We start from the raw sequence: 57,671 nt of genomic DNA, 5'->3' as shown, positions 1-57,671 counted from the left end.
TTGTTACCATCAGCATTTGATGATAATAGAATTGAAGAATAAGCTTAATTACTACCCACATTACTTATATAATTGAGCACCGCAGTTTTTGTAGTTACCCAATTCCTTCCTTCCTTGTGTGCATCAATTTTTCCTTGTCGCGCAAGCAAACTGATATATTCTTGACTATAAGGTATATCAGGCTCATTGGCAACATCAGAAATACTTTGATAATTATGATGCGTATCTGGAAAAGCACTTAAATAAATATTTAAACTACGCTCAAGAGTTTGGCAAACTAATAACATAAGTTTATCAAATTGACCCTTATTTGCCATATTTAAAGCTGAATAATATTTTTTACGATCGTTAGCCAAAATTATAGCTGGCGGAAAACCTTCTTTCATAAGAAGTAAATTCATTACCAAACGCACTGTACGACCATTACCATCAAAAAAAGGATGGATATAAACAAACTCATGGTGAAATACCGTAGCTAACTCTATTGCATTTAAATGCTGAGGGTTGTTATTTACAAATAAAATTAACTCCTCGAGTAAATCATAAACTTTGGTTGCGTTTGGCGGAATAAAATTAGCACCCGCAATACGAACTGCTGCATTGCGCAACCTGCCAGCAAAATCTTGTTCAATAGCTCTAAGTACCAAACTGTGTAAATCTAGAACATCTTTTGAGTTTAAAACATAATTAGGACGTACAAGCTTAAACAACTTGTTTATGGCATCTTCATGATTTTTAGCTTCAAAATGCTCTTTAAGTGATTTGCCTTTTATGGTGACGCCGTGTTGAAGCACCATTTGAGTTTCTCTCAAATTTAAAGTGTTGCCTTCAATACTGTTTGAATTGTACGTCCATTCAATAAGTAAAGACTCTTGAATACTTTTTAAGGCAGCCTGCGAAAACGGTCTAAGCGAAACCAAAGCGTCTCTTTTCTCGAACAAACGTTGAAAAGTGGATGCTAATTCTTGACGGTATGTAACATTAATTGTTTTCACACCACAAATATACAAAATTATCGGATGGTTACATAATTTACATTATCCGATACTATTCTAGCCAGTCTTTGAAATCTTTGACACGCTCTCTAGCAACTATTATATCTTCAAAGTTGTAAGATGTTAATTTTACCTGAATGCGCGAATTAGTATAGCTAACCATATCTTTAATAGCATTGACATTCACAAAAAACTTACGGTTTGTTCTAAAAAAAATACTTGGTGATAATTCAGTCTCTAATTCTTCTAAGGTACAGTCTAATAAATGACTCCTACCGTCGTTGGTAAAGGCGTAAGTCCCTTTGTTCTCGCTATAGAAACATTCAATTTCTTCAATATTTATCAACTTAATATGTTGACCAACTTTAACAGCAAATCGTTTCTTGTAAGGACGTTCTACAGGATTGATGAGTAAATTTTTGATATCGTTAAAATCTACTGCCATTAACTGATTTTGACTAGAATTTCGTGAATTAAATTTATCGACGGCTTTTTTTAAATCAATGTCATCGATAGGTTTTAAAAGATAATCAATGCTATTAAGTTTAAAAGCTTGCAGGGCATATTCATCATAAGCAGTGGTAAAAATTATGGCAGATTTTACATCGATAACCTCAAATATTTCAAACGACAAGCCGTCACTAAGCTGAATATCTAAGAAAATTAAATCTGGATGTTTGTTTTTTTGGAACCAATTAAGCGATTCTTCAACAGAATGCAACATTGTACTTACTTCAATGTCAATTTTATTGAGCATTCTTTCCAATCTTCTTGCTGCAGGTTTTTCGTCTTCTATTATAATTACCGTCATTTTTTCTTTAAAATGTGTTATTCCCAACCTTGTTTTTCTTTATCCATATATTCTTTCACTTTTTTCTGTTCCCAATTTTTTCCGAAGAAAAAGTCTGGACCAAAAACACCCAAAAAGTGAAAAATCAAACCAATAGCCCAAAACATTGGTGTAGCAAAAGTTCCAAAACTCCAAAATCCTTCGTTATTGTTGGATCCTACTAATATGATTAAAAATACATTTACCACTACGTATACTGCTAAATGCCAGTAAAAACCAATCATATTATCTACTTTTTTCTTGGCTCTTAAATACGCTTCTTCCTTTCTAAAATCGGAATTAAAATTGTCATCAATTGTTTTCATTTGATTATTGTTGATTAAGTTAGTTTACATCGTTTTGTAATTCATCATTCATCAAAGCTTCAATTTTATTGATCTCCCAGTTTTTACCTAAAAGAAAAGGTAAAACAAAGACATAAAATATATGCATAAGTACAAAAATTCCCCAGATCATAGCAACCATAAAGGTGCTTAAGTCATAAAAAGCCTGCTCAAAGGTCTCACCATTACTTAGGTTGTTGAGAATTTTGGCCGTAATTATAAATAAATTGACGACCGCATACACTAAAATATGAGTGTAAAAACTTTTAATTTGTTCTACTCTATGCTTGGCTTTTAAATACGTAATTCTATCAATTACTTCCATGATTTTTTGATTTAGTTGTATTTATTTCTTTGCTCTTGTTTCATAAATTCTTCAATCTTTCTTTGTTCCCAATTGGCTCCAAAAGCGCCTTTATCAACAAAAACGGTATATGCTTGGAACACTACACTAATTCCCCAACCTATCATTGGAAACCAAAACCATTGTATCACATGTGGTGTAAATTTATACCATATTAAAAATAAAATTGGTATTACAATAACATACGAAATAAGGTTGTAATAAAACTCCTTTAAAGCCTCAACGCGTTTGCGTGCCCTAACATAGCGATCATCTATGCTTCCTGAATTGATGGTGCTTGTATTCATAACACTAATTTGTTTTGTGAGCATTGGTAAACTCACAGTAAATTTGCCTGATTGCTCACTGATTAATACTTGTTTTGTTGATAAAATTTGATAGCGCTGTTTTATGTTACTTAAACCAACACCACTACCCTTTTTTAAAATTTGTTTTGGTTGTAAATTATTTTCTATTATTAAATTATTGCCAATTTCGTATATTCTTATCTTAAGAGGTTTTTGAGTAGTAACTATATTGTGTTTTACGGCATTTTCTAACAACAACTGCAATGATAACGGTACTACTTTACTTTCTGGATTGGAAGATTTCTCTGGTATTTCAAATACGACACTATCTTCAAACCTCATTTTTAGCAATAACATATATGTTCTCGCAAAATCTAGTTCTTCATCAACGGTTACGAGATCTTTATTTTTTTGCTCCAAAACATATCGATAAACCTTAGATAATGCTGTGGTAAATTTCATTGCATTATTAGGATTTTCCTCAATTAAACTCGTAAGTACGTTCAAACTATTAAACAAGAAATGAGGGTCTAATTGATTTTTTAAAGCATCAAACTTAGCACTTGCTGTTCCAGCAATAACCTGTTGCTCCTTGACTTTATTTTTTTGTAACTCTTTGTAAAAATAAATAGCGTGAAAAAATAAAGATATGATTAATGTGATAAACAGAGAAACTAGATAATACTCAATTTGTTCACCAGCAATGAATGTTTGAAAATTTTCACCTTCAAGAATGACTTTAATGAACATTCTAACTAAAAATATAGTAACTAAAGTGATAAATACAGAACCAAAAAAACCAATTGAAAGTCTGTAAGATTTATATTTCTCCCAATTTACCTTTGTATTTAAATGTTCAAAATAATAGGTGTTTACTAAGGTTAATGGAATTGAATATAACATATAATACATCACATAAATCCAAAATTTACCATTCCATTCTAAGCTTCCAGTATTGAAATATCTTATACTTTGGTCTAGAACCAAAATGATAAAACCTATAAATATTCCAGTTACTATGGCTTTCAAAAATTTTTTCATGGAACTAAAATTTTATTTTCACAGTGAAATTGTCCTTGACCTCAAATTTGGCATCTTCCCATTTTGGCGGTCCCATAAATCCTTTGGCGTTATTTGAAGATGCAAAACTTTCTTTTGGAATACCCATAAAATTAGTATCTAATTTTTCATTGCTATTCTCATCATGAAATAAGGAAACAGCATAAGTTCCCGAAGTCACATTTTTGAAAACAACAGTCGCGCTACTGCCTTTTATTTTTACAATTTCTCCTTTTGAAGGTGTTTTTAAAAAGCTTTCTGGATTACTATAAAGACCTACTACTAATTGACCTTTGGTGTTTTTTATGTTGTCTATTTGCACCGTCACGGTTTTGGAGTCACTATTTTGAGAAAAGGCAACTGAAGTGACAAAAAGCAATGCAATTATGAATTTTAAATTGTTCATGAAAATTGAATTTTTAATTATGGTTCAAATATCTATTTCTTTCTAAAAATACGAAAAGTCAAATTACTGAATTGTAGAAATCCACTTCCCAACCGTAAAAATTTTAATTTTTGTTAAGATTCAACCAAATTTTCAATTAGCGATTTCTCAAAATCGGCCAATTTTTATATGAATAGGAAAATATAAAGCATAAAAAAAAGCATCAAATTTTGATGCTTTCGTTATAATTCTGAAATGAAGTTTTAACCAACTTTCACCAATTCAACGTCAAAAACTAAAACCGCGTCAGGCGGAATAACACCACCAGCACCGCGACTTCCGTAGCCTAAATCACTTGGGATTACTAATCTGGCTTTGTCGCCTTCATTCAATAACAAGATACCTTCATCCCAACCAGCTATTACCTGACCAACTCCCACTTGAAACTGCAATGGTTCGTTGCGTTTGTAAGAAGAGTCAAATACAGTTCCATCGGCTAATTGCCCTTTATAATGAACTGAAACTTTTTGACCTTTTGATGCCATTTTTCCACTTCCTTTTTGAATAATTTGATATCGCAATCCGCTTTCGGTAGATTTAAAACCTGCTGATAACTTGTCTAATTCGCCTGCCTTGGCAGCGTGTTCTGCCTCAATTCTTTTGGCTCTTGAACCTTCAAAAGTTCTAAAAGCTTCTATGGCATTAAATTTTTCTGCCTCTTCACCAACGCGTACAATTTCAAGAGTTTCAATTAAATCACCTTGTGCAATAGCATCTACCACATCTTGTCCTTCTAAAACTTTTCCAAAAACGGTGTGGTTATTATCTAGCCAAGGTGTTGCGATATGAGTAATAAAAAACTGACTGCCGTTAGTTCCTGGACCAGCATTTGCCATGGATAAAACACCTGGACTATCATGCTTTAGCTCTGGATGAAATTCGTCATCAAATTTGTAACCCGGATTGCCTGTTCCAGTGCCCGATGGACAGCCACCTTGAATCATAAAATCCGGAATTACACGATGAAACTTTAATCCATCATAATAAGGTTTACCCTGTGGTTTGACTGAGTTTTCTAAATTTCCTTCAGCCAAAGCTACAAAGTTACCTACGGTTCCTGGTGTTTTTTTGAAGGTTAAATTCACTAAAATTGTGCCTTTATTTGTATTGAATTTGGCGTATAATCCGTCTTGCATGGTATTATTTTAAATTTTGAGTTGTAAAGATAAGTATCTTAATTGAAAAGAAAGTGACGGTCAATTATTTAATCAGAAATTAAGGAATTATTGACCGCGGTAATACAAAATAGTACTAACAGTTTTTACAATAATATTAATGTCCAGAAACAAACTTCGGTGTTTAATGTAAAATAAATCATATTGAAGTTTTATTAAACTGTCCTCAATAGATGCGCCATATCTCGTTTGAATTTGAGCCCAACCAGTTAAGCCAGGTTTTATAATATGACGTGTTTCATAAAAAGGAATTATTTTCGATAATTCATTCACAAAATAGGGTCGTTCTGGCCTCGGTCCTATAATGCTCATCTCTCCTTTTAAAACATTCAATACTTGCGGAATTTCGTCAATTCTCGATCGTCGCAAAAGATTTCCAAAAACCGTAATTCTAACATCGTTTTTTTGTGCCCATTGAACGCCATTTTTTTCAGCATCAATAATCATCGTACGCAACTTTATTATTTTGAATGGATGTCCGTTTTTCCCAATACGCTCTTGGATATAAAATAGTGGTCCTCGATTGGCTATAATATTTCCAATGAGAATAAAAGGAAGTAACAAAATTCCAATTACTAAACCAATGAGAGCAAACAAAATATCAAAAACCCGTCTAAAAAATTGATATAACTTATTTTGATTACTTCTACTAAAAGGAAAATATTTATAAAAGTCTTTGCCCACAAACTGAATAGGTACACGATAGGTCATCTCTTCGTATACCTGGGTAAATTCACGAATAGTAAAACCACGCTCTAGTAAATTTATTAAACCGTGGTATAATTCTGTTGAAATATGATCGTCATTAAAACTCGCTACCAATATTTCGGAAACCTTATGTTCGTTGATGATTTGATCTAAATCACTTAAATGAAACTCTTTTAGTCCTTTAAATTTAACTGTATCTTTTCTTACTGATTCAGAATTAATAAATCCAATAATTTTATAATTTGGATCAACATCGTGCAATGCTTTAAGTATACTAGAAAGGTTTGAAATTTCGCCAACAAGCAGAACTTTCTTATAGAATCTAGGAGATTGAACAAATGTTATGTAGGCCAATCTCCATAAAAAAATCGCTAAAATTATCCCTAAATAAAAGTAAATAATTTGAAGTCGTTTTTCTGGTAAAAATGGCGTAACAACGGGCGTTAGCAAATAAAACAAAACTGTTACCGAAGATGCTAATACAATATTTTTAAAACTAATATCGAGTTTGCTGGCCTTTTGTAAATCATACAATTCAAAAACAGTTCCGAAAACTGTAAAGTACAATAGCAATACAATAATTGAAATGGTGTTTTCGGCTGAAATCGTGAGATAATTAAAAGGCAGAAATGATTCAAGTAAATACAGTGTTAGTAGTATAAGTACAACATCAAATAACCTTAACAACACTTTGCGCTCTGAAATTTCAAAATGTATGCCCTTTTTTTTATGCATAAATATCCCTATTGACTCGTAATAAATTCAAAAACATTCAAATTTACAATAAGTTAGGAAATATCCTAAAGTGAAATACCATTCTGTAAGAATCTTAGTTAAATGGTAACTTTAAACTTAATATTGTTCATAATTTAACTCGGTTTTTCCTAAATATAGCTATTAGAAATACTAAAATCGCCACAAACATGGCGATCCGCGCTATATAATCGCCTGCTATCGCATAAAAAGTTAACTTGGTATTCGTCACAACATCGCTTTTTAAAGCACCTTGGGAATTATACGGAAGCGAGGCTACAATATCTCCTTTAGCATTAATTATTGCAGAAATTCCAGTATTAGCACTTCTAGCAATATAACGCCGATTTTCAATTGCCCGTAACCGAGCGTAACTTAAATGCTGGCGATGGCCTTCTGTTTCGCCCCACCAGGCATCGTTTGTGATGATGGTAAATAAATTGGCGCCATTTCTGGAATATTCTGTAACAAATTCACCATAAACGGATTCGTAGCAAATAATGGGCGCTAATTTTAAATCATTCGTATTTGTAGAAAATACGCTTCGGTAATTTTGAGTGGTTTTCATGGCAACCGTACCACCCAAATCAATCATAACATCACCCAGTAAAGGTTTTAAAACAAACTGGTACGGTAAATCTTCAACACCAACAACCAGTTTCGACTTGTGATACAATTGCGGTTCGGCACTACTTTTAATTAAAACGGCCGAATTATAATCATCATACCACACTTGTTCTCGAAGCTGATTTGACTTTGGTTTCACCTTATTTTTATCATAAATGAACTGAATAAATGAAACACCTGTAAGCCAGTTGACATTAGGATTTGATGAAACAAAATCATCTAATTTATATTTGAAACCAGAATCATTAAATTGATTGAGCCGCACATTATCGGCAAAAACAGTTTCGGGCGCCAAAATAACGGATGTATTGCTAGAGATTTCTTTATTAGAAAGTTTGATTAATAAGTCAGCGATCGCATCGTTTGTTAAGCTATACTTTTCATTGTATGGGTCTATATTTGGTTGTAAGGCTATCACTTCAAATGTTTCTCCTTCATCTTTGTATGAATTTCCAATTAAAACTGAAATAACTATAGGCACTAAAAACAACATAACAATACTTATTGCGTATTTTATCTTGGTCTTTTGAGTAAAAAGTTTGAAGTCTCTAACCAACAAAAACACAACAATATTTACAATCCATACCCATAAGCTACCACCAAAGGTTCCTGTGTATTCATACCACTGAATCCATGAAATTTGTTCAGAAAAAGCATTGCCCAAATTAAGCCATGGCCAAGAAAATTCCCAACCCAAGTGCAACTTTTCAAAACACAACCAACATGCGACTAAAAAAGTTAAAGATCGTGCGACGGTTGTGCGCTTTGCCACTTTGAAATAAATTAAAATAACCAAACTCATTAATAAAGAGTTTACCAAAATCGCAAAGCTTGCACCGAATACGTCAGCAAAACGCAACCAATTGGTGGTGAAATAATTCCAAATTATAAATCCACTATATGAAAACAACAATAATCGCCAACCATTGTGTTTTCTTGGATGGTTTAAATAATGTGATACGATTAGTAATAGTGGTACAAAACCAACAAAAATAAATAAAGGAAAACCATAAGTGGGCCAACCGATAGCTAGTAATATCCCTGTTAATAAGGCAAGTAATGATTGCTTCATAAGTGCATATAAAGATTGCTTAAAAATAGCAATTATACATAGATTCCCACTTAATTATCTAAAAATACTAAAATCTAATTTTAACGAAAAAACATTAGAATATAAGGCTGCACTTTGGTCACCAATATCTGTAAAGGCATAATCTATTGAAATCCCCTTGTATTTAAATCCAACACCAAAATTAGGCTGAAAGGTCAAATCGGTTGAATTATCTATTTGTAATTCATTTTGGAAATTCCCTAAACCAGCGCGTAAAAACACCAAATCAGTATAACCAAATTGAAATCCGATGGCTGGGTTAACGCTGGCAACTTCGGTTGAAATAATATCGTTGGTTTGCGCAAACCGAACATTCAAATCAAATGCCGCTAATAAGGAATAATCATAATTAAAAATGAATTGTTTAGACATCCCTATTTGCAATTTAGGAATGGTAATTTCGGTGGTTTCTGGTAATTCTTGATTTTGTCCTTCAATAGCACCACTAATAGTTTCGAATTTTTCTTCATCAAAGGTCCAGGTGTTATAGGTTGTAGTGATGTCTCTTGCCATGATACCAAATTTCCAATTGTTTTTGGATTCAAATTGAATTCCTGCATCAAGACCAAATCCCCAAGAAGATGCAAAATCGCCAATTATTCTGCGTATGACCTTTGCATTAATTCCATAATTTAAACCATCTAAAGGTAATTTTCTAGCGTATGAAAATGTAATTCCATAGTCGGCGGTGGAGAAGGTACTTATTCTATCGTAATTAATATTTCCTTGGTCATCTATTAGTTGTGTTGTATCTAAAATATCATCAACACCAAACCTAATTAATGAAACACCTACAGCGCTGCGGTCGTCTAAAGGCATGCCGTAAGCAATGTAGTTGAAATTGGCAATGTTAGCAAAATAGCTGGAGTGCATTAATGCTAGCTGGTTGTCTTCTAAATGAACCAAGCCAGCCGGATTCCAGTAACCAGAAGTAACATCGTTGGTTTGCGAAACAACAGCATTGCTCATACCTAAAGCCGCTGCATCTACGCCAATATTCATAAACTCATTTGAATACTTTCTAGTGGATTGCGAAAAAGCAAAAGTTGATAGCAGGGATAAAACAACTATGGCGTAATTTTTCAACAGCAATTTTTTTACAAAGATGCACATATTTTTCATTTTTATAAACTTCAAATAGCCTTAGTTATTGTCTAAATCGATTGAAAGATTGAAATACTTTTATATTTTTACGTTACCAATAAATTTTGACGTGAAAAAGCACATTCCTAACATTATTACTTTATTAAATCTGTTTTGTGGCTGTATCGCTATTGTTTTTGCCGTCAATAGTAATTTCACAATGGCTGCTATTTTTGTGGGTCTTGGTATATTTTTCGATTTTTTTGACGGGCTAGTCGCACGATGGTTAAAAGTTCAAAGCGATTTGGGAATTCAGTTAGATTCGCTTGCCGATATGGTTACCAGCGGTATCGTGCCTGGAATTGTTATGTTTAAATTACTTGAGATTGCTGTTGGCGCCCCAGATATGAACGACACTTCCGATGCTTGGAATACAGCTTTAAATTTTCAGGGATTTACATCGTCATTATTGCCAATTCTTGGATTTGCCATAACCTTGGCTTCTGGTTATAGATTGGCAAAATTTAATATTGACGAAGACCAACAAACCTATTTTAAAGGTTTACCGACGCCTGCAAATACCATTCTAATTTTATCCTTACCGTTAATTCTTGAATTTCAGAATAGCGATTTAATGAATACCACAATATTAAATCCGTTGGTCTTAGTCGCTATAACCTTACTTAGTTGTTTTCTTCTAAATGCACCTGTGAAGTTGTTCGCTTTAAAATTTAAGCCAGGTGGATTTAAAAATAATGCCAGTCGTTATATTTTTATCATCCTTTGTTTGGTGCTTTTAATTGTATTTCACTTTGCGGCCATACCATTAATCATTGCGATTTATATTGCAATGTCGGTGATTGAACAGTTGGTTGTTAAATCAACACCATAAGAAAAAGCAAGTAATCCTACTATTCAAACAAAAGCTTCTTTTTGCGAAGCTCGAAGTTCTGTCCAAGATATACTTTTCTAACCATTTCATCCGAAGCTAAATCTTCTGGAATACCGGCTTTTAAAATACTGCCTTCAAACATTAAATAAGTTCTGTCCGTAATGGCTAAGGTTTCCTGAACGTTGTGGTCGGTGATTAAAATTCCAATATTTTTCTTGGTTAATTTGGCAACAATGCGCTGAATATCTTCAACCGCAACTGGATCAACGCCAGCAAAAGGTTCATCTAATAAAATAAAATTCGGACTCGTGGCGAGGGCGCGCGCTATTTCTGTTCTTCGGCGTTCGCCACCAGATAGTAAATCACCACGGTTTTTGCGGATGTGACCCAAACCAAATTCTTCGATAAGAGATTCCATTTTATCAAGTTGATCTTTTTTTGAAAGCTTTGTTAGTTGTAAAACACTTAAAATATTGTCTTCAACGCTTAACTTTCTAAAAACAGAGGCTTCTTGAGCCAAATAACCAATACCATGTTGCGCACGTTTATACATGGGAAACTTGGTGATATCTTTATCTTCTAGAAATATTTTGCCGCCATTAGGTTTTATTAGTCCAACAATCATATAAAATGAGGTGGTTTTTCCGGCACCATTCGGACCCAATAACCCAACAATTTCACCTTGATTTACTTCAACTGAAACCTCCTTTACAACCTCGCGACCGCCATAAGATTTCATAAGATTCTCCGCTCTTAATTTCATTCAGACTTTTTTATAAGATAAACATTCTATAAAATAACGAAATTTAGGATTTATTATTGGCTTCTAAAGCTTCCCAAAATTCAAAAGCGCGTCGTAAATGAGGAATCACGATGGTACCACCAACTAAGGTGGCAATACCTAAAGCTTCACTAACTTCTTCTTTGCTCAACCCAATTTTGTGTGAGGTTTCTAAATGATATTTCACACAATCGTCGCATCTCAAAACAGCTGAGGCTACCAAGCCCAAAAGCTCTTTGGTTTTTACATCTAAAGCGCCTTCTTGGTATGCATTAGTATCGAGGTTAAAAATGCGTTTGATTATTTTGTTATTGTCTTGCAGAATTCTGTCGTTCATTCTGCTGCGGTAATCGTTAAATTCTTCTACTATATTAGACATGTTTTTTACGTTTTTGATTTCTTACCACAACGGCAGAAATATAAATACTAATTTGATATAAAATTAAAATAGGAATGGCTACAATAACCTGGCTTGCAATATCTGGTGGAGTTATAATTGCTGAAATAATAAGCACAATAACAAGTGCATATTTTCGGTATTTTCGCAAAAATTGCGGCGTTACCAAACCAATCTTGGTTAAAAAATAAATAATTATTGGTAATTCAAAAACCAAACCAGATGCTAAAGACGATGAACGTACTAAGGCAATGTAAGAGTCTAAATCGAATTCATTCGAAATTTCAGTACTCACCGTATAATTGGCTAGAAAATTAAGAGACAAAGGTGTAATTACATAGTATCCAAATAACACCCCTAAAAAGAATAATAAAGATGAAATGAAAATAAATCCTCTGGCACTTTTACGTTCATTATCGTATAATCCTGGACTTATAAAACTCCAAAATTGGAAGATGACGTAAGGAAACGCCACAACAAATCCAGCGTAAATCGACGTCCAAATATGTGCAGAAAATTGCCCAGCAACCGTTCGGTTTTGAATTATAAATGGAAATTCATCAGCACAAAAAGTGGTTTCAACACCAATTAAATTACCCATATTGCACAGCCAGCTATAAGTGGGAAAATCCATACTTCTAGGACCGAAAATTATAACGTTCCAAATAAAATCTTTAAAAATAAAAGCAAGAGATGCTGCTATAAGAATAGCTGTAGTAGCACGAATAAGATGCCATCTTAAATCTTCAAGATGGTCTAAAAATGACATTTCGTCGTTGGTCTTCTTACCCATTATATAATACCTTCTTTAACCAAATCGTGAAGATGCACAACGCCTTCATAAATACCATTTTGTTCTACCAGTAATTGAGAAATACCGTTATTTTCCATCACTTCCATGGCATCAACCGCCATGGCATTCGCGTGAATAGTTTTTGGATTGGCACTCATAATGTCTTCGGCTATAATGCCATTTAAATCTGAGCTTTTGTAAAGCATCCGTCTTAAATCACCGTCGGTTATGATACCAACTAATTTTTCACCATCTAAAACAGCGGTAACCCCGAGCATTTTTTCAGAAATCTCCACAATCACGTCTTTTAAAGTTGTATTAAGTTGCACTTGTGGTTTTTGATTTTGTGAAGATAAATCATTCACCCGTAAATACAATCGTTTTCCTAAAGCACCACCGGGATGATATTTAGCAAAATCTTTACTTGAAAAACCTCTTAAATCTAACAAACAAACCGCCAAAGCATCGCCCATAACCAATTGTGCAGTTGTGCTAGTTGTTGGTGCTAGGTTATTCGGACATGCCTCCTTTTCAACATAGGTATTTAAAACTAAGTCTGATTGTTGACCCAAGAACGAATCGGGTTTTCCAGTAATTGCAATTATACTATTATTAGCATTTTTAATTAGCGGCAATAATACTTTAATTTCAGGCGTATTACCACTTTTTGAGATACAAATAACCACATCATCCTCCAGAATCAAACCCAGATCTCCATGAATTGCATCGGCCGCATGCATAAAAACCGCTGGCGTTCCAGTAGAATTAAACGTCGCTACAATTTTATTTGCTATAATCGCGCTTTTACCAATTCCTGTGACGATAACACGACCTTTTGAATTATAAATTAACTCAACTACTTTGGCAAAATCATCGGTTAGCAAATTCGCCAAATTGGCAATGGCGTCGCTTTCAGCTAATATGGTTGCTTTGGCCAGTTCAAGTGTGGCTTTTTGACTGTTCAAAATTAACTTTGTTTTAGGTTTGATGCATTTAAAGAAATTGTTATCTTTAAACTTGTGCAAATATAAATATATAATACCAAAAAGGGATTAATGAGTATTACTGAAATTGAACTACATTCTGCGCTAAAAAAATATTTTGGCTTTTCTAAATTTAAAGGACTACAACAAGGTGTTATTGAAAGTGTAATGAAAGGTAACCATACCTTTGTAATTATGCCCACTGGTGGCGGAAAATCGCTTTGCTATCAGTTGCCAGCCTTAATTAAAGACGGAACTGCCATAGTGGTTTCGCCATTGATTGCCTTAATGAAAAACCAGGTGGATGCCATAAGAGCACTTTCTGAACACGAAGGTGTGGCACACGTGCTTAATTCATCATTAAATAAAACAGAAATTAAACGTGTAAAGCAAGATATTGTTGATGGTGTTACTAAATTGCTTTATGTAGCTCCAGAATCACTTACTAAAGAAGAATACGTCGATTTTTTAAAAACTGTTACTATATCATTTTTAGCAGTAGACGAAGCCCATTGTATAAGCGAATGGGGGCACGATTTCAGACCAGAATATCGAAATTTAAGACATATAATAAAACGAATTGGCGATGATATTCCTATTATCGGACTTACCGCAACAGCCACTCCAAAAGTACAAGAAGATATTTTAAAAAGTTTACAAATACCCGATGCAACTACTTTTAAAGCTTCATTTAACAGACCAAATTTATATTATGAAGTAAGACCAAAAACTAAAAATGTTGACGTAGACATTATTAAATTCATTAAGCAAAATACCGGTAAATCCGGAATTGTTTATTGCCTGAGTAGAAAAAGAGTTGAAGAGTTAGCACAAGTATTACAAGTAAACGGTGTGAATGCTATTCCTTATCACGCAGGTTTAGACCCCAAAACCCGTGTTAAACATCAAGATATGTTTTTGATGGAAGATGCTGATGTTGTAGTCGCTACCATTGCTTTTGGTATGGGAATTGACAAGCCCGATGTACGATTTGTGATTCATCATGATATCCCGAAGAGTATTGAAAGCTATTACCAAGAAACCGGTCGTGCTGGTCGCGATGGTGGTGAGGGACATTGTCTTGCGTTTTACGCTTATAAAGACATAGAAAAATTAGAAAAATTTATGTCTGGAAAACCTGTGGCCGAACAAGAAATTGGCCATGCTTTACTTCAGGAAGTGGTTGGTTATGCTGAAACTTCAATTTCGAGACGTAAATTTATTTTGCATTATTTTGGGGAGGAATTTGATAATGGAACTGGTGAAGGGGGAGACATGGATGACAACATTCGTTTTCCTAAAAAACAAAAAGAAGCCAAAGACGAGGCTGCAACCGTACTATCTATAATTAACCAAACCAACGAAAAATACAAAGCCAAAGATTTAGTTAATGTTTTAATTGGAAAAGCCAATGCGCTTATCGTATCTCATAAAACCGATACCTTACCATTTTTTGGCATTGGAAATGCCGAAGAAGGCAGATACTGGATGGCTTTAATTAGACAAATGTTAGTCGCCAAATTACTGGAAAAAGATATTGAAACTTATGGTGTTTTAAGGATTTCGGCTAAGGGACGAGGATTTCTAAAAAATCCTGAATCCTTTTTGATGGCCGAAGATCATGTTTATAGCGAAACCGAAGACGAAGGTATTATTACCAACACTTCAGGAAGTTCGGCTGTGGCGGATGAAGTTTTAATGGGTATACTGAAAGATCTTCGTAAAAAACGTGCAAAACAACTTGGAGTGCCTCCTTTTGTTATTTTTCAAGATCCTTCTTTAGAAGATATGTCACTTAAATATCCAATTACTTTGGAAGAATTAGGCAATGTACATGGGGTTGGCGATGGAAAAGCTAAAAAATACGGAAAACCATTTATTGATATAATTGCCCAATATGTGGAAGAAAATGATATCATACGTCCAGACGATATGGTGGTTAAATCTACAGGTAGCAATTCGGCGATAAAGCTTTATATTATTCAAAATATTGACCGCAAATTGCCACTCACCGATATTGCTGATTCCAAAGGCATGAGTATGGAAGATTTTATAAAAGAAATGGAAGCCATTGTTTATTCGGGAACCAAACTCAATATTAATTACTGGATTGACGATTTACTTGACGAAGATCAGCAAGAGGAAATACACGATTATTTTATGGAATCTAACACTGATAAAATATCAGACGCGGTTGATGAATTTGATGGCGATTACGAAGAAGAAGAACTCAGACTTTATCGAATTAAGTTTATAAGTGAAGTTGCAAATTGATAAACAGGATAAAGCGCTGTTAATCCTTTATAGCTGCATTTGCAATCAACTTCTTAGTTAAATAATTAAACCTAAACATTAATAAAATAGCAGCAGAAGTTAGTCCAGCTAGTAGCCCCAGCCAAATGCCAAGACTTCCAAGCCGTTCTTCAGTTCCAAAAATTAAGCTCACAGGAAAGCCAATTAACCAATAAGCGACAAATGTTATAACCGTCGGTATGGTAACGTCTTGAAGTCCGCGTAAAGCACCTAAAACTATGACTTGTAAACTATCGCTAATTTGAAAAATGGCGGCAGCAACTAATAAAGTTGCAGCAATTTCAATAACTTCTGTATTATCAGCAAAATTTGTAGCATCGTTTAGGTCAACATACAAGGTGGGAAAGAAATTGTTCCAGATTAAAAAACACGCAGCAAAGATTACCGCAAAGAAAAATCCCATTAAAAAGATTGATATAGCAATGCGTCTTAAATTGACAAATTGTTTTAATCCTTTTTGATTTCCTACCCGAATCATGGCGGCTACACTTAAACCAATGGCTACCATAAAAGTCATTGATGCCAAATTAAGTGCAATTTGGTTGGCTGCTTGTGGATTTTTACCTAAAGTTCCACTCAACCAAATAGCGGCTGTAAATATAGCGACTTCAAAAAACATTTGCATCGCACTTGGTAAAGCTAGGCCAAGCAATTTTTTAATCATCGGTTGCTCTAAAACAAAAAATTTGATGTTGGTAACGTATGCCCTAGATTTTTCTTTTGCAACCAATAACCACCACATGTAACCAAGCATAACAAAACGCGAGATCAAGGTTCCAACTGCGGCGCCAACTATACCCATCTCAGGCATTCCAAATTTTCCAAAAATGAGCATATAGTTTAAAATCACATTTATCAAATTACCCAGAAGCGTAGCATACATTGGATATTTGGTTAGGGACAATCCATCACTAAATTGTTTAAAGGCCTGGAATACAATTAACGGAATTAATGAAAGTGCAACTAGATCTAAATAAGGAATGGCCAACGCAACAACTTCTTCGGGCTGCTTCATTAAATACATTAAAGGCTTTGCCAACAAAACTAAAAGAAACAACAACACACTAAGTACGGTACATAAAAATAAACCGTGTTTAAACGATGATTTTCCTTTGGCAAAATTTCCTTCTGAATCTGCCTCTGCAACTAACGGCGTAATAGCTGTTGAAAAACCTATACCGATAGACATTGCAATAAAAATAAAACTGTTACCAAGAGACACAGCTGCCAGTTCTGCAGTCCCTAATTGTCCAACCATTACATTATCAACAAAACCAACAAAAGTATGGCCCAGCATACCAAGCATAACAGGAGACGCTAAACGCCAATTGTATTTAAACTCTTTGGTATATTGGTAAAGCATCTTATCAATTAAATTTTAGAGCGCAAAGTTAATTTCATTTCATTGGTAAACCCAAAGTTTTTAAATAGATTTCAAAAGATTGACGTGTAGTGGTTTAGATTATAAATTGTTAATAACATTTCAAAAAAATCTTTTGTGCTTTCATAAAATCAATTTATTTTTACTTGAATTAATCGCATAGCGTTTAATTTATTGAAACTTTGCTATTATTTTAGAGGGATTTAAAAATATTATTCTGAAGTTTCAAAATAAAACTAGCCATTTCAGTCTTGAAATGGCTTTTTTCTCACACCAATCTAATCAACCGGTATTTTTAAAAACAGTGTCATAAGATTTTTAGTTTGCTTTGAGCCCATAAAATAAATAGATAAAGTTTTGGGAATGGATTAGATAACACAGATTTTAGTTCTGTTTGATTCCAAATAAAACCGAATCTAAAAATAAAAGCGGGATGCTTACGTAAATATTTCAACAACCCTGTAAATCTCATAAATTTCTCTGATTTATACGGTATTAGATGAATTGATTCGCCTAAAGCCATCTTTATAGCCAATTCAGGAAAATTAACTCCTACGGATTTAGAGGCTTCTAAACTGTCCCAAAATCGTGCGTTAACTTCAATAACTTTGTAATTGTTTTCATTTTCATCAAATCGCAAATCAATATGTGCGATGCCACTCCAATTCAATTTCATCATTAATTTATGAACAACTTTAAACAATTCATTGTTTTTTACAAATTCAAGACCGGTTTGCGGACCGTAAGGATTTTTACCCTGAATAAAACCTTTTTGTATAGTATGGGCTAAGATTTCACCATGCTCACACAGTACACTACAATCAATATCAAATCCATGGATGTAATTCTGTAAAAATACATTGGCAAACTCATTATTAGATTCAAAATAAGTCTCCAAATTAGTTAAATTATTAAATCTCAGAATTCCATTTCCACCTTTTTGATTTGTTGGTTTTAATAATATGGGAAACTTTAATGACTGCTTTAACCGTTGAAAATCAGTCAGATTTTTAAACTCATAAGACACAGGATGAGGGATAGCTTTCTGTGATAAAAATTTACTCAAATTGCGCTTATCTATGGCAGTTTCATAACTTTGTAGAGTTGGTAAAGGAATAACTCTAACTGAATCATTCAATTGAGATCTAAATTTGAGAATTCGAATCATCTCAGGTTCAGCAATGGGTAGAATAACATTTATTTGATGTTCTTCAATAAAATTATTAATGGTGTTTACCCAGTAAATCTCGTCGGTAAAATCGTAGGTGGAAAAACTGAATGTATGTCTGGAATATTTTAACGGTGTGTTTTTTTTATGCGATAAAACATAAAGCTTATAATCCTTAAATTTTGAAAGACAGTTAACAACATGAAGTGCCCATGATGAACTTCCGTCGGGAATCAAAATATGTATTGACATCAAGAAATTATTAGGTTTTCAACATCATGTTTTGCCATATTGAACTCTTGTAAAAGATTTGCAACAATAACAGCTACCGGTTTAATATCATTAATCAATCCTGAAATTTGACCAATTTCAAGTTCACCTTCATCTAAATCACCTTCAAACATACCGCGTTTTGCTCTTGCTCTTCCCAATAACGTTTTAAGATCTTCTACGGATGGACCCTTTTTGTACAACGCTTCAATCTGATTGTAGAAATCATTTTTTAATAATCTCACTGGTGCTAATTCTTTTAAGGTAAGTTGAGTTGCGCCTTCTTTGGCATCTACCACCATTTGTTTAAACTTTTGATGTGCCGATGATTCTTCACTGGCAACAAATCGGCTTCCAATTTGTACGCCATCTGCACCTAAAATCATAACAGCCAACATAGCAGCTCCAGTCGCAATGCCACCAGCGGCAATGAGCGGTACTTCTAATTGCTCCCTAACCATAGGAATAAGTGTTAATGTAGTTGATTCCTCACGACCATTATGGCCACCAGCTTCAAAACCTTCTGCAACAATTGCATCTGCACCAGCTTCTTGCGCCTTCAGTGCAAACTTTAAACTACTCACTACGTGTACCACAGAAATACCGCGATCTTTAAGCCAAGTAGTCCATGTTTTTGGGTTTCCTGCCGAAGTGAATACGATTTTCACATTTTCTTCAACTATTATATTCATGATATCTTCAATGTTTGGATACAACATTGGAACATTAACACCAAAAGGCTTATCTGTTGCTTTTTTACATTTTTGAATATGTTCGCGTAAAACATCGGGATACATTGAACCTGCACCTATCAAACCTAATATGCCTGCGTTACTCGCGGCCGAAGCCAATCGCCATCCACTATTCCAAATCATTCCAGCTTGAATGATTGGATATTCAATATTAAAAAGTTGCGTGATGCGGTTGCTCATTATTATAGTTTGATAAGTTTAAATTGCTTCGTAAAGTTGTCAGCCTTTATTGATATAATATAAATACCGGTTGCCCAATTAGTCATATCGATACGATTGCTGTTATTATTTATTTGATTTTGTAGTAATTGTTTCCCTAGTTGATCGTATATTCTTAATTCAAAGGCAGAACTCAATCCACTAAAATTAATATTTAAAATATTTTCGACTGGATTAGGAAACACCGAAATTTCAATCGATTCAACATCTTCAACTGACAAGCCTAATTCTAATGCTTCTGCTAAATTGGGAATGCCAAAGCCTAAAAAATTATCTGGATTATCAAACTGTGAAGCTGACTGCCTGACCAAGTTTTTAAGCTGTTCGGGGTTATGTTCTGGCAAAGCTTGCCACAAACAAGCCATACCTCCGGCTAATACTGGTGAACTAAAGGAAGTACCACTATTATTGACGATGGTATTATTGGCGTCAATTACAAATGTTGAAAAGCCACGGGCAACAACATCCGGTTTTTGTGTGGGTTGCGCACTACTACCTTGTGAACTAAAAAAAGCGTATTCGCCATTGGCATCTACTGCGCCAATCGAAAATACTTTGGGCGAATCGGCTGGCGCACCAACTGTTTGCCAAGCAACATGGCCAGAATTACCTGCCGATGTAATAATTAACATGCCCTTTTCAGCGGCAATAGTGGCACCTTTTGAAATAAATGCCGTTGTGCCATTCATTTGGCTCGGTGAATAACTATAGTTGGGATTATCGTAAGTTGTATAACCTAAGGATGTGTTGATGATGTGAACACCTAGACTATCGGCGCGTTCTGCAGCTTCCACCCAATAACTTTCTTCAACGGGGTTTTCGCTAAAAACGTCTTCAGTTCTGAAAACATAATAAGAAGCATCGGGTGCAGTTCCCACGAATTCATCTTGGACAAATCCAGCCATATCACTCAATACTTTGGTGCCGTGATCGTTGTTAGTAAAAGCGTAAACATTTTCTGTTCTGTCAACAAAATCGTAACCATTTAAAAGCTTTCCATTATCTCTTAACCGCTGAAATGCGCCCATTGTATTTACATTGGGAAATCCTGAATCCATAACAGCAATCACGATGCCTTCGCCAGTAAAATTTTGCAAGTGTAGTTGCTCAGCTGCAATCATGGTAACTTGATTATCGGTATTTCCGTAATTGAATTCGGTTTGGGTGTTTTCTATTTCGAATTTATCGTTATTCAGTAACGACCTAGAATCGGTATTTAAACTTTGGTTTGCGTAAACAATTTCGGTTACAAAAGGCAAGGCTTCCAAGGCTTCAATAAATTCTAAATCGCCCCTAACGTGAACAGAATTAAACCATTTAGATTTGGCCAAAACCTGAATCCCATCCTGATTTTTAAGTTGTGTGATATAGGCTTCATTTACAGGAACATCACGTTCGTCTATAGCAACATTATGCAAAGCTTTTCTGTTAAGTGCCTCTTGAGTAAGAATGGTGTTCGGATTGTTTAAATGAAAATTAACATTCTCTTTATCTGCTAAATAAACCCATGCGTCTTCTTGCGCATTCGCAGAAGACAATATAGCAGTAAACAGAGAAAATATTATAATTTTCAGTTTCATTGATACAGAATCGGGTGAATTATAATGCAATTTAAGAAATTACTCCGGAACCTAACAATTCATTATCTAAATACCATGCAACAAACTGACCTTCAGTTATAGCAGACTGTGGCTGTTCAAAAACCACATACATGCCATTCTTTGATTTGTAAAGAATGGCATTTTGTAAAGGTTGACGGTATCTAATGCGCGCTTTCACTGGCATTTCTTCTCCATTGTTAAGTCGTAAATCTTCTCTAATCCAATGGATTTCCTTTTCATTTACAAATAAAGCACTTCTTAACAAACCTGGATGGTCATTACCTTGTCCTGTATAAATGATATTGTTTTCAACGTCGGTTTCTATTACAAATAAGGGTTCAGGTGTGCCACCAACAGCCAAACCTTTTCGCTGACCCTTTGTAAAATAATGCGCTCCTTGATGTTTTCCAACAATTTTGCCATCGGTAATTAAATACTTATTTTTTTGCGATAACCAATGATAGGATTCTTCTTTAGTTGAAAATTCCAGCTTATCTTTTTCAAAAACTTTAGCCTGAGAATCTATTTCAACGATACTTCCCTCTTTAGGTTGTAATTGTTGTTGAAGAAATTCTGGTAAACGTACTTTTCCTATAAAACACAAACCCTGTGAATCCTTTTTATCTGCCGTAACCAAATTGAGTTTTGAGGCGATTGCTCGAACTTCTGGTTTGGTTAATTCACCGATAGGAAATAATGCTTTTGACAATTGATGTTGCGATAATTGACATAAAAAATAGGATTGGTCTTTATTGACATCTACTCCAGCAAGCAATTGATAGATTTCTTTATGGTCTTTTAAAATAGTACCTTTTCTACAATAATGGCCAGTTGCAACATAATCAGCACCTAAATTAAGAGCGATGTCCATAAAAACATCAAACTTAATTTCGCGATTGCAAAGTACATCAGGATTAGGAGTCCTGCCATTTTTGTATTCCTTAAACATGTAATCAACGATACGCTCTTTGTATTGTTCACTTAAATCTACAGTTTGAAAAGGAATGCCTAATTTTTCGGCAACTAACATGGCGTCGTTACTATCATCTAGCCATGGACATTCATCTGAAATGGTAACAGAATCGTCATGCCAATTTTTCATAAAAAGTCCAATAACCTCATGACCTTGCTCTTTAAGCAAGTATGCAGCCACACTGGAATCTACACCACCCGATAAACCTACAATTACTCTTGACATTTTGCAAAATTACGAATTAAAAGCTGTAAAAATCAGTAATGACTTATTGATAAAAGTTATTGAAGTGTGTGGTTATGCAATAATACGCGAAACTTTTTAAATGCTATTGTCTCACCCATCTTCCGGAATCGTCATAAAGCCGCTCTTCTTCTAATTCCCCGTCTTTATAGTATTTCCAAGTACCAGTGCGTAAGTCATCTTTATAATTACCTTCAATTATTAATTGACCTTGATTGTCATAAAATTTTGCTTCACCATCTAGTTCTCCATTATTAAATTCAAGAGATTTATACAACTTACCTGTTTGTGAATACCATAAAGAAAGGCCATCTAATGTTCCATTTTTGTAATGCAGTGATTCTCCTAATTGACCATTTTCAAAATAAATTAGGCGCTTACCATGGAGTTGGCCAGACTCGTTGTAATATTCTTCTGTTAGAATACCATCGTTATTTTTGTGGTAATAAATCCATTTGTCTACGTATAGTTTTCCGTTCATTTTGCCTTGACTAACCAATTTCCCTTTTGATGTGAAAAATTTAACCACGGCTGTTGAATCATTTTCTTTAAATTCTTTGGTCGCGCTTAAAACACTTGTTTTACGCTCGAGTTTGTAATACTTAAACAAACCAACTTCTTTGCCATACTGGAATTGTCCTTCGTATCGCTTTTGGTCTGTCCCATCGAAGTTTTTAGACCAATAGCCGTGGCGAATACCATTTTCATCTAATTGATTTACTGCTTCTTGTGAATTCAATATTTGAACACCACATGTTAAAATAATGATAAAACTTAAGGCAACTAGTTTCATTTTGTTTAAGGTTTCTATATATTTGTTATACAAAGCAAATTTAATGTTGAACAAATTTAAAAACTCAAAAAAATGAAAATTATTTCAAAAATGTTAAAATTCGTAGCTGTTTTTCTTTTAGTGGTAGGAATTCAGTCGTGCAGTAATGACGATGACAATAATGTCGTTGATCCAGGACCACAAAACATTGTACAACTTGCGGTAGCGACACCAAGTTTAAGCAATTTAGTAGCTGCTTTACAAGCGGCTGACGGTGATTTAGTAGCTGTATTAAGTGGTCCTGGCCCATTTACAGTATTAGCCCCTACTAATGACGCATTCGCTGCGTTTTTATCCGACAACGGATTTAATAGTTTAAATGATGTACCAACCGATGTACTATCTCAAATTTTATTAAACCATGTTATTGCAGGAGATGTTTTATCTACTGACTTGGTTGCTGCTGGATCTGGTTATGCTAGTACAAGTGCAACTGGTGCAGGTGGCCGAAATTTAAGTATTTACTACAATACATCAAATGGAGTAAGGTTTAATAATGCAGGTTCAGTTACTTCCGCTGACATTGACGCATCAAACGGAACCATTCACATTGTTGACGGTGTTATCGGATTACCTTCAATTGTTGATCATGCTGCTGCAAATCCGAGTTTTTCTACATTGGTTGGAGCACTTTCATCGGCTAATTTAGTTGATGCTGTTAATGGATTTACAGAAGGCACCGTATTAGCGCCTGTAAATAGTGCTTTCGAAGAATTAGATGCCATCCCAACAGGTGAAGCTTTATCGCAAGTTTTACTGAACCATGTAGTTGCAACTAATGTATTTTCTGATAACTTAATAGATGCCGTTACTGGTTACGCTAATACTTTAGCTACTGGTCCTGGTGGAAATAATCTAAGTTTATATTACAACACTTCTGATGGCGTTGTGTTTAATGGGGCCTCAGAGGTTGCAGTTGCAGATGTTGTTGCTACCAATGGTGTCATTCATGCTGTTGATGCTGTAATTTTACCACCAACTATCGCTACGTTTGCCACTACAAATTCAGCATTGAATAGCTTGGTTGCAGCGTTGCAATTAGCCGATACTGGAACGCCAACGGTGCCATGGATTGAAACTGTTTCTGATGCATCTGCAGGTCCATTTACTGTATTTGCTCCTACCAACGGTGCTTTTGCAGATTTATTATTAGAGTTGGATCCTTCTGGAAATACAGCTTTAGGCGATTTAGCTCCAGCCACAGTTGACGCAGTTTTATTAATGCATGTTGTAGGTGCAAACGTACAATCTTCAGGTTTACCAAATGGTAGTGTAACAACACTAGGCGGGAATATTATGGCGAATAATACGGCGTTTACATTAACTGATCCTAACGGGCGCGTGAGTGACATAGTAACAACTTTGGTGGATATTCAAGGAGTAAATGGCGTGGTTCACGTAATTGATAAAGTAATCCTACCGCAACAATAATACACATAAAAGATTTTATTTTAAAAACCTCCATTTTACGGAGGTTTTTTTTTGCCTAGATTCCAAATTTTAGTGTTCCTAAACTACTTCCTTCTATCCTAGTTTCAGGATCAATTGGTGTATTCTACTGTTAATTTTTCATGGTGTTTAAAAGCTGTAAGTGGTCGTTATAAACAATAACATGCTTTAATATAGAGCTTGATTATTTCTATTACCTTGAATTCAAAACTATTTTATTTTTATCATTGATTACAAAACTTATAGTTAATTCTTAGCTGCATAAAACAGAAAACAATAAAGCCCCTTAAAAAAAGAGGCTTTTACTATCGACGATAAATTTATTATTTCTTCTTCTTGTTCTGAATTTGTTTTTGCTTTTCTGCCTGTTCCATCATTTCTTGCATTTTACGTTGAAACTTGTTCTGCTTCTTAGGTTTGCTTTTACTAACCTCAATTTTGGCCAAAACTTTGTCTTCATTTATAATATAGTTTTTTATAACCAACATAATACCTATACTAATTAGGTTTGATACAAAATAATACAAACTTAAACCAGAAGCGTAATTATTAAAGAAAAACAACATTAAAATTGGTGAGAAGTAAATCATGTACTTCATCATCTTAGTCATATCAGGCATACCTTCTTGCGGTGGTGCCTGCGACGCCATTTGCTGGCCGGTTGTCATTTTCATGTAAAAGAAAATAGCAATAGCTGCTAGTATTGGGAACAAACTCACGTGATCGCCATAAAATGGAATATTAAACGGTAAGTTAGCGATAGCATCGTAAGATGATAAATCATCTGCCCACAAAAAGCTCTTTTGCCTTAAATCGAAGGCTGTTGGAAAAAACATAAATAAAGCGTAAAACACGGGAATTTGCATTAAACCTGGCAAACATCCACTTAACGGACTCGCACCTGCCTTGTTTTGCAATGCCATAGTTTCTTGCTGTGCTTTAAGTTTGTTGTCTTTATATTTTTCTCTTATAGCCTCTAATTCTGGCTTTAAAATTTTCATTTTAGCCTGCGACAAAAACTGCTTGTATTGAACAAATGAAAGTACAATTTTCACCATTATAGTCATTACAATAATCGCAATACCGTAAGGTAAGAACGAACTTAACCATGAAAAAAGTGGGATAAACAATGCTTTATTTATCCAGCCAAAGATTCCCCAACCAAATGGAATACTCTCTTCAAGGTTTTTATTATACTGCTTCAGAACTTTACTATCTGTCGGACCATAATACAAACCAAAATTATCGTTAATTTGACCACCTGAAAAATTCAATGCAAATTTTGAAGCATATTGTTTGGTAAATACTGTATCTATATCTTCATTTTCAACTAAATCTTTAGAAACTAAAGTAGCTGAAGAGATTGGTTTTGCGGGTACTAAAATATTGCTAAAGAAATGTTGGCGATAAGACAACCAAGAAAGGTCCTTTTCAACCTCCTCGTCGTCTCCTATTTGTTTTAACTTATCGATCTTTCCACCCTCATATTCATAAGTTAATCTGGTGTAGCGATTTTCGTATGAAATACTTTTAGATTGACGCTTTGATTTTAATTGCCAGTCTAAATTGATAGGATACGCACCATTAATAAGATTATCGAGTCCTTGAGAACGAATGGTGAAGTCAATCATATAATCGTTTGGCTTAACTTCGTAGCGGTACTCTAAGAATTGTAATTCAGAAACTTTAAGTCGCATCGACACCACAGTATTATCGCCATTATTGGTAACAATGGGCTGAAAAAATAAATCTTGTGTGTTTAAAATTCTGTTGTCTGTAGTGCCAAAATTAATATTGAAGACCGAATTACCATCTTTTATTATATAGATAGGAATGGAATCGTGATTTACAAATTCATTTAGTTTTACTTCCGATAAAAATCCACCTTTGTTAGTAAATTTTAGGGTAAGTAGTTCGGTAGTTACGACTGTTTCTTTATCACTTTCGGTAGCAATTGAAGTAGCGTAAGCAAAGGCGCCTAGCTTCGTTTTGATTTGTTCAAGTTGAATGGAATCGTTAACAAGGTCAGGAGAAAAATCTTCAGAAGTGGTGACAAGAGTTTCTTGATTTGCTTTTGGTTGTTTTTCAACTGCCTTTTGTTCAATTTCTGCTTGCTTTTTGGCCTCAATTTCTTCAGGACTTGGCTGATTGGTGTAAAGCATGTACAAAAGAATCCCGAATATAAGTATGAATCCGATGATTGAATTGGTATCTAATTTCTTTTCTTCCATTTATGAGGTAATAATACTTTTTAATACTTGAATGATAAAAGCCATTACAAATAACAAGCCGTTATTTTTGATATGACAGGCTGGCATTATTTGATATTTTTGAATAATGGTGTGCCGACTTAACAAACTCAACAAACAATGGATGCGGACTGGCTACTGTGCTTTTATATTCTGGATGGTACTGAACGCCGATGAAAAAGGGATGTTCTGGCAGTTCTACTACTTCAACCAGACCTGTTTCGGCGTTAATACCAGTAGCTTTCAATCCCGATGATTCAAAGTTTTCTTTATAAGCATTGTTAAATTCAAAACGATGTCTATGCCGCTCGTTAATATGATTGGTTGCATAAACTTGTGCTATTTTGCTGCCTGGTTGTAAATCGCAACTCCAAGAGCCCAATCGCATGGTTCCGCCTTTATCGGTTAAATTTTTTTGCGACTCCATTAAATCAATAACTGGATGAGGCGTGTTTTCATCCATTTCGGTTGAATTGGCATTTTGCAAACCCAGCACATTTCTCCCAAATTCGATAACTGCCATTTGCATTCCTAAACAAATACCCAAAAAAGGAATATTGTGTTCACGGACATATTTTACAGCTTCAATTTTACCTTCTATTCCGCGTTCACCAAAACCAGGAGCGACTAATACACCGTCTAAATGTGACAATCTTGATGCCACTTCTCTTGGATTGATATGTTCTGAATGAATTGATTCTATGTTTACTCGTACCTCGTTGGCTGCACCAGCGTGAATAAAGGATTCGATTATTGATTTATAGGAATCTTGTAGTTCAACATATTTCCCAATTAAACCAATATTTACTTCACTTTTCGGATTCTTGTGACGGTCTAAAAAGGCATTCCATTGGGTTAAATCGGGTGTAGAAGATTTTAATTTTAAGCGCTTAAGCACCACAGTATCTAATCCTTGTTCAAGCATTAAATTGGGTACATCGTAAATGGTTGATGCATCGATAGCCTGAATTACAGCTTCTTCTCTAACATTGCAAAAAAGGGCTAATTTGCGTCTCAAATCTTCAGGTAGTTCATGTTCTGTTCGGCAAACTAATATATCGGCTTGAACACCGCTTTCCATAAGAGTTTTCACACTGTGTTGGGTAGGTTTTGTTTTAAGTTCTGCGGCGGCCGATAAAAAAGGAATAAGTGTTAGATGTATAACCAAGGCGTTGTTTTCGCCGAGGTCCCATTTTAGTTGACGTACAGCTTCTATGTAAGGTAATGATTCTATATCACCAACGGTACCACCAATTTCTGTAATAACTACATCATATTCGCCTGACTGACCTAAAATTTGAATACGTCTTTTAATTTCATCCGTTATATGCGGAATCACCTGAACCGTCTTTCCTAAAAATTCACCTCTGCGTTCTCGGTTGATAACACTTTGATAAATTCGGCCTGTGGTTACGTTGTTAGACTGACTGGTAGGCGTGTCTAAAAAACGTTCGTAATGACCTAAATCTAGATCGGTTTCTGCACCGTCATCGGTAACATAACATTCGCCGTGCTCATAAGGATTAAGCGTTCCGGGATCAACATTAATATAGGGATCTAATTTTTGGATGGTTGCTCTGTAACCTTGAGCCTGTAAAAGCTTTGCTAATGAAGCTGCAATGATGCCTTTTCCAAGAGAAGAGGTCACGCCTCCAGTTACAAATATATATTTAGTTTTAGCTGCCATGATGCGTTGTTAAACGCAGGCAAATTTACAACTTATAATGAACTTGCCACAATTATTCATTTGGAAATTGACGCTTAATATTATGAATTAAGTTTTCGAGTCCGTTAAGCTTAATATCATGCATTTGAGTCATCATTCGGCCTAATTCTCCTGGCGGAAATCCCTTTTGTCGATACCAAACCAAATAATATTCTGGAATATCAATCAAAAAGCGATTTTTATATTTGCCAAAAGGCATTTTATAATGCGCCAATTTGATAAGTTGTTTCGCATCTGGTTGCAGCATGATTTTTAAGCTTTAAAATTGAAAGTGATGTCTCTTTCAATATCTGGATGCAAACTAAAATGAACTGGACAAGTTTTGGCAGTATACTCTAAAATTTTTTGGTTTTTAGAATCTAACTCATTAGGAAATTTAAAGACGATTTTTATTTTTGAAATACGCCTTGGATCGGCCATCATAAATTTTGTAACCTCAGCGATAGTTCCGTCCATATTAACCTGTAACTGCTTAGCTTTAATCCCCATAACCGTGAGCATACAATTTGCCAAACCTGTTGCAACGGTATCTGTTGGCGAAAATGCTTCACCCTTGCCATTATTGTCTAAAGGCGCATCGGTAATATAGGTATTGCCCGATTGTAGGTGGGTATTTTCCGTACGTAAATTGCCTAAATAAGTTACTTTAGAGGTCATTGCTTGGCTTCAACTATATTTAAATTGTCGTATTTTACTATATAAACGGCATCGTTATAATAACCACCGAACAATTTCTTATTGTATTTGAATTTATTTTCTAAATAGGCTGTCTCCATTACTTCGTTGGAAGCTTCGTATAAATTATCACTGGAAGCTAATCTCAATAACACATCTAAGGTAATATCAAAACCTCTCACGGCATATTTGTTTGGCAGTACGCCGTATGTCTCTTTGTATTTCTTTACAAAACCGTTAGAAGTTGCTTCATTAATTGGAACATTAAAACTCGCGTAATGAAAGTTTAAGTTAGACAGGTGCAAGCTTGAGGCACTTTCACCTTCAAAGGCTTTTGTAACGTTGGTAGTGGCAAGTTGTATTTGTGTTTTTTCTGTTTGAAGTCCATTCAACAAACTCAATATATTGGCCACGAAAGCGTCACTATCGGTTTCAAGAAAGACAATGTTTTTTCCTGGTCTGAAAACATCGTTAAAATCGGCCAAATGCAAATAATTTCCATCTTTGCCGTCTTTATTTTTTCTGGAATACATCTGTCTTGCTGCAGGAAAGCTACCCTTTAATTCATCACTTAAAGATCTATTTTTGGAATCTGAAATAATTACAACACGCGCAATGTTTTCTTCTGTTTTCATATAATTGATAAGCGCTTGTTTCATCCGGTCTTTATCGGGTAGTGTTTGAAATACGTTATCGTACAACTTGGTAGGATGTGTTAGGGGAGCAATTATAGGAACTTTTTGCGATTTTAAAGTATTGGCAACTCTATCAAAACTACTAGGCGTTATTGGACCAATGATTGCATCGTACAGACTGAAATCATTTTCTTGTAGTATTTTAGTGACTTCCGAAATTTGACTTCTTGTATCAAAAACTTTCAGATGGGTTGAAATTCCTAATTGTTTTGCTGAATCTAAAGCCATTAATAAGCCAGAATGAAAATCTAATGACATGGATAACAATTTATCACTTCGCATTAAATCCTTAGCCTCAGCGACTGAATCTAAATCTATACGGTGCAGTCTAAAAGGCAACATCACAGCAATAGATTTTTTGCTCAGATTATTAATTTTTTTGCTAAGATTGGTTGTCTCAACTCGCATTTCACCCAAATCAAAGGAATTTTTAATATCGTTTGGCACCTTTAAAATCATTCCTGGCTGCAAACCAAATTCTTTTAGATTAGGATTGAGCGCCTCCAATTCCGCTTGCTTTAAACCTAACTTTATTTCTAATCTATAAAAACCTTCTGCGGGCAATACCTCGTAGTAATTGTATTGCTCATCTTCGATAGTTTTCACCTCATTATCAGCGATATTTGGAACAACCAATTCTTCGCCTGGTTGTAAAATTTCATTCATTCTAGGATTTAATGCCTCTAATTCCGGAATGGTGATTCCGTATTTATAAGCAATGCCCCATTTACCGTCTTTTGGTTGAACAACATATTTTTGAAGTGAGTTTTTTAAAGTTTCCTGGGTTTTAATCGTTTTAAATTTCGGAATTTTAAGGTTATCACCACGCTTTAAATTTTGCGAATATAAAAAGGTATTTTGTTTTTTTATGTCTTCTATGGTAACCGCATATTTATTAGAAATACTGTAGAGTGTTTCCTTTCTTTTTACTTTATGTGATTCGAAACCAACTAATTGTTTATCGTTTAAATCGGAAAGGTTTTTAACATTTGAATTAGGAATGATTAAAACCATATCATAGGAAAATCCTGATTTTGCATCGGGGTTTAATGCCAAAATATCAAAAGGGGTTACAAAATACTGCTTTGCAATTGACTCAACGGTTTCGCCTTTTTGCACTTTATGTGTTTTAAAATCTTGGGCATTTATACACAAGGTAAATGTCAGTAAAATGACAGTTATTATATTTTTCATGTATTTTATTTTAAAACTTGTTGATGTCATGTCATTGATTTTATTTAAAAAGCTATTCCCATTCGATGGTTGCTGGTGGTTTTGAGCTAATATCATACACCACTCGGTTCACTCCTTTTACTTTATTTATGATTTCGTTTGAGGTTTTTTGCAAAAACTCGTACGGTAAATTTACCCAATCTGCAGTCATACCATCTGTACTTTCAACAGCCCTAAGCGCTACACATTTTTCGTAAGTGCGTTCGTCGCCCATTACTCCTACACTATTCACGGGCAGTAAAATTGCGCCTGCTTGCCATACCTTATCGTATAAATTCCACGATTTTAAGTTATTGATAAAAATCGCATCAACCTCTTGTAATATACGAACCTTCTCGCGAGTTAGATCACCTAAAATTCGAATTGCCAAACCTGGACCTGGAAACGGATGTCTGCCCAAAAGCAATGGATCCATGTTTAAGGAGGCGCCTACGCGTCTCACTTCATCTTTAAATAAAGCTTTTAAAGGCTCCACTATTTTTAATTTCATAAAATCTGGTAAGCCACCTACATTATGATGACTTTTTATCGTTGCACTTGGACCTCCAGTTGCTGAAACACTTTCTATCACATCTGGATAAATGGTGCCTTGAGCTAGCCATTTAACACCTTCAATTCGGTGTGCTTCATCATCAAATACTTCGATAAAAACTCTTCCTATTATTTTTCGCTTTGTTTCGGGATCACTCTCACCTTCTAAAGCATCCAAAAAACGTGCCGAAGCATCGACACCTTTAACATTTAGCCCCATACCTTCGTATTGGCGTAACACATCTTCAAACTCATTTTTACGCAACAAGCCATTGTTCACAAAAATGCAGTACAAATTTGCACCAATCGCACGGTGTAATAACATTCCTGCTACAGAGGAATCTACACCTCCCGACAAGCCAAGAACTACTTTATCGTTTCCTATTTTATTTTTTAATTCTTGAACGGTTTCTTCAATGAAAGACTGTGGTGTCCAGTCTTGTTTTACCCTCGCTATTTTAACTAAAAAATTTTGCAGTAATTGTCTCCCGTCTGTTGAATGATATACTTCTGGATGAAATTGAATAGCATAAGTATCTTCGCCTTCAATTTTGAAGGCTGCATTTTCAACATCTGAAGTACTTGCCAACAAAGTTCCATTAGCAGGAAGGTATTTGATGGTATCGGAATGGCTCATCCAAACTTGACTTCCTTGATGAATATTCTCAAAAAAAACTTCGTCTTCTTTAATAAACGACAAATTTGCCCTGCCGTATTCGCGGGTACTTGATTCTGCAACTTCACCACCAGAAAAATGGGCCAAGTATTGCGCACCATAGCAAACGGCTAATAAAGGTTTTTTACCTCTAATTTTTGTCAAATTTGGATGAATTGCTTGATCTGAACGCACCGAAACTGGACTACCCGACATTATAACTGCCTGATAACTTTCAATTTCTTTTGGAATTTTATTAAATGGATGAATTTCGCAATAAATGTTGAGTTCTCTAACTCTACGAGCAATAAGTTGCGTGTATTGCGAACCGAAATCTAAGATTAGTACCTTGTTGTGTTGCATGCGCAAAAATAAGAATAGATTTTAGAACTAGGATTTAGGATTTAGGATTTTTGATTTAACTTTTTAACAGTTTCCATATTTTTTAAAAAAACAGTAGTCCTATTATAGAAGTTAAGTTTTAGTATTGGTAAGGTGGAATATTAGAATTTCAAACCCTACACTTTAGATTGTCAGCTAGGGTTGACCTTAAAGCGTACCCTTTAAGTAAAAGGTTATTCTGAAATTCGAAACTGGTAAACTCCCGATTCTGAAGTGTTTCCAGCAGCATCTTTGGTCAACACGTTCCAATAATAGATTGTACCAGGGTTGACCGATACCGTAAGTTGATTTGCTGTAATATCATTTGAATCTAGACTTGGTGGGTTAGTATTTGCAAAATAGACATCATAAGCTATGATATCGTTATCAACATCATTACCAAGCCACTGAAGTGTTACGGAATTTGTGGCATTAATGATTTGAGCCATACTTGGCGCAATAATATCGGCAGGAAAAGGTGGGTATGTTTGCAAACCTGGACCAGCATTATAAAAATTCCATTGGGCACTGACTCTTGTTTCATTTTGATAATCATAGGCTACTGACCATCTAAATGCCTCGGCACGTTGTATGGCTATTGGAATTATATAGTTGCTAGTTTCATATAGTTCAATATTACCACTACTTAAATTTTCTAGTGTAAGTTTATAAATTTCTGCGTTGGTATTCGGTTCCCATTCAAAATAAACAGTGCTTTCAGTTTGCGTTAGGTTTACACCCTCGTTACATAATGCGTTTTCAGAAGGAAAGATTAATTGCACTCCAGTAAGTGGATCTCCATGACCATTTGAATTTATATCCGAATCATCCGTAGAATCACTGCATCCACCTAGCAGAGTTACTGAACAAAATAAAGTCAATATCCTTTTCATTCTTTTATAATTTTATAAGTAGATGTTGTAGTTTCAGATTGCACGGTAATTATGAATATTCCATCGGTCAAGGCACCTGTATCAAGGCGCGTCTCAACACCTTGATTTATATATGTTTTAGTCAATATCAGTTGCCCTAATGTGGTATATATATTAACAGTTACTTCTTCATTTTGATTATTGGCGAAAATATTTAACTGACTTTTAAAAGGATTTGGATATACTAAAGCACCATCCGAATATATTATACTTTCTTCAAAGTACCCTTGACATTCTCGGTCCGTAGTAATTTTTAAAGTATTAATTCCAGATTGAAGTTGTAGTATAATTGTTGAGTTATGTGTGGTGAAAGTATCGCCGTTTAACTTAACATTGTAGGCGTTACCACCTGACATACTTAAGGATAATTGGTTACTCGATGGCATTCTGCTTGAAAACACTTCAAGTGGATTAGGCTCGGTAATGATAATTGTATAACAACTTTGATAATCTGGCCATTCTTCAATAGTTATACACATTTCATAGGTTCCTGCTAAAAGATTAAAAATATCAACATCATTAGTGAAATTATAAACTTCATTAAAATTTTCTCTGATAAGTGTTGCTGTGTAAGAGTAAAGTTCCTGAGCAATAATGTTGATTTTACCGTTATTACTATTTAAACAAGTTTCACCCGTTATTGAAATGGCGAAGTTATTATTTGGTAAATCCGGAATGGCACAACCAAATAAATCTACAGTGGCGCCAAATGGGGTGTTTGGACAGAGATCATCTTCATTTGGTACACCGTCATTATCGGCATCATCACATATTAATTGATAACTAGCAGAAGCATCTTTGAACCAATTGTTATATAATCCATCTGTATTTGAAATTACGGCTATAGGATCATCAACCAAAATGCAGAATAAATCCGGATTATTAATTGCGTTAAACAACTGTAAGTTTTCGTTGTTACCATTTTGCATATTTAGCTGATCACCGACCAATGAATTTGATTGGCAAAATAGACTAGTTAAAACAGGATTTTGGGAAACATCTAAACCAGTTAATAGATTTGATTCACAGTTTAACTTCTCTAAACCAGATAACACATTTAGGTTAAGATTGGTCAGTTCATTATTAGAAACATTTAGGTCTCGAAGTCCTAAATTAAAATCAAAATTCAACTGTGTTAAATTATTCTGTGAAACATTCAATACCGCTAAACTTGACAGCATTGATAGGTCTAAATTGGAAAGTATATTATCGGATGCGTTTAAATTTACCAAAAGGGGATTATTGCTCAAATCTACTGTTTCAATAGTATTACCTTCAAAATTTAATGTTGAGAGACTAATAAAAGCTTCAATACCTGTTAAGTCCGAAATTTCGCGTTCTGCAATATTTAAAAAGGTGATAGCTTCAATGTTTACTGTAGGCACATAATTATCTAAATCTCCCGTATCGTAACCCAAATTTATTAGGGTTTGCTCAAAATTATTATCAGGCACATAGGTTAATCCGAAAAAACAATTTATTGCAAGCTGAGTGGCAGCATCTACGAGCCAAGTTGCATTGTTGGGAACTGTGCCATTATCGGTTTCAATACAGGTTAAATTTGGATTATTTTGAGCATTTAACTCAGTAAGAATAAGGTTTTGACCATTTCTTATATTTAGTGTTTCTAGAAGATTTGACTCACAACTTAAATTGGTGAGCAACTGATTTTGTTGAAAATCTAGTTCTAAAAGGTTGTTATTATCAGCATTAAAAACTAGTAAGGATAATACTTCACTTGGGATAAAAGCTGTGAATATATTATCTGAAATATTTAAGATTGACAAGTTTGTATTTGCAATTAAATTGAGGTTACTTATGGCGTTACTTGAACAGTTGACGGTTGTTAAAGCCGTGTTGCTTTCAATATTTAAATTAGCTAACAGATTATCTGAACAATCAAGGTTAAGCAAGTTCACATTAGAACTTAAATCGATTTCGCTCAGATTATTATTTGAAAAGTCTAGATTTTCTAATGCGGTAAAATCTTCAATTCCTGTGAGATCAGCTATATTATTTGAACTCACATCAAGACTTAGTAGTGTTTCTATATTGGCTGTTAACACATAGTTATTTAACGGACCTGTATCCAATCCTAAATCTATCAAGGCCTGTTCAAAATTATTGTCTGGCACATAAGTTTCACCAAAATTACAGTCCTCATTGTAAGTGGTAGTTTGGTCCTTAATCCAATTTGCTGGTACATTATTGACATCATCTACTTGAATACAGGTTAGGTTTGGATTTCCAGAGGCATTAAAACTAGCAATTTCTGAATTAATCCCATTTTGAATATTAATAAAATCAAGTAAATTATTGGATACGTTAACAGCAATGGTTTCTGGGCAAAATTCTGTTTGGCTAGGTTGGAAAACACATGCTCCCTGGGCCATCGTACTTAAATCTAAAGCATCTTCAATTTGGTTATTGCTCGCATTGATTCTTTTTAAGGCTGCTAAGTTATTAGACAAGATTAAACTAGTTATGTTATTTGAGTTAAAATTGGCCTCAACGATATTGCTATTATCACTTAAATCTAGTTCTATTAATTGATTGTTAGCACAGGATAATATTTGAAGCTCTATATTTGAGTTAAGATTTAATTCAGGTAGGTCATTAAAATCGCAATTGAGGCGTTCGAGCACTGTGTTTTCAGTCAATATAAGTTGAGATAAAATGTTTTGAGACACTTCAAGTTCCAATAAATCAGTATTATTGAAAAGATTTAACTCAGCAATTTGATTGTTGGTAATGGATAAAAAATTTAAGGCTGAATTACCTTCAACATTCAGTTCTGTTAGCACATTTGATCCACAATTTAACGAGGTTAAAGCTTGATAATGGGCAATTGACAAGTTTGATATGTTATTATTAGCACAGCTAAAAACCGTTAAGGATGAATTCATTTCCTCGGTGGTAATTAAATCATTTAGTTGATTACTATTGATGTTTACATTTTCTAAAGCCTGATTACTAATGAGGTCTAAACTTGTTAAATTATTATTTGACGCATTTAAATTTCGCAAAAATGAATTAGAATTCACATCGAGTAATTGAAGATTGTTATCGGCGCAATCCAAAATTTCGAGATTGAGATTCAGGGATGTATCAAGATAACTTAAGTTGTTACTGGCACAAAACAATTCTCTTAAACTCACTGTTCCAGTAATATTTAGTAATCCGTTTGGATCATTAACATCGTTGGTAAGAAGATAATTAGAGCTACAGTTAAGACGCTCTAAACGAAACATATTACTTACATTCAAATCATTTAAGAAATTACCACTGCAATCTAATTCAATAAGCGACTTAAAATCTTGAATTCCTGTAAGATCCTCAATGCTTTTATTACTTATATTCAGACTTAAAACCTGTTCGATATTAGATGTTAATACCTGGCCATCAACCACATCATCATAACCTAAATTAATAAGAGCCTGCTCAAAAAAAGCATCCGGGATTGCTGTAAAACGGTTATTGACACAATCGTCATTATAAGAAGCGATTGTATCCTTTTGCCAACCAGCTGGGATATTTTCAACGATGTTATTATCGACATTGATACAGTATAAATTTGGGTTAGTGGTAGTATTAAAAGTGGTTAGTAAGTTATTATTTCCGTTTTTAACATTCAAGTTCAATAAGGCATTGTTATTAGCAAACACGCTTATTAAAGCTGGATTTAACGTGAGATTTAGGTCTAATATTTGATTATTGGAACAATCCAACATTTGTAAAGCTGATAGCGTGCTTAAATTTAAAGCTGCTAGGGTATTATTTGAGCAATACAAACTTTCTAGACTTATAAAATCTTCTATACCTGTCAGATTTTCGATGGCTAAACCCGAAATATCCAAAGCTACCAACGTATTAATATCAGCCGTTGCCACATAATTATTTAAGGTATTATCAGAATCAATTCCTAAATCGATTAATGCTTGCTCAAAATTATCATCAGGAATGTAGGTGCCACAGTCTAGGTTGAAAGCTGCCGTTGCGTCTTTTTGCCAGCCAGGTGCTGCATTGGCAGTGCCTACATCATCTACTTCAATACAAAACAAATTGGCATTATTTGTTGCATTTAAAGCGGTCATCACATTATTATTGCCATTTTTCAGGTTTAAGGCAAACAAATTATTATCGTTACAAAACACACTTGTAAGTGCCGAATTGGCAACAAGGTTTAAATATTCTATTTGATTAAACGAAACGTCTAAATCGTTTAATAGCAAGTTATTACCTAGATTAAAACTATCAAAATTATTATTAGAACAATGAAGTGTTGTTAAAGCCATGAGGGTGCTGACATCCAAAGAAGGTATTAAATTATTAGAGCAGTATAAGGTTACTAAAGAAAAATTAACCCTTATATCTAAGGCTGTCAAATTATTATTTGAAACCTCTAATTCTTGAAGAAATGTGTTATTTGAAAGGTTTAAATTTTCAATATTATTGCTACTACAATCTAGGATTTCTAAGGCTATGAAATCTTCGATACCAGTTAAATTTGAAATGGATTTATTCGAGATATTTAAATTTTCTATGCTATTTATATTTGCAGTTAATATTAAATTGTCTAGGGTATCGTCGTAGCCTAAATCGATTAAGGCTTGTTCAAAATTATTATCTGGAATATAAGTATAGATGTCTTCGCAGGTAGTTTCGCTATAATAGGTCCAATCATCTTTAATCCAACTAATCGGCGTGAATTCGGGGTCAAGTTGAATACAAAACAACTCAGGATTCTCAGAGGCATTAAACACTACAAATAATTCGTTAAATCCATTACTTACAACTAGGGAAGTTAATCGATTCCTTGATACATCAACTGAGGCAGAACCTTGACAAACCGTTAAAGGATTGGTTTGGGGTTCTGGGCAGGTCAAGGTGTTTACTGTGCTTAAATCTAAAGTGGTTAACAAATTACCTGAGGCGTTCAAGGTTTTTAATACAGTATTAGATGTTAAATTTAATGTTGAAATCTGGTTTGAGGCACAAAATAAACTTTCTAAGTTAAGGTTTTCTTCTACTGAAAGCTCACCTGTAATTCTGTTGTTAGAAACGGCCAACAAAGAAAGGTTTGAGTTGTTTGAAACATCGATAGATGTCAGTTGATTGCCAGAAGCAGTTAGGCTTTTTAAAGCAGTATTATTTGTTACAATTAAACTCTGTAATTGGTTGTTTGAGCAATTAAGTGTTTCTAAACTTATGTTGTTATTCAGCATCAACTGTGTAAGCCTATTTGCTCCACAAAGTAGTGATGCCAAGTTTATATTGCTTGATACATTAAGATTAGATAAATTATTATTACTACAAAACAGGGTTTCCAAAGCCGTGAAGTCTTCTATACCTGTGAGGTCTGTGATACCTAAGCCAGAAATATCCAATAAAACCACATTATTAATTCTATCGGTTAGCACTAAACCGTTGTTTGCAATTCCGTCTCCCATACTTTCGGGATCGCCAACGTTAACTTCAATCCCATCTGAGGTATGTGTTTCTAAATAATTTTCGAAAATAGGATCCAGTATTGCAGTAGTTTGGCCGTTTAAAAGTGCAGAAACACTTATAAATACAAGCAAAAAAATGGTAGCGTTAATTTTCAAAATATTCGCATAATTTTAAAGGCTTAATTTTTTCTGCCTTTATCTATTTGTTTGTGGTAATGAATTTGCTTTTGAAGTTTAGTTACTAACTCATTTATAAAATCGTTGCGAAACTTCTGGTCGGTTTTTAGTTTATTCCAAACTTCTATATTGGCTTCGTACATACCAGATTCGCGCATCGCTTCTTCAGCAGCAACAACCGCATTTTCTATATCCTCTTTCGTGATTTCAAAATATATAATATCACTTTCGTCAGATTCGATTATTTCGTATTTTCTATGATTTTGGTGGGTAGTTGCGGTATCATCATCAGGCAGGGTTGCTTTTGTATTTGATGTTTTCTCTTTGATTGTCAGCGTTTCCAAAATCTCATTAACCAAAGTTTTTAAGTTGTTCAGCTCTTCCTGTTGCTTATTAATTTTATGTTCGAGTGCTTCAACGATATGATTATTATCATTGGTATTAATACCTATTGCTACGTTGATGTAATTAAGACTTGCCATGTCGTTGTTTTCACTCCAAGCAATTCCTACAATATTCTTTATATCTTTCAGGTCGATTTTATTTGGGGAAACCGCTATACCGACACCATCATTTTTTCCACTAGGAATGATATAATCACCTATTTGTACCTTACCAAAAACCTTAACAGGAACTTGCCCCATAAAAGCCACTTTTTCGTAGTCCTTAATTCGGTTTTCTTGAGGCATATTACCGAGTACTATGGGTTTGTAAGAAACCACCATAAAGCGTTCAGCATTTTCAACTGCTTTAGAAATTTTACCTCCAGTTACACCAACAATATCACCATAGGTCATTTTTTCACTGTTGTTTTGCCTCATTAAGTATTCGGCGTAATCACCGGCACCTGAGGCATAGGTTACGCCCTGATTGGCTTCTTTAATGCTGTTGTATTCATTTTTATTATCTATGGCTATAAAAATTCCAGCACCTGCAGTCACCGCCTGAATAGTTACCACCACAGATTCGGTAGTATATTTAAATATCATTGAAGGAATTGGTGCCGTTACGCAAGCGCCAAGTCCAGCACAGCCTGTAGATGACGATAGCGCCATGGCAGTTCCTGTTAAAGCCGCATATACATCTGCGGCCGCGAATAAGCCATCAATACCTGCATCATAAATATCATAATTAAGTGACGATTGGTCAAAATTATAATCGGCATTATTTGTAAACTCAGCAGGTGTTTCACCTTCTATTCTTCCCCATGGTATTTCCCTAGTATCATCATAAAAGGTAATAAAGTTGGTATTATTATTTCTACTCCCATTGACCTGGATGGCTAAGCCATAATCACTACCTTGAATAATTACAGGATGCCTATACTTTCCTAAGCCAGTATCTGTTGCACCTTGTCCTGTTAAGATGATAGAAGAGTTTTGACCATCAATAAAAGTTTGACCAGAAATTGTAGTTGATTCAGTCACAGTTAAATTAGCAGCTGACAAATCGCCAAAATTAGCTTCCCCATTTACTCTTAAATCATTCAATGTGGTTTGCCCTATAACATCTAAAGTACCATTTAACAGGCTACTGCCGTTAACGGTTACATCGCCAGATAGATTAGTAGGACTATTATTGTTTACATTGAAAGCCTCATTTAAGTTCGTAACACCATCAACAGACAAGTTCCCGGTTAAATTAGTTGCGTTGCCATTATTGACATTTAGAGTGCTATTTAAATTTGTTGGCCCTTCCACTTGCAATTCGCCATTTAAAAATGTTCTATCATCTACCGTTAAGGTTCCAGTAGCCGTAATATTTCGGTGGTAAGCGAAAGGCAGAAAGGTTAACCGTTCCCTACTCATAGTTTCAAAATTGTTGCCAGCGTCAAAATCAATTTCAACCTTTAAATCTTTTGGCGTGCCATCCCAGCTTATTTCCTTAAAATAGTCATGGTCACCATCACCGATTAAGAGGTTGATACGTCCAAATTCGTCAGTTTCTGTAATTTGAACTTCTTGAAATTCAATTTGGTTACCACTATCATAAATTGTAAATCTTATAGCTATTGTGGTACTTGGCAAATAATTATCTTCGGAATCGATACCTGGTAATTCCAATACGTTAGGACTAATGATCACTGCTTGGTAGGTGATACCATCAGTTTGGGCAATGATTTGAGATAATAAACAGATAAAGCATCCTAAAGTTAGTAGTAGTTTTTTCATGATTTCTGTTTTTTTGTGTCTTTTAAAATTTAATGAGTTTTGCATTGTAGTGCTTTCCGTTGGAGACCATTTTCAATAAATAACTTCCACTTGAAATGTTATTTAATATCAGTTGAAGGTTTTGTGCGGGCAAAAACTCTTGAGCGTGCACAATTTTACCATGAACATCATAAATTAATAGCCTAATAGGATATTTCATCGCATTGCCGAATGCAATATTGATAATTTGAGTAAAAGGGTTTGGATAAATTTTTGCCTTAAGTTTCAGTTCAAAATCTCTTTGAGTTTTAATTTTATACATTGGCTGTTGGTAACCTTGTCTCAAATAGTAACCATTGTTGGTGTGAGTTCCGATCACGCTCGATTGGCCAACGCTTTGACTGAGCATGTAAACACCGTTTTCGGTAACTACAGCCTGCGATGAGCCACTGCTGCCAAGATTAGAACGAATGATGCGATATGCTGAGTTGTCCTGCGCAAAAGTGACTTGTAAGAATGCAAGCGTAATTATATATATCGGTAACTTTATGATGTTCATTATGCTTTTTGAGTTAATCTATGAAGATTCAGAAATGATTCTAAACTTATAACTAAATCTTTATTCATTCTATAATTAATTTGTATGTCCACTCTTTGTCTACTATAATCTGGTCGCCTAAAAACTACAATAACACTTTGGTAGATTAATGATTATCCCAAGTCCAAATTGGTGTGCATTTAGATTTAGTTTTTCACCATTCTCTTCACCGCCTATTAGTACCGTGGTTCCGTAATTATACCCTACAAATAGGGCGGTGCTTCCTGAAATTGGATATTGCATTTCGATACCACCTCTGAAGAAAAATATAGTATTATTAAATTCTTCTTCCCCAACAAGGTTAAATACATCATTGTTTATGGTTTGTGTGCCTCGGATTAAGAATTCTGTAGACAAAGCGGTATTTAAAAAAAAAGAAAGGTCTCTCAATTCAAATAATCTTATACCTAAACCTGCCTTTATCCCTAAATAACTGACATCCCATTCAAAAAAATTATCTACTCTACTTTCACTACCAATCGCGCCATAGTTGTTGTAGGTTGCTCCAAGAGAAAGAAATAAGGTATTTCTAGTGTTAATTCCTTGTCTGTAACCCATTCCAAAGTTGGTATTTGATGTTGATAACAAGTTATCCAGAGGTTGTCCCTGTGAATTATCATAATCAAAAGACGAGATGGTTGTACCAAATTCAAAGTAAAGTTGTTGGCTAATACATGAATAACTCATTATCAAAGCACCTATAAAAGTGGCACAACTTTTTACCATGAAATCAATTTTTGCATAGCCAAAATAGAAAAGAAATCCTCTCAAATTACAGAAAACACATGTTGTCCACCTTTTGTCCACCATATAAAAAATGGATATTTCTATTTTTTAATGATCTTTAATACAGGGAGACAACAGTACTTTTAACCATTATAATTCACTGATTTTAAAATAGTTTGTTATAATTTAGAATATATGCTATCTTAGATAAACCAACCACTAGAAACTATGAGCCTTTTAACCCCGTCAATTAATGTCCCATCGATCCAAAGCTTTATACATACTTCTCTTGCAGTGGACAGATTGCTTTCACTTTTGATTTTAGTATTTTTCCTGACTATTAACATTAGTCATTGTCAAAATCAAAAAAGGGTTGACAGTCTTATACAAGTAGCATCAATTCAAACAGATACAACACAAATTATTTCTTATGCAATGTTATGGGCAGAATATATCTATGTAGATCCGTTAGCTTCGAAACCTTATTTAGATAGTACGATAATGCTGGCAAAACGTCTGAAGAACAAAAGATTTATTGCAAGAACGACCAATTATTTAGGAGTTTACTATAATATGACTTCACAGTACGAAAAATCAGACTCAATTTATGATATAGTGATTGATATGTACACGGAATTGGATGATATGGTTCAAGTTTCCGCTGTTCTTAATAATAAAGCCAATACACTAAGAAGTTTAGGACGCTTTAAAGAATGTTTAGAAGTACACATGAAAAGTTTGAAACTCAAAGAAAAAATAGGTGATACAGAAGAAAGTATTGCCGCAAGCTATTGGAATATTGGCAACATTCAAGGTGATATCGCCAACTACGATATTTCTAATGATTACTATACTAAAGCAAAAGTTATCTATGAAAAATTAAATTTAAAGGACGATATATCCAGTATGAATGTAAATATGGCTATTAATCTAAAAAATCAAAAACAATATGAAGAAGCAAAATCCCTATTGCGCGTCGTAGAACCTTATTACAAGGAACAAAATTACAACAATGATTTAGCAGGAATTTACGATAATTTAGGTTGGGTTTATGCTGCACAAGACAGTTTAGATCTTGCAGAATACTATTATAATAAATCCTTAGATTTAAGCCAGCAATACGGTGAAACCTCTCTTATTGGTTTAAACCTCAGGCATCTCGGAGAACTTTACAATAAAAAAGGTGAACATATGAAAGCCTTAAAATACATGGAAGATGCCATACAAATAGCAGATGAAACAGGAACCCGTAAGAAAAAGATTGGCGACCTCTTAGAGATATCTAAAGCTTATGCTGGTTTAGGACGTTATAAAAAGGCTTATGAATACCATACTGAATACCATAAGCTTCACGACGAAATTTTAGGCAAGGAAAAAATTGAGCGAATGAATGAATTAGAAATTCAGTATCAAACTGAGAAAAAGGAAAAGGAGCTCATTATTAAAACAAATGAAATCAAACTTTTAGAGGAACGAAAGCAAAAAGCTGAAAGTGAAAAGCTATTCCTTCTCATTTCACTTATTGGTGCCACGGCATTAGCTATTGCAATAGTTTACGGATTACGCCAAAAAATGAAACGCAATAAAGTTGAACGTGAAAAACTAGATAAGGATTTAGAATTTAAAGAGAAAGAACTCACTACACATGCCCTACATTTAGCACACAAAAATGAGGTGCTACTTGATTTAAAAGCACAATTAAAAGAATTAAAATTAGATTCTAAAAATGCCAGACAATATCAAAAAATTATAAACAATATTAATCTAGACATAAATAACGACAGTACTTGGGAACAGTTTAGAAGTTACTTCGAAGATGTACATAAAGACTTCAACTCCAAAGTGATGCGAGCTTATCCCGATTTAAGCAATAACGACTTGCGTTTGATGTCACTTTTAAAGATGAATCTTTCTAGTAAAGAAATTGCAAATATTCTCAATATTTCTATTGAAGGTGTTAAAAAAGCACGGTATCGACTTCGTAAAAAATTGAATTTAAGTACTGAAGAATCGTTACAAGAACTCGTTATTGAATTATAATTAATGGGATTCTAAAAAATTCGATTTTATCAATTGAATAACTAAAATTGAACCTGCTAGAAAGATGAACTTAAAAATCAATTATCTATAGCTTCACTATAGAAAATTCCACTTTTAATGGCTGTAAATGTGCTATTAACTCAGGGATTAAAGACTCGCCATATTCCAAATAAATCTCCGAAAAGTTTAATTGTCGTTCCTGTAAACTTTGATTAGGAAAAAGTTGATTGTGATGGTCTGCCAAGCGCTCTACTTGATCTTTGAGTTTTCGTTTTTGTGCTTTTAAAAGCCGTTTTTCCAAATTTTCGAGACCCTTGATCTGCTTTACTTCTTGTGCTTTAACAGCACCTTTAAATGATGCATCGGTTTGTTTGGCTAAAGCGTGTAAATCTTCAAATTGTTTTTTTAAATGTTCTTTTTGAGGAGAAAAATCGATATCAATGTTCGAAATCTGTCTGATTTTCTTATTGATTAAGGAATCTTTACCTAAAAATAAATCTTTATTTGAAATGTTGAGCTTTCTTAATTTCTCTGCAATAGAAGTTGTTTTTATCAAGGCAGAATTACGAAGTAATAATATAGGAAAGATCACTTTTTGAGCTTCAAAATTAGATTTTAGTTGCAACCAATAAGCCAATTCACCACCACCACCGATGTAACATAAATTCGGCAAAATAACTTCTTGATACAATGGTCTTAAAACTACATTTGGACTGAAACGTTCGGGGTGGTCGAAAAGTTCCTTTAAAATCTCTTCTTTTGAAAAACTGATTGTCGTGTCAACCACCTGGAATTTATCATTCAACATGGTAATTCGTTCCCTAAATCCATCTTTCAAATAAAAGAAATTAATATCTCTAGGATTTACCTGTGTTCCATAATCGAGCGCTTCAATTTCAATATTTGTTTTTGTGATATGTTGAAATGCCAGTTGCTGAGTTAATTCTTTTTCAACATACGGTATCATGAGTTTTTTCAACGCTTTGTCTTGAGCATCGATGATTACTAATCCATAATCGGCAAACAAAGCATTGGCTAGATATCGGGTGGCATCACTTAAATTGTCGTAGTTTAAATAGGCTTCCTTAAAAAGTGTTTTTAGCTTATCGGCATTTGTGCCTACTGGCAAATCGGATGCAAACACCTTAAGTACAGCCTCTAACCCTTCTGTCGAAAGTGCCCCTACGGCCCCGGAAGTTTTTTTGGGCCAGCGTATTTTTTTTCCTTTGAAATTAAAGTAATTGATTTCTTCAAAATCGTGGTCTTCGGTAGCCATCCAATAAATGGGTACAAAATTATTTTCAGGATGGCTTTTCTTTAATTCCTCGGTTAGATTTATTGTAGAAATAATCTTATACAAAAAATACAGCGGACCAGTAAATAGATTTAATTGATGTCCTGTTGTGACTGTAAAAGTATTTTCGGATTTTAATAGATTTATGTGCTGCGAAGTTGCTTCAGACGGATTAAAATTTGCGTATTGAGTAGTTAAAACCGCAGCTAAAATCTGTCTGTTTTCTATTGGAAAAGAGGCTTTTTTTTCAGCTATTTGATCTTTAAAATTGTTGAGATTTGGAAATCTATTATAAAACTGTTTTAACTGCGGTTTGCCTTCAACATAATCGCAAATCAGATTAGAAAAATAGTTAGTGTCACTGTAAGGAATACACTCGATTGGCATAACAAAATTGAAAATATGGGTAAATATACAGTAGATTATAATTCTATCTCCTAAATATAAGTTAATTCATAATTGGCAATATAATACTTACTTTTACATTTATTTTTTAAAACATTTTTAATGAGATTACTTTCTTTATTATTGATTGTCGCTTTAGGCATCCTTCCTATTCAGGCGCAATTAAAGTCGCCATCACAATTTTTTGGTTACGAACTTGGGTCAGAATTCACTAGACATTATGAAGTTGTAGATTATTTTGAACATGTCGCTTCTTCCAACAAAAATCAAGTTAAACTAGAATACTATGGAAAAACCAACGAGCGCAGAGATTTGATGATTGCCGTTATTTCTTCCGAAGAAAATGTTAAAAACTTAGAGTCGATTAGAAACAACAACCTAGCGAATATTGGAATAACAGATGGAGATAAAACCAAAAATAATCCTGCCATCGTTTGGCTAAGCTATAACGTGCATGGCAACGAAGCTTCCAGCACAGAAGCCAGTATGCTAACCATTTATAAATTACTTACAGAAAAACAAGAATGGCTTAAAAATACCATTGTGATTATTGACCCATGCTTAAATCCTGATGGAAGAGACCGCTATGTAAATTGGTTTAACGAAACCGCCAGCAAGCCTTATAACACAAGTCGTCAAGCATCCGAGCATAGTGAACCATGGCCAGGCGGCCGACCTAATCATTATTTATTCGATTTGAATAGAGATTGGGCTTGGGCTACACAAATAGAAACCCAAACCCGAATTAAAGTTTACAACAAATGGATGCCACATATACATGTTGATTTTCACGAGCAAGGCATCAATGAACCTTATTATTTTGCCCCAGCGGCCGAACCTTTTCACGAAATTATAACCGATTGGCAGCGTGATTTTCAAATTGAGATAGGAAAAAACAACGCCAAATATTTTGACGAAAACGGCTGGTTATATTTTACTCGTGAACGTTTTGATTTGTTTTACCCGAGTTACGGGGACACTTATCCTACCTATATGGGCGCGATTGGAATGACTTATGAGCAGGCCGGACATGGCATGGCTGGATTGGGAATTTTAAACGACGAAGGTGTTGAACTTACGCTGGTAGACCGCCTTACACACCACACCACTTCTGGGCTTGCAACGGTTGAAATGGCTCACAAAAATGCTGAAAAACTTAATGAAGAATTTGCTAAGTTTTTCAACAATAAAAATTTTAAATATAAAAGTTATATACTTCAAGGTAGTAAAGACAAAATAGACCGACTAAAAAGTTTGTTGCTACAACACGGTATAAAATTCGGAAGTCCAAAAAACATAAAAGTTACGGGGTATAAGTATAGCACAGGAACTCAAGGAAGCATCAATACCTCGGCTAGCGATTTAGTAGTCAGTACAAATCAGCCAAAAGGCAATATGGTAAAAGTACTTTTTGAACCGAATGCCAAACTTTCCGATTCGCTTACCTACGATATTACAGCGTGGAGTATTCCTTACGCGCATGGTTTGGAAGCAATTGCTGCTACTCAAGAAATTGAGCATTTTGAAGTACTTGAAAGGCTTTACATTGAGCCTTTAAAGGATGCTTACGGTTATATCAATAAATGGAACGATTTGGAGGATGCCAAATTTTTGTCAGCCTTACTACAAGCAAATATTCGGGTGCGATTTAATGAAAAACCATTGATTCAAAAAGGCATAACCTACCAACCTGGAAGTTTGATAATCACCAAAGGCGATAACCAAAAACACAAGGATTTCGTAAATAAATTAGACAGTATTGCCCAAGAATACAGAAGACAATTAAGCCCAATTTCAAGTGGCTTTTCGGATGTGACACCCGATATTGGTTCACCCGATATCAAACTTATTAATCAGCCAAAAATCGCCTTGTTAAGCGGTGATGGCACATCGTCTTTAAGCTTCGGTGAGTTATGGCATTTTTTTGAAAAACAGCTGAATTTTCAGGTGACCGTCATTCATACAAATCACTTTCGAAATGTCAACTGGAGCGATTTTAACGTGCTCGTTATGCCAAGCGGTTATTACGGAAGTGTTTTAACTGAAGACAATTTAAAAAGTCTAAAAGACTGGATTTCTAAAGGTGGAAAAGTTGTTGCTATAGATGGTGCCATGCGTGCTTTTACGAATGATGATAGCTTTGGACTTCAATACAAAACCAAAGAAGAAACCGAAAAAACACCTAACCTAACAACTTACGCCAATCAAGAGCGCGCCAACACCAACCAAATGATTACGGGTGCAATTTTTAAAACAACAGTTGACGCCACCCATCCCTTAGCGTTTGGTTATGGCGATCAATATTTCACACTCAAATTAGGAAACACCAATTACAAGCTTTTAGATTCAGGTTATAACGTCGCATATATTGATAACAACACGAAGCCGTTTTCCGGTTTTGCAGGTTCAGAAGCTATCAAAAACTTGAACCAAACTATGATATTCGGCGAGCAACCTTATGGTAGAGGAAGTTTAATCTATTTATCTGATAATCCAATGTTCAGAAGTTTTTGGGAGAACGGAAAACTATTTCTAATCAATGCAATATTCTTTGTAAACAACAATTCATTTACGCTTTAATTAAAATAATAATGATCACAAAAACTATTAAAATCGCATGCCTTTTGGCAATATGCTTACTTTCAGCATGTAAAAGCGACACTCAACCAACACAGGAAACAGAGTTTAAGGTTGACTTTGAGAGCTTTACCTTAGATAATGGGCTGAAAGTTATTTTCCACGTGGACAAATCCGACCCTGTCGTTGCTGTAGCCCTTACCAGTCACGTCGGCTCAGCAAGAGAGTTGGAAGGCAGAACAGGCTTTGCGCATTTATTTGAGCATTTATTATTTCTAGAATCCGAAAATTTAGGAAAAGGTGGTTTGGATAAAATGAGCTCACGCATAGGTGGCTCCGGAGCGAATGGCTCGACAAGCCGTGACCGCACCAACTATTTTCAAACCGTACCAAATGATGCACTCGAAAAAATGATTTGGGCAGAAGCTGATAAGCTCGGTTTTTTCATCAACACAGTTACTGAAGAAGTGCTTGCGAAAGAAAAACAAGTAGTAAAAAACGAAAAAAGACAGGGTGTTGACAATGTGCCCTATGGTCATAATTTTTCCGTGATCAATAAAATTTGTATCCAAAAGGCCATCCTTACAGTTGGGAAGTTATTGGTTCTTTAGAGGATTTACAAAATGCAACTTTGCAAGATGTAAAGGATTTTTACAACCGCTGGTATGTGCCTAATAACGTTACACTAACTATTGCAGGCGATTTTGATGTAGATCAAGCCAAAACATGGGTAAAAAAATACTTTGATTAAATTCCAAAAGGTGAAGAAATAAAGCCCTTACCTAAACAAAATATCATACTAGACGAAACAAAAAAATTATACCACGAAGACAATTTTGCACGTTTGCCTCAATTGACAATGGCTTGGCCCGGCATTCACGAATATCATAAAGATTCATATGCCTTGGAAGTACTACTTGAATATTTGTCTAGTGGTAAAAAAGCTCCTTTGCAAAAGGTTTTAGTTGAAGATAAAAAACTTACAGATAGAGTATCCATGTTTAATTATGGTTCAGAACTAGCTGGACAAATCATGTTGAGTGTGACGGCATTTAACGACACTAATCTTAACGATGTAGCAAGCGCGATAGATGATGCATTTAAATTATTTGAAACAGAAGGCATTTCAGAAACCGATTTAAATCGTATCAAGGCCCAACAAGAAACCAATTTTTATTCTGGTTTGTCAAGTGTTTTAGGTAAAGGATTTCAATTGGCGCAGTACCAAATTTTTGCTGGTGATCCTGGTTACATCAATGAAGACATTAAACAAATTTTAGCCGTTACCACTGATGATGTTACCCGAGTTTACAATAAGTACATTAAGAATAAGCATTATGTAGCCTCTAGTTTTGTGCCTAAAGGTCAAGTGTCATTGGTTTTAGATGGATCAGTTGTAGCCGATGTTGTTGAAGAACCAATTATTGACGGCGCCGAAGAAGATTTTAACCTTGAAGTGGCAAGTGACTATCCTAAAACGCTGTCAAGCTTTGATAGATCGGCTGAGCCGCCATACGGAACAACACCAAGTTTAAGCATTCCGAAAGTTTGGAAAAGTGAATTATCATCCGGTTTAAAAGTTTTTGGAATTGAAAATAATGAAGTCCCGTTGGTGCAATTTGAAATACAAATTAAAGGTGGCATGTTGTTAGAAAGCCCTGATAAAATAGGTGTTTCAAATCTTCTGGCAAGTTTGCTTACCAAAGGTACACAGCAAAAAACTCCTGAAGAATTAGAATATGCCATTGAAATGTTAGGCGCTAATATTTCTACTTACGCCACAGACGACGCAGTGGTTATAAGCGGCACTACCCTTTCAAAATATTTTGACGAAACTATGCAGTTGGTATCGGAAATTCTTTTAGAGCCTAGATGGGATATGAAAGAGTTTGAACTGGTAAAACAAAGTACCTTGAGCAATATTGCGCGCCGCCAGGCCAATCCTAATAATGTGGCTTCGCGACTGTATTCCAAATTAATTTATGGCGCCAATCATATTTTCGCAAACGACAATATAGGTACGCAAGCGTCGGTTGATAGCATTACTCTTAAACATTTAAAAGATTATTATCAAAATAATCTTTCGCCACATCTCAGCAATGCGCATGTGGTTGGTGATATTAAAACCGAAGCAGTTATTTCGGCTTTAGAAAATATCAACAATAACTGGGCGGTAAAAAACATTAATTTACCAGAGATAGTAGCGCCTGATACCATAGACAATTCTAAACTATATTTCTATGATATCCCCAATGCCAAACAATCGGTACTTCGCATTGGAAATCCAGCCATTGCCGCTACACATCCCGACTATTACAAGGTTCAAGTAATGAATTACAAACTTGGCGGAGGTGGTTTTGCCTCGAAATTAACGCAGGCGCTTCGCGAAGATAAAGGCTATACTTACGGGATAAGATCAGGTTTTTCAGGTTCTAATTATGTAGGTCCGTTTACCATATCAAGCGGCGTTAGAAGTAATGTAACTTTTGAAGCCGTAGATTTGATTAAATCGATTTTAGAGGAATATGGTGCCACCTATTCGGAAGATGATTTGGAGGTTACCAAAAGTTTTATGATTAAAAGTAACGCGCGTGCATTTGAAACCTTAGGTGCTAAGTTAAACATGCTGAGAGATATTAGTAATTACAACTTGCCTGAAAACTATATTTCGTTGAATGAAGCGTCAGCTAAAAATATGACAATTTCGGAAATGCAGGCCTTAATCGAAACCTATATTAATTCTGACAAAATGATTTATTTGGTTGTTGGCGATGCTAAAACACAATTAGAAAAACTAAAAGAATTGGGTTTAGGCACGCCGGTAATACTTAAAGATTAAATGTTTATAAAGTATTTAATAGGGAAGAAAAGCGAACTTAACAAAATATTTATTTTCAAATATTTAGTAAATTATAGTGAAAATGAATTTTTTAGTCGTAAGTTTGCATCAATTAATAATTTAAATTTTTAACATGAGTAAAGGAACAGTAAAATTCTTCAACGATGCCAAAGGTTTTGGTTTCATCACAGAAGAAGGTTCAAATCGTGAGCATTTTGTTCACATTTCAGGATTAGTAGACGAAATTAGAGAAGGTGATGACGTTGAATTCGAACTAACAGAAGGTAAAAAAGGATTAAACGCTGTGAACGTTAAAGTTCTATAAGCAATATAATTAACTTTTTTTGAAACAAAAAACCACGCTTTATGCGTGGTTTTTTATTTATAATATATTTTACACTAGAACATTTCTCTACCAGAGAAATGAAAAGCGCCTTCAATGGCGGCGTTGTCGTCGCTATCACTTCCATGAACAGCATTTTCGCCAATAGAAGCAGCATATAATTTTCTGATAGTACCTTCAGCAGCATCGGCTGGATTGGTAGCACCGATTAACGTTCTAAAATCTTCAACAGCATTCTCTTTTTCTAAGATGGCGGCTACAATCGGGCCACGGGTCATATAAGTTACAAGTTCTCCAAAAAACGGACGTTCTTTATGAATTGCATAAAATGTCTCAGCATCATTTTGAGTCATTTGCGTTAATTTCAATGCCACTATTCTAAATCCTGTAGCTGTAATTTTTTCTAAAATTGCGCCGACGTGTCCTTTTTCAACCGCATCTGGCTTAAGCATGGTAAATGTTCTATTTGTTGCCATTTATTTATTTTTTATTTGGCTGCAAAAGTAGTGGTATTACATTGTAATTGCAATTAATATTTGGCTACATATGCGGCTAATGGTTTATTGCTTTCATCGTGCATTGACATGATTACCCGTTTGGCTTTAAAATTAAAACGCAATACGCCAAAACTTTTTTGGTTAATAACGTTTCCAATGCGGTATTGATTAGGTTCACCACTATAGCTCGAGTAAACATGCGTAAGTCCGCTACTCGTAAAATCAATAAGTGGATATTTTAATCCTTTGATTTCTTTTTTTGAAAATTCTGATATATGTCTGTCACCAGATAAAACCATGATTCCTTTGGCCTTGGAAGATTTTATTAAATAATATAGTTTATCTTGCTCATGAGGGAAGTTGGCCCAAGTTTCAAAACCGTGCTCACCAGAAAGCAACTGAATGCTGGTAACAATTACATTAAAATTTGCCTCTGAATTTTTTAGTTCATATTCTAACCACTTCCATTGTTCTTCGCCTAAAACGGTTCCTTCACCATAAGGATTGGGTTGATAACGTCTATTTTTAGTTTCAGACTTTGTTAAAGCAGTTCTAAAATATCTGGTATCCAGAACTATCACCTTAACACTACCATTTACTGTTTCAAACAATTCGGCGTGGTAGATACCTTCGCGCGCTCGTCTTGGGTCTTCTTTAGGTACATCAAAAAAATCTAAAAACAATCGCTGACTTTCCTTTCGCATTTCATAGTCTTCTCCACCGTCGTTTAAACCATAGTCGTGGTCATCCCACGTACCTAAAATTACAGCAGAATTTACAACATTTACATAATCTTTATGCTCTTTTAGGGTTTTATAATCCATTGCCATTTTCTCCATATCGTAGGTGTCTGAATATATATTATCGCCACCCCAAACCCAGACATTGGGATTATTTATTAAAACGGCTGGCCACAAATTATTCTCCAATTTCTGATTATTACAGGAACCAAATGCAATAACAAAATCGGATTGAGAATTATCGAAATTACTAGGTGATTTACATCCCAGCAACAAAAAAAGCAACAAAAAACTTAATTGGATAAAATGCTTCATAAGGTAAAGTATAGGTTGATTTACAGAAATCAATATTAGCTAAAATTTTGTGAAGCCGCTTTAATTAATTGTTATTAATTGTATCTTCGTCCCTTATGAAAGCAGTAGATATTTCGGGTATAAAATCACTTTTAAATCAACCCAAAAACATTGTAATAGTTCCCCATAAAAATCCTGACGGTGATGCGATTGGGTCTTGCTTGGGTTTGTATCATTTGTTATTGCAATTAAATCACCATGTTACTATTATAGCTCCAAACGATTATCCACATTTTTTAAAATGGATGCCTGCAAACGAAAAGATATTAATATACGAAACCGATAGTAAAAAATGTGAGGCAATTATTCAAAAAGCAGAACTTATTTTCACTTTAGATTTTAATGCTCTTTTTAGAACTGGTGAAATGGAGACACCATTAAAAGAAGCAAAAGCTATCAAAATCATGATAGACCACCATCAACAACCTGATGATTATGCCAAGTACGTTTATTCGGATGTGATGATGAGCTCAACTGCTGAAATGGTTTATCATTTTATTTCAAAATTGTCACTAAATAATCTCATCACTCCTCACATAGGAACTTGCTTATATGCAGGGATCATGACCGATACAGGATCGTTCAGATTTCCTAACACCAACAGCACTACACATAGGATTATTGCCGATTTAATTGATAAGGGCGCTAACAACTCGGCCATTCACCATAATATTTACGATACCAATAGTTACCAACGTACGCAGTTATTAGGGAGAGCTTTAAATAATTTACACGTACTTCCCGAATTAAAAACTGCTTATATTGTTTTAAGCCAAAACGACCTCAACGAATTTAATTTTAAAAAGGGTGATACCGAAGGTTTTGTTAACTATGGTTTAAGTATTGAAGGTATTGTTTTTGCTGCTATTTTTATCGAAAGTATGCAGGATGAAATTATCAAAATCTCATTTAGAAGTAAGGGTTCGTTTGATGTGAATGAATTTTCCCGCGCTCACTTTGGTGGTGGCGGTCATATAAACGCTGCGGGTGGCAAAAGTGAACTGTCTTTATCGCAAACAGTTGAAAAATTTATTAGTATATTGCCTCAACATAAATCTACCTTAACGAAATGAAAATTCTATATTTAACGCTTATTGTGTTATTTACAATTGTAAGTTGTAAGTCACCAGAAGCCAGAGAGCCTATTTCAAAAGCTTCAGGTTCGTTTATAAAAGAATCCGCAGAACGCAATATTAAACTGAACAAAGCGCAAGAAGATGCCTTTAAAGAAATCATGCTCGAACAAGAAAACACAGAATTCATTAGTTCAGAAAACGGATTTTGGTATTTTTACGTAACTAAAGTAGAAGGTGATAGTATCACAGCAGACTTTGGTGATATTTTAAATTTCAACTACAACATAAAAGATATTAAAGGCACTGTTATTTATACTGAAGAAGAACTTAAAACTCAAAATTACGCCATGGAACAGCAAGAATTGTTTACTGGGTTAAGAGAAGGTTTAAAACTTTTAAAAGCGGGTGAAACTGCTACGTTTTTCTTTCCGTCAAACATTGCCTACGGTTATTATGGTGACCAAAATAAGATTGGCACCAATGTACCGTTAATTTGTACAGTAACTTTAAACTCAATAATTCAAAATAAAAATGATTAAAAATAGCTTAAAACTTGTATTGTTGGTGTTGTTTGTAACACTATCCTCTTGTAAAGAAGAATACCCAGATCTAGAAGATGGACTTTATGCCGAATTTGTAACGAATAAAGGTGTGATGGTTGCCAAATTAACCGCTGATAAAACGCCAGTAACAGTTGCCAATTTTGTAGCCTTGGCCGAAGGTAACCACCCTATGGTAAAGGAAGAATTTAAAGGAAAACCCTTTTACAACGGTATAATTTTTCACCGCGTCCTCGATGGATTTATGATTCAGGGTGGTGATCCAACTGGCACTGGTTCTGGTGATCCAGGATATAAATTTGAAGATGAATTCAATCCAGATTTAAAGCACGACAAGCCAGGTATTTTATCTATGGCCAACTCTGGTCCTGCAACTAATGGTAGTCAGTTTTTTATAACCGAAGTGCCAACACCTAATTTAGATAATCGCCACACTGTTTTTGGTGAACTGGTGGTAGGTTTAAATATTCAAGATAGTATTTCAAATGTTAAAACCGCCGAGCGCGACAAACCAGCAGAAGACGTCGTAATTGAGCAATTAAACATCATTAGAAAAGGTTCAGAAGCTAAAAGTTTTAACGCTCCTAAAGTATTTGAAGAAGAATTGCCTAAAATTAAAGAAAAACAGGAAAAAGCTCGTGAGGAAGCCCGACAAAAAGCCGAAGCCGAACAAAAAGAACGCGAAGCTAAAAACATGGAGGCTGCTGTAGCCGTTAAAGAAACTTTAGATGGGTATATGTCTAAAGCAAAAACCCTTGATTCTGGTTTGAAATTATTCACTATCACCAGTGGAAAAGGTCCAAAACCGGCGGTTGGCAGCACGGTGAATATGAATTACGAAGGTTATTTTACCGATGGTAGATTGTTTGACACCAGCGTTCAAAGTGTAGCTGAACGACATGGCATGATGAACGAACAACGTGCCGCTGCAAATGCCTATCAGCCTATGGCCATGCCTATTAGTCCTGACGCTGGAATGATTGCCGGTTTTAAAGAAGCCGCGGCACAGATGAAGGTTGGTGACAAGGTTTTTGTGTTCATGCCATCACATTTGGCTTATGGCGAGCGCGGTGCTGGTGGCGGATTTATTCCACCGAATACCGACTTGATATTTATTATGGAATTGGTTGATATTGCTCAGCAATAACATAAGACTTAGACAATAGTTTTAATACCTTTTTGACAAACACCCTTTCAGGTTTTAAAAGCCCTGAAAGGGTTTATAAAAAAACACCTTCAGGTTTTAATGTTCTGAAGGTGTTTTTATTTTATAAATAGATGCCATTATTTATTCGGTATCTCCTTCAATATTTCAAGCACAAAGTCCCAGTATTTTTGCACCGATGAAATTTGAGTTCGCTCGTCTGGTGAATGCGCACCTTTAATATTTGGTCCGAAACTGATCATATCCATTTCTGGATAATTTTGTCCTAAAATGCCACATTCAAGACCTGCATGACAGGCGGCTACCTTTGGCTTTTGTTGGTGAAGTTTTTCGTAAATGGACACTAAAACCTTTAAAATAGCCGAATCCATATTGGGTGTCCAACCAGGATAATCGCCAGATAAACTAACTTCACAGCCAATCAATTCAAAAGTAGCTCGTAAACTGTTGGCTAGATCTATCTTAGAGCTATCAACCGAAGAGCGCGTTAGGCATGCCACTTTAATATGTCCATTTTCAACTAAAACACTCGCGATGTTATTAGAGGTTTCTACCAAATCGGGGATATCAGCGCTCATTCTATAAACACCATTACACGCGGCATAAATTGCTTTAATCAATCCTTCTTGCACTCCTAATTCCATGACTTGTTTAGGTAAATTTGTTTTGTTGATTGAAATTTGGAGTTGCGGTTCGTTTGTTTTTAATTCTGATTTAATATCGCTAATCAATAAATTAAACTCGTGTAAAAAGGCATCCTGATGAACAGCATCTAT

At 34.8% G+C, this 57,671-nt stretch carries 47 protein-coding genes and 1 pseudogene (2 of these 48 cut by a window edge); 13 read left to right on the top strand and 35 right to left on the bottom strand.

Translation table 11 applies throughout. The features are described 5' to 3' along the window. Positions 1-42, top strand: the final stretch of a protein-coding gene (locus V7Z48_RS01455) for an LETM1-related biofilm-associated protein (RefSeq protein ID WP_334111607.1). 1,134 nt of this gene lie to the left of the window's left edge; 42 of the gene's 1,176 nt are visible here — the last part of the coding sequence; its start codon lies off the left edge, out of view; its stop codon occupies positions 40-42. 2 nt (positions 43-44) lie between these two features. Here V7Z48_RS01455 and V7Z48_RS01450 read toward each other — a convergent pair whose 3' ends face one another. The 10 genes from V7Z48_RS01450 to V7Z48_RS01405 all read right to left on the bottom strand — a co-directional run bounded on the left by V7Z48_RS01450 (position 45) and on the right by V7Z48_RS01405 (position 9,810). After that, the gene (locus V7Z48_RS01450; RefSeq protein WP_334111606.1) at positions 45-995 is read right to left on the bottom strand and encodes a Fic family protein; all 951 of its coding nucleotides are present in this window, start codon (positions 993-995) and stop codon (positions 45-47) included. Positions 996-1,047: 52 nt separating this feature from the next. Continuing rightward, positions 1,048-1,806, bottom strand: a complete 759-nt coding sequence (locus V7Z48_RS01445; RefSeq protein ID WP_334111605.1) for a LytR/AlgR family response regulator transcription factor — start codon at positions 1,804-1,806, stop codon at positions 1,048-1,050. A 17-nt stretch (positions 1,807-1,823) separates the two neighbouring features. Then, a complete protein-coding gene (locus V7Z48_RS01440; protein WP_334111604.1) occupies positions 1,824-2,150 on the bottom strand; it encodes a 2TM domain-containing protein in 327 nt (108 codons plus the stop codon). A gap of 19 nt (positions 2,151-2,169) precedes the next feature. Then, on the bottom strand, positions 2,170-2,493 hold the full coding sequence (locus tag V7Z48_RS01435) for a 2TM domain-containing protein (protein ID WP_334111603.1): 324 nt from the start codon (positions 2,491-2,493) through the stop codon (positions 2,170-2,172). Between the two features lie 11 nt (positions 2,494-2,504). Beyond that, a complete protein-coding gene (locus tag V7Z48_RS01430; protein WP_334111602.1) occupies positions 2,505-3,860 on the bottom strand; it encodes a histidine kinase in 1,356 nt (451 codons plus the stop codon). 4 nt (positions 3,861-3,864) lie between these two features. Next, positions 3,865-4,284: a DUF2141 domain-containing protein gene (locus V7Z48_RS01425; protein WP_334111601.1), complete on the bottom strand. Its 420-nt coding sequence runs from the start codon at positions 4,282-4,284 to the stop codon at positions 3,865-3,867. A gap of 242 nt (positions 4,285-4,526) precedes the next feature. Beyond that, complete coding sequence (locus V7Z48_RS01420; RefSeq protein WP_334111600.1) at positions 4,527-5,459, bottom strand: peptidylprolyl isomerase; 933 nt, start codon at positions 5,457-5,459, stop codon at positions 4,527-4,529. Positions 5,460-5,546: 87 nt separating this feature from the next. Next, the gene (locus tag V7Z48_RS01415; RefSeq protein WP_334111599.1) at positions 5,547-6,941 is read right to left on the bottom strand and encodes an exopolysaccharide biosynthesis polyprenyl glycosylphosphotransferase; all 1,395 of its coding nucleotides are present in this window, start codon (positions 6,939-6,941) and stop codon (positions 5,547-5,549) included. Positions 6,942-7,068: 127 nt separating this feature from the next. Next, a complete protein-coding gene (gene lnt / locus V7Z48_RS01410) occupies positions 7,069-8,658 on the bottom strand; it encodes an apolipoprotein N-acyltransferase (protein WP_334111598.1) in 1,590 nt (529 codons plus the stop codon). Positions 8,659-8,712: 54 nt separating this feature from the next. Continuing rightward, positions 8,713-9,810 (bottom strand): PorV/PorQ family protein, encoded by a 1,098-nt coding sequence (locus V7Z48_RS01405; protein WP_334111597.1) that lies wholly within the window; start codon positions 9,808-9,810, stop codon positions 8,713-8,715. A 100-nt stretch (positions 9,811-9,910) separates the two neighbouring features. Here V7Z48_RS01405 and V7Z48_RS01400 point away from each other — a divergent pair, with 100 nt between their 5' ends. Beyond that, positions 9,911-10,672: a CDP-alcohol phosphatidyltransferase family protein gene (locus V7Z48_RS01400; RefSeq protein ID WP_334111596.1), complete on the top strand. Its 762-nt coding sequence runs from the start codon at positions 9,911-9,913 to the stop codon at positions 10,670-10,672. Between the two features lie 19 nt (positions 10,673-10,691). Here V7Z48_RS01400 and lptB read toward each other — a convergent pair whose 3' ends face one another. The 4 genes from lptB to V7Z48_RS01380 are packed head-to-tail and all read right to left on the bottom strand — an operon-like array spanning position 10,692 to position 13,608. After that, positions 10,692-11,435, bottom strand: a complete 744-nt coding sequence (gene lptB, locus V7Z48_RS01395; protein ID WP_334111595.1) for an LPS export ABC transporter ATP-binding protein — start codon at positions 11,433-11,435, stop codon at positions 10,692-10,694. Between the two features lie 43 nt (positions 11,436-11,478). Beyond that, positions 11,479-11,832 carry a carboxymuconolactone decarboxylase family protein gene (locus V7Z48_RS01390; protein ID WP_334111594.1) on the bottom strand — a complete coding sequence of 118 codons (354 nt, stop codon included), beginning with the start codon at positions 11,830-11,832 and terminating at the stop codon, positions 11,479-11,481. Beyond that, complete coding sequence (gene tatC, locus V7Z48_RS01385; RefSeq protein ID WP_334111593.1) at positions 11,825-12,643, bottom strand: twin-arginine translocase subunit TatC; 819 nt, start codon at positions 12,641-12,643, stop codon at positions 11,825-11,827. Before tatC ends, V7Z48_RS01390 begins: the two co-directional genes overlap by 8 nt. Then, the gene (locus V7Z48_RS01380) at positions 12,643-13,608 is read right to left on the bottom strand and encodes a KpsF/GutQ family sugar-phosphate isomerase (RefSeq protein WP_334111592.1); all 966 of its coding nucleotides are present in this window, start codon (positions 13,606-13,608) and stop codon (positions 12,643-12,645) included. The genes tatC and V7Z48_RS01380 overlap by 1 nt, the downstream gene beginning before the upstream one ends. 90 nt (positions 13,609-13,698) lie before the next feature. On the opposite strand from V7Z48_RS01380, the gene V7Z48_RS01375 reads away from it, so the two are divergent. Next, the gene (locus V7Z48_RS01375) at positions 13,699-15,900 is read left to right on the top strand and encodes a RecQ family ATP-dependent DNA helicase (protein WP_334111591.1); all 2,202 of its coding nucleotides are present in this window, start codon (positions 13,699-13,701) and stop codon (positions 15,898-15,900) included. Between the two features lie 19 nt (positions 15,901-15,919). Here V7Z48_RS01375 and V7Z48_RS01370 read toward each other — a convergent pair whose 3' ends face one another. From V7Z48_RS01370 to V7Z48_RS01345, 6 genes are all read right to left on the bottom strand, one after another. Next, complete coding sequence (locus V7Z48_RS01370) at positions 15,920-17,302, bottom strand: MATE family efflux transporter (RefSeq protein ID WP_334111590.1); 1,383 nt, start codon at positions 17,300-17,302, stop codon at positions 15,920-15,922. Between the two features lie 325 nt (positions 17,303-17,627). Then, positions 17,628-18,740 (bottom strand): ATP-grasp domain-containing protein, encoded by a 1,113-nt coding sequence (locus tag V7Z48_RS01365; protein WP_334111589.1) that lies wholly within the window; start codon positions 18,738-18,740, stop codon positions 17,628-17,630. Continuing rightward, a complete protein-coding gene (locus V7Z48_RS01360) occupies positions 18,740-19,690 on the bottom strand; it encodes an NAD(P)H-dependent flavin oxidoreductase (RefSeq protein ID WP_334111588.1) in 951 nt (316 codons plus the stop codon). Before V7Z48_RS01360 ends, V7Z48_RS01365 begins: the two co-directional genes overlap by 1 nt. Positions 19,691-19,692: 2 nt before the next feature. Beyond that, positions 19,693-21,309 carry a S8 family serine peptidase gene (locus V7Z48_RS01355; RefSeq protein WP_334111587.1) on the bottom strand — a complete coding sequence of 539 codons (1,617 nt, stop codon included), beginning with the start codon at positions 21,307-21,309 and terminating at the stop codon, positions 19,693-19,695. Positions 21,310-21,340: 31 nt separating this feature from the next. After that, positions 21,341-22,528, bottom strand: coding sequence for a tRNA 2-thiouridine(34) synthase MnmA (mnmA, locus tag V7Z48_RS01350; protein WP_334111586.1), 1,188 nt, complete (start codon positions 22,526-22,528; stop codon positions 21,341-21,343). A 103-nt stretch (positions 22,529-22,631) separates the two neighbouring features. Continuing rightward, a complete protein-coding gene (locus V7Z48_RS01345; RefSeq protein WP_334111585.1) occupies positions 22,632-23,339 on the bottom strand; it encodes a toxin-antitoxin system YwqK family antitoxin in 708 nt (235 codons plus the stop codon). Positions 23,340-23,411: 72 nt separating this feature from the next. Between V7Z48_RS01345 and V7Z48_RS01340 the strand changes: the two genes are divergently transcribed. Then, entirely contained in the window at positions 23,412-24,809 is a 1,398-nt protein-coding gene (locus V7Z48_RS01340; protein WP_334111584.1) for a fasciclin domain-containing protein, read from the top strand. A gap of 341 nt (positions 24,810-25,150) precedes the next feature. On the opposite strand, the gene yidC is transcribed toward V7Z48_RS01340, so the two are convergent. From yidC to V7Z48_RS01285, 11 genes are all read right to left on the bottom strand, one after another. Next, a complete protein-coding gene (yidC, locus tag V7Z48_RS01335; protein ID WP_334111583.1) occupies positions 25,151-27,058 on the bottom strand; it encodes a membrane protein insertase YidC in 1,908 nt (635 codons plus the stop codon). Positions 27,059-27,119: 61 nt separating this feature from the next. Continuing rightward, positions 27,120-28,763 carry a CTP synthase gene (locus tag V7Z48_RS01330; RefSeq protein ID WP_334111582.1) on the bottom strand — a complete coding sequence of 548 codons (1,644 nt, stop codon included), beginning with the start codon at positions 28,761-28,763 and terminating at the stop codon, positions 27,120-27,122. A gap of 52 nt (positions 28,764-28,815) precedes the next feature. Further along, complete coding sequence (locus V7Z48_RS01325) at positions 28,816-29,049, bottom strand: DUF3820 family protein (protein ID WP_428849718.1); 234 nt, start codon at positions 29,047-29,049, stop codon at positions 28,816-28,818. Positions 29,050-29,054: 5 nt separating this feature from the next. Next, positions 29,055-29,459: an OsmC family protein gene (locus V7Z48_RS01320; protein WP_334111581.1), complete on the bottom strand. Its 405-nt coding sequence runs from the start codon at positions 29,457-29,459 to the stop codon at positions 29,055-29,057. After that, the gene (locus V7Z48_RS01315; protein WP_334111580.1) at positions 29,456-31,366 is read right to left on the bottom strand and encodes a LysM peptidoglycan-binding domain-containing protein; all 1,911 of its coding nucleotides are present in this window, start codon (positions 31,364-31,366) and stop codon (positions 29,456-29,458) included. Before V7Z48_RS01315 ends, V7Z48_RS01320 begins: the two co-directional genes overlap by 4 nt. A gap of 52 nt (positions 31,367-31,418) precedes the next feature. Further along, the gene (gene guaA / locus V7Z48_RS01310) at positions 31,419-32,954 is read right to left on the bottom strand and encodes a glutamine-hydrolyzing GMP synthase (protein WP_334111579.1); all 1,536 of its coding nucleotides are present in this window, start codon (positions 32,952-32,954) and stop codon (positions 31,419-31,421) included. Positions 32,955-33,166: 212 nt separating this feature from the next. Continuing rightward, on the bottom strand, positions 33,167-33,865 hold the full coding sequence (locus V7Z48_RS01305; protein ID WP_334111578.1) for a hypothetical protein: 699 nt from the start codon (positions 33,863-33,865) through the stop codon (positions 33,167-33,169). Continuing rightward, positions 33,862-39,510 (bottom strand): T9SS type A sorting domain-containing protein, encoded by a 5,649-nt coding sequence (locus V7Z48_RS01300; protein ID WP_334111577.1) that lies wholly within the window; start codon positions 39,508-39,510, stop codon positions 33,862-33,864. Before V7Z48_RS01300 ends, V7Z48_RS01305 begins: the two co-directional genes overlap by 4 nt. 23 nt (positions 39,511-39,533) lie before the next feature. Further along, on the bottom strand, positions 39,534-41,702 hold the full coding sequence (locus tag V7Z48_RS01295) for a hypothetical protein (RefSeq protein ID WP_334111576.1): 2,169 nt from the start codon (positions 41,700-41,702) through the stop codon (positions 39,534-39,536). Between the two features lie 22 nt (positions 41,703-41,724). Further along, complete coding sequence (locus V7Z48_RS01290) at positions 41,725-42,240, bottom strand: T9SS type A sorting domain-containing protein (RefSeq protein ID WP_334111575.1); 516 nt, start codon at positions 42,238-42,240, stop codon at positions 41,725-41,727. A 117-nt stretch (positions 42,241-42,357) separates the two neighbouring features. After that, positions 42,358-43,005 carry an outer membrane beta-barrel protein gene (locus V7Z48_RS01285; protein WP_334111574.1) on the bottom strand — a complete coding sequence of 216 codons (648 nt, stop codon included), beginning with the start codon at positions 43,003-43,005 and terminating at the stop codon, positions 42,358-42,360. A 435-nt stretch (positions 43,006-43,440) separates the two neighbouring features. Between V7Z48_RS01285 and V7Z48_RS01280 the strand changes: the two genes are divergently transcribed. Beyond that, positions 43,441-45,045, top strand: a complete 1,605-nt coding sequence (locus V7Z48_RS01280) for a tetratricopeptide repeat protein (protein ID WP_334111573.1) — start codon at positions 43,441-43,443, stop codon at positions 45,043-45,045. A gap of 85 nt (positions 45,046-45,130) precedes the next feature. Here the strand turns inward: V7Z48_RS01280 and bshC are convergent, their stop codons facing one another. Next, positions 45,131-46,726 (bottom strand): bacillithiol biosynthesis cysteine-adding enzyme BshC, encoded by a 1,596-nt coding sequence (bshC, locus tag V7Z48_RS01275; protein ID WP_334111572.1) that lies wholly within the window; start codon positions 46,724-46,726, stop codon positions 45,131-45,133. A gap of 120 nt (positions 46,727-46,846) precedes the next feature. Between bshC and V7Z48_RS01270 the strand changes: the two genes are divergently transcribed. The 5 genes and pseudogenes from V7Z48_RS01270 to V7Z48_RS01250 all read left to right on the top strand — a co-directional run bounded on the left by V7Z48_RS01270 (position 46,847) and on the right by V7Z48_RS01250 (position 52,485). Then, on the top strand, positions 46,847-49,324 hold the full coding sequence (locus V7Z48_RS01270) for a M14 family metallopeptidase (protein ID WP_334111571.1): 2,478 nt from the start codon (positions 46,847-46,849) through the stop codon (positions 49,322-49,324). A gap of 161 nt (positions 49,325-49,485) precedes the next feature. After that, positions 49,486-49,932 carry a M16 family metallopeptidase gene (locus V7Z48_RS01265; protein ID WP_334111570.1) on the top strand — a complete coding sequence of 149 codons (447 nt, stop codon included), beginning with the start codon at positions 49,486-49,488 and terminating at the stop codon, positions 49,930-49,932. Positions 49,933-49,988: 56 nt separating this feature from the next. Beyond that, a pseudogene (locus V7Z48_RS01260) lies at positions 49,989-50,420 on the top strand (M16 family metallopeptidase); the annotation flags it as partial. 543 nt (positions 50,421-50,963) lie between these two features. Then, positions 50,964-52,160: a M16 family metallopeptidase gene (locus tag V7Z48_RS01255; RefSeq protein ID WP_334111615.1), complete on the top strand. Its 1,197-nt coding sequence runs from the start codon at positions 50,964-50,966 to the stop codon at positions 52,158-52,160. A 133-nt stretch (positions 52,161-52,293) separates the two neighbouring features. Next, entirely contained in the window at positions 52,294-52,485 is a 192-nt protein-coding gene (locus V7Z48_RS01250; RefSeq protein WP_334111569.1) for a cold-shock protein, read from the top strand. 74 nt (positions 52,486-52,559) lie between these two features. On the opposite strand, the gene V7Z48_RS01245 is transcribed toward V7Z48_RS01250, so the two are convergent. Further along, entirely contained in the window at positions 52,560-52,979 is a 420-nt protein-coding gene (locus V7Z48_RS01245) for a nucleoside-diphosphate kinase (protein ID WP_334111568.1), read from the bottom strand. A gap of 53 nt (positions 52,980-53,032) precedes the next feature. Then, positions 53,033-54,055: an alkaline phosphatase D family protein gene (locus V7Z48_RS01240; protein ID WP_334111567.1), complete on the bottom strand. Its 1,023-nt coding sequence runs from the start codon at positions 54,053-54,055 to the stop codon at positions 53,033-53,035. A gap of 95 nt (positions 54,056-54,150) precedes the next feature. Between V7Z48_RS01240 and V7Z48_RS01235 the strand changes: the two genes are divergently transcribed. From V7Z48_RS01235 to V7Z48_RS01225, 3 genes are read left to right on the top strand one after another with little or no spacing between them, the layout of a single operon-like run. Then, positions 54,151-55,167 carry a DHH family phosphoesterase gene (locus tag V7Z48_RS01235; RefSeq protein ID WP_334111566.1) on the top strand — a complete coding sequence of 339 codons (1,017 nt, stop codon included), beginning with the start codon at positions 54,151-54,153 and terminating at the stop codon, positions 55,165-55,167. Continuing rightward, positions 55,164-55,709 (top strand): gliding motility-associated peptidyl-prolyl isomerase GldI, encoded by a 546-nt coding sequence (gldI, locus tag V7Z48_RS01230; protein ID WP_334111565.1) that lies wholly within the window; start codon positions 55,164-55,166, stop codon positions 55,707-55,709. Before V7Z48_RS01235 ends, gldI begins: the two co-directional genes overlap by 4 nt. Then, on the top strand, positions 55,702-56,877 hold the full coding sequence (locus V7Z48_RS01225; protein WP_334111564.1) for a peptidylprolyl isomerase: 1,176 nt from the start codon (positions 55,702-55,704) through the stop codon (positions 56,875-56,877). The genes gldI and V7Z48_RS01225 overlap by 8 nt, the downstream gene beginning before the upstream one ends. 137 nt (positions 56,878-57,014) lie before the next feature. Here the strand turns inward: V7Z48_RS01225 and V7Z48_RS01220 are convergent, their stop codons facing one another. Further along, a protein-coding gene (locus V7Z48_RS01220; protein ID WP_334111563.1) for an aminoacyl-histidine dipeptidase crosses the window boundary here: on the bottom strand, positions 57,015-57,671 show its final stretch. The gene runs 798 nt beyond the window's last position; the window shows 657 of its 1,455 coding nt (coding positions 799-1,455); its start codon lies off the right edge, out of view; its stop codon occupies positions 57,015-57,017.

The organism is Paucihalobacter sp. (assembly GCF_036825875.1).
Taxonomy (GTDB): Bacteria; Bacteroidota; Bacteroidia; order Flavobacteriales; family Flavobacteriaceae; genus Paucihalobacter.
The sequence above is the reverse complement of the archived record's forward strand: the minus strand, read 5'-3'. Positions and strand labels throughout refer to the sequence as shown.

Coding starts and splice junctions, on each gene's coding strand:
- V7Z48_RS01445 (WP_334111605.1), bottom strand. CDS start 1,806: ATGACGGTAATTATAATAGAAGACGAAAAACCTGCAGCAAGAAGATTG.
- V7Z48_RS01440 (WP_334111604.1), bottom strand. CDS start 2,150: ATGAAAACAATTGATGACAATTTTAATTCCGATTTTAGAAAGGAAGAA.
- V7Z48_RS01435 (WP_334111603.1), bottom strand. CDS start 2,493: ATGGAAGTAATTGATAGAATTACGTATTTAAAAGCCAAGCATAGAGTA.
- V7Z48_RS01430 (WP_334111602.1), bottom strand. CDS start 3,860: ATGAAAAAATTTTTGAAAGCCATAGTAACTGGAATATTTATAGGTTTT.
- V7Z48_RS01425 (WP_334111601.1), bottom strand. CDS start 4,284: ATGAACAATTTAAAATTCATAATTGCATTGCTTTTTGTCACTTCAGTT.
- V7Z48_RS01420 (WP_334111600.1), bottom strand. CDS start 5,459: ATGCAAGACGGATTATACGCCAAATTCAATACAAATAAAGGCACAATT.
- V7Z48_RS01415 (WP_334111599.1), bottom strand. CDS start 6,941: ATGCATAAAAAAAAGGGCATACATTTTGAAATTTCAGAGCGCAAAGTG.
- lnt (WP_334111598.1), bottom strand. CDS start 8,658: ATGAAGCAATCATTACTTGCCTTATTAACAGGGATATTACTAGCTATC.
- V7Z48_RS01405 (WP_334111597.1), bottom strand. CDS start 9,810: ATGTGCATCTTTGTAAAAAAATTGCTGTTGAAAAATTACGCCATAGTT.
- lptB (WP_334111595.1), bottom strand. CDS start 11,435: ATGAAATTAAGAGCGGAGAATCTTATGAAATCTTATGGCGGTCGCGAG.
- V7Z48_RS01390 (WP_334111594.1), bottom strand. CDS start 11,832: ATGTCTAATATAGTAGAAGAATTTAACGATTACCGCAGCAGAATGAAC.
- tatC (WP_334111593.1), bottom strand. CDS start 12,643: ATGGGTAAGAAGACCAACGACGAAATGTCATTTTTAGACCATCTTGAA.
- V7Z48_RS01375 (WP_334111591.1), top strand. CDS start 13,699: ATGAGTATTACTGAAATTGAACTACATTCTGCGCTAAAAAAATATTTT.
- V7Z48_RS01370 (WP_334111590.1), bottom strand. CDS start 17,302: ATGCTTTACCAATATACCAAAGAGTTTAAATACAATTGGCGTTTAGCG.
- V7Z48_RS01365 (WP_334111589.1), bottom strand. CDS start 18,740: ATGTCAATACATATTTTGATTCCCGACGGAAGTTCATCATGGGCACTT.
- V7Z48_RS01360 (WP_334111588.1), bottom strand. CDS start 19,690: ATGAGCAACCGCATCACGCAACTTTTTAATATTGAATATCCAATCATT.
- V7Z48_RS01355 (WP_334111587.1), bottom strand. CDS start 21,309: ATGAAACTGAAAATTATAATATTTTCTCTGTTTACTGCTATATTGTCT.
- mnmA (WP_334111586.1), bottom strand. CDS start 22,528: ATGTCAAGAGTAATTGTAGGTTTATCGGGTGGTGTAGATTCCAGTGTG.
- V7Z48_RS01345 (WP_334111585.1), bottom strand. CDS start 23,339: ATGAAACTAGTTGCCTTAAGTTTTATCATTATTTTAACATGTGGTGTT.
- V7Z48_RS01340 (WP_334111584.1), top strand. CDS start 23,412: ATGAAAATTATTTCAAAAATGTTAAAATTCGTAGCTGTTTTTCTTTTA.
- yidC (WP_334111583.1), bottom strand. CDS start 27,058: ATGGAAGAAAAGAAATTAGATACCAATTCAATCATCGGATTCATACTT.
- V7Z48_RS01330 (WP_334111582.1), bottom strand. CDS start 28,763: ATGGCAGCTAAAACTAAATATATATTTGTAACTGGAGGCGTGACCTCT.
- V7Z48_RS01325 (WP_428849718.1), bottom strand. CDS start 29,049: ATGCTGCAACCAGATGCGAAACAACTTATCAAATTGGCGCATTATAAA.
- V7Z48_RS01320 (WP_334111581.1), bottom strand. CDS start 29,459: ATGACCTCTAAAGTAACTTATTTAGGCAATTTACGTACGGAAAATACC.
- V7Z48_RS01315 (WP_334111580.1), bottom strand. CDS start 31,366: ATGAAAAATATAATAACTGTCATTTTACTGACATTTACCTTGTGTATA.
- guaA (WP_334111579.1), bottom strand. CDS start 32,954: ATGCAACACAACAAGGTACTAATCTTAGATTTCGGTTCGCAATACACG.
- V7Z48_RS01305 (WP_334111578.1), bottom strand. CDS start 33,865: ATGAAAAGGATATTGACTTTATTTTGTTCAGTAACTCTGCTAGGTGGA.
- V7Z48_RS01295 (WP_334111576.1), bottom strand. CDS start 41,702: ATGAAAAAACTACTACTAACTTTAGGATGCTTTATCTGTTTATTATCT.
- V7Z48_RS01290 (WP_334111575.1), bottom strand. CDS start 42,240: ATGAACATCATAAAGTTACCGATATATATAATTACGCTTGCATTCTTA.
- V7Z48_RS01285 (WP_334111574.1), bottom strand. CDS start 43,005: ATGGTAAAAAGTTGTGCCACTTTTATAGGTGCTTTGATAATGAGTTAT.
- V7Z48_RS01280 (WP_334111573.1), top strand. CDS start 43,441: ATGTTATGGGCAGAATATATCTATGTAGATCCGTTAGCTTCGAAACCT.
- bshC (WP_334111572.1), bottom strand. CDS start 46,726: ATGCCAATCGAGTGTATTCCTTACAGTGACACTAACTATTTTTCTAAT.
- V7Z48_RS01270 (WP_334111571.1), top strand. CDS start 46,847: ATGAGATTACTTTCTTTATTATTGATTGTCGCTTTAGGCATCCTTCCT.
- V7Z48_RS01255 (WP_334111615.1), top strand. CDS start 50,964: ATGTTGTTAGAAAGCCCTGATAAAATAGGTGTTTCAAATCTTCTGGCA.
- V7Z48_RS01250 (WP_334111569.1), top strand. CDS start 52,294: ATGAGTAAAGGAACAGTAAAATTCTTCAACGATGCCAAAGGTTTTGGT.
- V7Z48_RS01245 (WP_334111568.1), bottom strand. CDS start 52,979: ATGGCAACAAATAGAACATTTACCATGCTTAAGCCAGATGCGGTTGAA.
- V7Z48_RS01240 (WP_334111567.1), bottom strand. CDS start 54,055: ATGAAGCATTTTATCCAATTAAGTTTTTTGTTGCTTTTTTTGTTGCTG.
- V7Z48_RS01235 (WP_334111566.1), top strand. CDS start 54,151: ATGAAAGCAGTAGATATTTCGGGTATAAAATCACTTTTAAATCAACCC.
- gldI (WP_334111565.1), top strand. CDS start 55,164: ATGAAAATTCTATATTTAACGCTTATTGTGTTATTTACAATTGTAAGT.
- V7Z48_RS01225 (WP_334111564.1), top strand. CDS start 55,702: ATGATTAAAAATAGCTTAAAACTTGTATTGTTGGTGTTGTTTGTAACA.